Origin of the sequence: Microbacterium sp. SYP-A9085, assembly GCF_009649635.1 — a bacterium.
Classification (GTDB): Bacteria; Actinomycetota; Actinomycetes; order Actinomycetales; family Microbacteriaceae; genus Microbacterium.
Genome location: NZ_WJII01000001.1, coordinates 959357 through 999802 on the forward strand (window position 1 = coordinate 959357; position 40446 = coordinate 999802).

41 protein-coding genes (1 of these 41 running past the window's edge) are annotated in these 40446 nt (G+C 70.5%); 19 read left to right on the forward strand and 22 right to left on the reverse strand.

Annotation, left to right across the window (positions count from 1 at the left end; all coding sequences use genetic code 11):
- The 14 genes from GH740_RS04605 to GH740_RS04670 all read right to left on the reverse strand — a co-directional run.
- Positions 1–1141 carry the 5' portion of an aminomethyltransferase family protein gene (locus GH740_RS04605; RefSeq protein WP_153744817.1) on the reverse strand. 263 nt of this gene lie to the left of the window's left edge, so the window shows 1141 of its 1404 coding nt (coding positions 1–1141); it begins with the start codon at positions 1139–1141; its stop codon lies off the left edge, out of view.
- 57 nt (positions 1142–1198) lie between these two features.
- Positions 1199–2071: a formyltetrahydrofolate deformylase gene (gene purU / locus GH740_RS04610; RefSeq protein WP_153744818.1), complete on the reverse strand. Its 873-nt coding sequence runs from the start codon at positions 2069–2071 to the stop codon at positions 1199–1201.
- Between the two features lie 10 nt (positions 2072–2081).
- Positions 2082–2888, reverse strand: coding sequence for a methylenetetrahydrofolate reductase (locus GH740_RS04615; protein WP_153745003.1), 807 nt, complete (start codon positions 2886–2888; stop codon positions 2082–2084).
- Positions 2889–3097: 209 nt separating this feature from the next.
- Complete coding sequence (locus GH740_RS04620) at positions 3098–4309, reverse strand: multidrug effflux MFS transporter (protein ID WP_153744819.1); 1212 nt, start codon at positions 4307–4309, stop codon at positions 3098–3100.
- A gap of 77 nt (positions 4310–4386) precedes the next feature.
- Positions 4387–5649 carry an ABC transporter substrate-binding protein gene (locus tag GH740_RS04625; protein WP_172978281.1) on the reverse strand — a complete coding sequence of 421 codons (1263 nt, stop codon included), beginning with the start codon at positions 5647–5649 and terminating at the stop codon, positions 4387–4389.
- A 57-nt stretch (positions 5650–5706) separates the two neighbouring features.
- Positions 5707–6720, reverse strand: coding sequence for a branched-chain amino acid ABC transporter permease (locus GH740_RS04630; RefSeq protein ID WP_172978282.1), 1014 nt, complete (start codon positions 6718–6720; stop codon positions 5707–5709).
- A 5-nt stretch (positions 6721–6725) separates the two neighbouring features.
- Positions 6726–7607: a branched-chain amino acid ABC transporter permease gene (locus GH740_RS04635; RefSeq protein ID WP_367640645.1), complete on the reverse strand. Its 882-nt coding sequence runs from the start codon at positions 7605–7607 to the stop codon at positions 6726–6728.
- Between the two features lie 64 nt (positions 7608–7671).
- Positions 7672–8382 (reverse strand): ABC transporter ATP-binding protein, encoded by a 711-nt coding sequence (locus GH740_RS04640; protein WP_153744822.1) that lies wholly within the window; start codon positions 8380–8382, stop codon positions 7672–7674.
- Positions 8379–9176 (reverse strand): ABC transporter ATP-binding protein, encoded by a 798-nt coding sequence (locus tag GH740_RS04645; protein WP_153744823.1) that lies wholly within the window; start codon positions 9174–9176, stop codon positions 8379–8381. The genes GH740_RS04640 and GH740_RS04645 overlap by 4 nt, the downstream gene beginning before the upstream one ends.
- Entirely contained in the window at positions 9173–10723 is a 1551-nt protein-coding gene (locus tag GH740_RS04650) for a long-chain fatty acid--CoA ligase (RefSeq protein ID WP_153744824.1), read from the reverse strand. Before GH740_RS04650 ends, GH740_RS04645 begins: the two co-directional genes overlap by 4 nt.
- A gap of 69 nt (positions 10724–10792) precedes the next feature.
- Positions 10793–11245, reverse strand: a complete 453-nt coding sequence (locus tag GH740_RS04655; protein WP_153744825.1) for a MaoC family dehydratase — start codon at positions 11243–11245, stop codon at positions 10793–10795.
- Between the two features lie 21 nt (positions 11246–11266).
- Entirely contained in the window at positions 11267–12457 is a 1191-nt protein-coding gene (locus tag GH740_RS04660; protein ID WP_153744826.1) for an acyl-CoA dehydrogenase family protein, read from the reverse strand.
- A 1-nt stretch (position 12458) separates the two neighbouring features.
- On the reverse strand, positions 12459–13343 hold the full coding sequence (locus tag GH740_RS04665) for an amidohydrolase family protein (RefSeq protein ID WP_153744827.1): 885 nt from the start codon (positions 13341–13343) through the stop codon (positions 12459–12461).
- A 28-nt stretch (positions 13344–13371) separates the two neighbouring features.
- Positions 13372–14283 (reverse strand): SDR family oxidoreductase, encoded by a 912-nt coding sequence (locus tag GH740_RS04670; protein ID WP_153744828.1) that lies wholly within the window; start codon positions 14281–14283, stop codon positions 13372–13374.
- 101 nt (positions 14284–14384) lie between these two features.
- Here GH740_RS04670 and GH740_RS04675 point away from each other — a divergent pair, with 101 nt between their 5' ends.
- Positions 14385–14858, forward strand: coding sequence for a MarR family winged helix-turn-helix transcriptional regulator (locus GH740_RS04675; RefSeq protein ID WP_153744829.1), 474 nt, complete (start codon positions 14385–14387; stop codon positions 14856–14858).
- Positions 14859–14902: 44 nt separating this feature from the next.
- On the opposite strand, the gene GH740_RS04680 is transcribed toward GH740_RS04675, so the two are convergent.
- Positions 14903–16108 (reverse strand): MFS transporter, encoded by a 1206-nt coding sequence (locus tag GH740_RS04680; RefSeq protein WP_253941171.1) that lies wholly within the window; start codon positions 16106–16108, stop codon positions 14903–14905.
- A gap of 73 nt (positions 16109–16181) precedes the next feature.
- Here GH740_RS04680 and GH740_RS04685 point away from each other — a divergent pair, with 73 nt between their 5' ends.
- On the forward strand, positions 16182–17375 hold the full coding sequence (locus GH740_RS04685) for an MFS transporter (protein WP_172978283.1): 1194 nt from the start codon (positions 16182–16184) through the stop codon (positions 17373–17375).
- A gap of 87 nt (positions 17376–17462) precedes the next feature.
- Here the strand turns inward: GH740_RS04685 and GH740_RS04690 are convergent, their stop codons facing one another.
- Both GH740_RS04690 and GH740_RS04695 read right to left on the reverse strand, forming a co-directional pair.
- Positions 17463–18647, reverse strand: coding sequence for a 4-hydroxybenzoate 3-monooxygenase (locus GH740_RS04690; RefSeq protein ID WP_153744831.1), 1185 nt, complete (start codon positions 18645–18647; stop codon positions 17463–17465).
- Positions 18648–18962: 315 nt separating this feature from the next.
- Positions 18963–19709, reverse strand: coding sequence for an IclR family transcriptional regulator (locus GH740_RS04695; RefSeq protein WP_153744832.1), 747 nt, complete (start codon positions 19707–19709; stop codon positions 18963–18965).
- Positions 19710–19788: 79 nt separating this feature from the next.
- On the opposite strand from GH740_RS04695, the gene GH740_RS04700 reads away from it, so the two are divergent.
- The 12 genes from GH740_RS04700 to GH740_RS04755 all read left to right on the forward strand — a co-directional run bounded on the left by GH740_RS04700 (position 19789) and on the right by GH740_RS04755 (position 30738).
- Positions 19789–21684, forward strand: a complete 1896-nt coding sequence (locus GH740_RS04700) for an FAD-dependent monooxygenase (RefSeq protein ID WP_367640652.1) — start codon at positions 19789–19791, stop codon at positions 21682–21684.
- 29 nt (positions 21685–21713) lie between these two features.
- On the forward strand, positions 21714–22172 hold the full coding sequence (locus GH740_RS04705) for a MarR family winged helix-turn-helix transcriptional regulator (protein WP_172978284.1): 459 nt from the start codon (positions 21714–21716) through the stop codon (positions 22170–22172).
- A 62-nt stretch (positions 22173–22234) separates the two neighbouring features.
- Positions 22235–22990, forward strand: coding sequence for an IclR family transcriptional regulator (locus GH740_RS04710; protein WP_153744835.1), 756 nt, complete (start codon positions 22235–22237; stop codon positions 22988–22990).
- 89 nt (positions 22991–23079) lie between these two features.
- On the forward strand, positions 23080–23946 hold the full coding sequence (gene pcaH, locus GH740_RS04715) for a protocatechuate 3,4-dioxygenase subunit beta (protein WP_153744836.1): 867 nt from the start codon (positions 23080–23082) through the stop codon (positions 23944–23946).
- Complete coding sequence (pcaG, locus tag GH740_RS04720) at positions 23946–24500, forward strand: protocatechuate 3,4-dioxygenase subunit alpha (RefSeq protein ID WP_153744837.1); 555 nt, start codon at positions 23946–23948, stop codon at positions 24498–24500. The genes pcaH and pcaG overlap by 1 nt, the downstream gene beginning before the upstream one ends.
- A gap of 158 nt (positions 24501–24658) precedes the next feature.
- Entirely contained in the window at positions 24659–26014 is a 1356-nt protein-coding gene (locus GH740_RS04725) for a lyase family protein (protein WP_367640655.1), read from the forward strand.
- Positions 26011–26790 (forward strand): alpha/beta fold hydrolase, encoded by a 780-nt coding sequence (locus GH740_RS04730; protein ID WP_153744838.1) that lies wholly within the window; start codon positions 26011–26013, stop codon positions 26788–26790. The genes GH740_RS04725 and GH740_RS04730 overlap by 4 nt, the downstream gene beginning before the upstream one ends.
- Positions 26791–26824: 34 nt before the next feature.
- On the forward strand, positions 26825–27214 hold the full coding sequence (gene pcaC / locus GH740_RS04735) for a 4-carboxymuconolactone decarboxylase (protein WP_172978285.1): 390 nt from the start codon (positions 26825–26827) through the stop codon (positions 27212–27214).
- Positions 27215–27307: 93 nt separating this feature from the next.
- Positions 27308–28060, forward strand: coding sequence for a 3-oxoacid CoA-transferase subunit A (locus GH740_RS04740; protein ID WP_367640658.1), 753 nt, complete (start codon positions 27308–27310; stop codon positions 28058–28060).
- On the forward strand, positions 28057–28713 hold the full coding sequence (locus tag GH740_RS04745) for a 3-oxoacid CoA-transferase subunit B (protein ID WP_153744839.1): 657 nt from the start codon (positions 28057–28059) through the stop codon (positions 28711–28713). Before GH740_RS04740 ends, GH740_RS04745 begins: the two co-directional genes overlap by 4 nt.
- Before the next feature lies 1 nt (position 28714).
- Entirely contained in the window at positions 28715–29890 is a 1176-nt protein-coding gene (locus GH740_RS04750) for a thiolase family protein (protein ID WP_153744840.1), read from the forward strand.
- 80 nt (positions 29891–29970) lie between these two features.
- Positions 29971–30738 carry an IclR family transcriptional regulator C-terminal domain-containing protein gene (locus GH740_RS04755; protein ID WP_367640661.1) on the forward strand — a complete coding sequence of 256 codons (768 nt, stop codon included), beginning with the start codon at positions 29971–29973 and terminating at the stop codon, positions 30736–30738.
- Positions 30739–30771: 33 nt separating this feature from the next.
- On the opposite strand, the gene GH740_RS04760 is transcribed toward GH740_RS04755, so the two are convergent.
- Both GH740_RS04760 and GH740_RS04765 read right to left on the reverse strand, forming a co-directional pair.
- Positions 30772–31032 carry a hypothetical protein gene (locus GH740_RS04760; protein WP_153744841.1) on the reverse strand — a complete coding sequence of 87 codons (261 nt, stop codon included), beginning with the start codon at positions 31030–31032 and terminating at the stop codon, positions 30772–30774.
- A 142-nt stretch (positions 31033–31174) separates the two neighbouring features.
- The gene (locus GH740_RS04765) at positions 31175–32578 is read right to left on the reverse strand and encodes an MFS transporter (RefSeq protein WP_153745009.1); all 1404 of its coding nucleotides are present in this window, start codon (positions 32576–32578) and stop codon (positions 31175–31177) included.
- A gap of 98 nt (positions 32579–32676) precedes the next feature.
- Here GH740_RS04765 and GH740_RS04770 point away from each other — a divergent pair, with 98 nt between their 5' ends.
- From GH740_RS04770 to GH740_RS04780, 3 genes are all read left to right on the forward strand, one after another.
- Positions 32677–33396 (forward strand): GNAT family N-acetyltransferase, encoded by a 720-nt coding sequence (locus tag GH740_RS04770; protein ID WP_153744842.1) that lies wholly within the window; start codon positions 32677–32679, stop codon positions 33394–33396.
- Between the two features lie 26 nt (positions 33397–33422).
- Complete coding sequence (gene menC, locus GH740_RS04775; protein ID WP_153744843.1) at positions 33423–34556, forward strand: o-succinylbenzoate synthase; 1134 nt, start codon at positions 33423–33425, stop codon at positions 34554–34556.
- Between the two features lie 88 nt (positions 34557–34644).
- On the forward strand, positions 34645–35976 hold the full coding sequence (locus GH740_RS04780) for an alpha-hydroxy-acid oxidizing protein (protein ID WP_153744844.1): 1332 nt from the start codon (positions 34645–34647) through the stop codon (positions 35974–35976).
- 30 nt (positions 35977–36006) lie between these two features.
- On the opposite strand, the gene GH740_RS04785 is transcribed toward GH740_RS04780, so the two are convergent.
- Positions 36007–36597 carry a class I SAM-dependent methyltransferase gene (locus tag GH740_RS04785; protein WP_172978286.1) on the reverse strand — a complete coding sequence of 197 codons (591 nt, stop codon included), beginning with the start codon at positions 36595–36597 and terminating at the stop codon, positions 36007–36009.
- A 94-nt stretch (positions 36598–36691) separates the two neighbouring features.
- Here GH740_RS04785 and GH740_RS04790 point away from each other — a divergent pair, with 94 nt between their 5' ends.
- Both GH740_RS04790 and GH740_RS04795 read left to right on the forward strand, forming a co-directional pair.
- Entirely contained in the window at positions 36692–37105 is a 414-nt protein-coding gene (locus GH740_RS04790; RefSeq protein WP_367640665.1) for a DUF4870 domain-containing protein, read from the forward strand.
- A gap of 97 nt (positions 37106–37202) precedes the next feature.
- On the forward strand, positions 37203–38591 hold the full coding sequence (locus tag GH740_RS04795; RefSeq protein WP_367640667.1) for a glycine--tRNA ligase: 1389 nt from the start codon (positions 37203–37205) through the stop codon (positions 38589–38591).
- A gap of 27 nt (positions 38592–38618) precedes the next feature.
- Here the strand turns inward: GH740_RS04795 and GH740_RS04800 are convergent, their stop codons facing one another.
- Together GH740_RS04800 and GH740_RS04805 are read right to left on the reverse strand one after the other, a co-directional pair.
- Entirely contained in the window at positions 38619–39458 is an 840-nt protein-coding gene (locus GH740_RS04800) for a universal stress protein (protein WP_153744846.1), read from the reverse strand.
- 7 nt (positions 39459–39465) lie between these two features.
- Positions 39466–40041, reverse strand: coding sequence for an HhH-GPD-type base excision DNA repair protein (locus GH740_RS04805; protein WP_153744847.1), 576 nt, complete (start codon positions 40039–40041; stop codon positions 39466–39468).
- Positions 40042–40446: the final 405 nt, after the last annotated feature.

The window sequence follows — 40446 nt, forward strand, 5'->3', positions numbered from 1 at the left end:
CGGCGTCCACGACCGAGTCGTAGTTCGCCGAGCCGTAGTTGGCCAGCGGCAGGTCGAAGAACTTGTAGCTCGGGCCCTCGACGTCGAACAGCGACGCGTACAGCTTCGTCATGTCCTCCGGCTCCCATGCCAGCGTCACCTTGCGGCGCTGCGTGGCCGGGTCGACCTTCTCGAGGGCGTCACGGCCGATGAAGTCGTGGTCGAACTTCACGAACGAGCCGTACCCGAGCTCCCACGGGGTCAGGTAGTAGTCCTCGATGTTGTCCGAGACGAACGAGCCGGCGAGCGTGCCGGTGGCCTCGTAGCTGTCCACGCCCAGCCACTCGCGGTAGCCGCGCTCGGCCTCACCGGTGTAGATGGCCGGCAGCGGCGAGGGGATCCAGCCGGACTCCAGCGTGTTCGACGGGTACGCACGCGATCCGACCGGCAGCAGACCGAACTCGGCGCCCGCCTCGACGATGGCGTCGCGGATGGCGTCGTGGTCCTCGTACGGGCCCCAGATCTCCAGGCCCGGAGCACCGGCCATGCCGTGGCGCAGCGTGCGCACCTGGCGGCCGGCGATCGTCATGGTCGCCATGCTGAAGAAGCGCAGCTGCTCGAGCGGGCCGCCGTTGAGCTTCTCGATGACCTGCCAGGCGTTCGGGCCCTGGATCTGGAAGCGGTGGTAGCGACGCGAGACGCTGTGCCCGTAGGGGCGCGAGTTCGAGCGGCGGTCGACGGTCAGCTCCAGGTTCTGGTAGCCGCCGGTCTCACCGTGGTACCACAGCCAGTTCGACGCCGGCGCGCGGCCGACGTACACGTACTCGTCCTCGGCCTCACGGAACAGGATGCCGTCGCCGATGACGTGGCCGCCGGAGGTGGTCGGCACGTACTGCTTGGCGCGGTCGACGGGGAAGTTCGACACCGAGTTGATCGCGGTGTCGCTGATGAGCTTGATCGCGTCGGAGCCCTTCAGGAACACGTTGTCCATGTGGTGCGACTGGTCGTAGAGGACCGCCGTGTCGCGCCAGGCCTTCTGCTCCTTGATCCAGTGCGTGAAGTCGGCGGGTACGACCGGGTAGATGTACGACCCGATCTTCGAGTTGCGCAGAAGCTCGACCGGGTTTGTCTGGTCGACCAGCTGCTGAAGGTTGTCAGCCATGGGAACCTCTCTGTTTCATGATTTCTTCGGGTGGATTGGGGCTTTCGTCTCTGGGGTTCAGAAGACGATGGTGTGGTTGCCGTGTCGGATGACGCGGTCTTCGGCGTGCCATTGCACGGCGCGGGACAGGACGGCGCGTTCCACGTAGGCGCCGCGGGCCTGCAGGTCGGCGGCGTTCATGGAGTGGTTCACGCGGGCGACGTCCTGCTCGATGATGGGGCCCTCGTCGAGGTCCTTCGTGACGTAGTGGGATGTCGCCCCGATCAGCTTCACACCGCGTTCGGCGGCCTTCCGGTAGGGGGCGGCGCCGATGAAGGCGGGCAGGAAGGAGTGGTGGATGTTGATCACCGGCACCCCGACCTGGTCCAGGAAGTCCTCGCTGATGATCTGCATGTACCGGGCCAGGACCAGGAAGTCGACGTTGCCCCGCACCAGTTCCAGGATCTTCGCCTCGGCCTCGGACTTGTCCGGGCCGGCGGAGGGGACGTGGAAGAACGGGATACCGAAGGAGCGTACGTCTTCCGCGGTGTTGGTGTGGTTGCTGATCACCATCGGGATGGTCACCGGCAGCTCACCGCGGCGGTGCCGCCACAGCAGCTCGAGCAGGCAGTGGTCGGATGTGGAGGCGAGGATCGCCATCCGCTTGGGGATGGACTGGTCGGTGATCGTCCAGCTGACCCCGAGCGGGGACAGTGTGGCCCCCAGGTCGGCTTCGATCTCCGGCAGGGACGCGGCCAGGTCCCGGCGGTGGAACACCACCCGCTGGAAGAACGCGCCGCCCTCCGGGTCACTGGTGTATTGGTCCAGGGTGACGATGTTGCCCTGGTTACGGGTGATCAGTCCGGACACCGCCGCGACCAGACCCGGCTGGTCGGGGCCGTGCACGATCAGGCACGCGTGATCTGCGCGCAACTCGATATGCGGAGACATGTGATCCTCCTCAGGCCTGCGCGGCGCGGTACTCGGCCACCCATTCGGACGTGGCCCGCAGGCCGCCGAACGTGTAGAAGTGCAGCTTCACCGGTCCGGCCGCCTCGTCCTTGCCCAGCAGCGCGGACAGGTCGGACACGAACCGGTCCGGTCCCGCGGTGCCCATCAGGTTCGTCAGGGAGAACCCGTACTTCTTCACGATCATCGCGTTCGCGCCGATCCCGAACCGGCGGGCGAAGCCGAGCAGGCGTTTGATGCCGGCCGGTCCCGGCGTTCCGATCCGGATCTCGGTGTCGATCCCGCGGGAACGCACGTCCTTGATCCAGCCCATCACCGGGTCGGTGTCGAACGAGAACTGGGTCAGGATCACGGCATCCAGCCCCTGCTCCTTCAGCGCCGCGGACTTGTCCTCCAGGTGCCGCCACAGCACGTCGTCCTTGATGTCGGGGTGCCCCTCCGGGTACCCGGCGATCGAGACCTCCTTGACCCCGTACTTCTGCAGGATGCCGGTGCGGATCACGGACAGCGAATCCGGGTACGGGCCCTCCGGCACGGCCGGGTCGCCGCCGACGCTGAACACGTGCTCGGTCGCGCCGACCTCCTGCAGCCGGCCCAGGAACTCCTCCAGCTGGTCCTGGCTCTTCAGCCGCCGGGCCGAGATGTGCGGGACCGGGACGAACCCGAGATCCTTGACCGCCTTGGACGCGGCCACCCGCATCTCGAGGTCCTCATTGCCCAGGAACGTCACATTGATCTTCGTCCCGGCAGGGATCACCGACGCCGCTTCCTGCAGGCCCGGGACATCCTTCCCGGTCATCTCCAGCGAGAAGCCGTCCACCAGCTCCAACGCCGCGGTCTTATCGGGTGCGGGCGCGATGTGTGCCACGTCGAGTCCTTCCTCATCCGAGAGCGCTGCTCTGCGTCTCACTGGACCACACTTTACCTATGCGCATAGGTAAAGGCAAGAGGGAATTCGCGACTCCCTTCGCGGCTGTGTGCGCCGGCGCGGGCGATCCCAGTCTCGGCTCAGCGCACGGGCTCCGCGGCTCGGGCGGCGAGGGATGCCGCGATCAGGCCGATCGCCGGCGACACGGCCATCACGATTGTCGCGGGGACGGCCGTGGTGGTGCCCGCGATGCCGCCCAACGGCGACACTATGGCCCCCATCAAGAACTGCGTGAAGCCCAGGAGCGCCGATCCGGTGCCGGCCGTCGGCCCCGCCGCACCCACCGCGAGCGCCGACCCCGTCGACATCATCGTGCCGCATCCCGCGCAGAACGCGACGACCAGCGGCAGGTAGGTCACCAGCGTGAGCGACTGCGTCGCCGCGAGGGCTGCCGCGACGAGCGCCGCGCTCAGCGCGAGCAGCTGGCCGAAGCGCAGGATGCGTGCGGGCCGCCACCGTGCCGCAAGCCGGCCGCTGAGCCAGGCGCCGGCCATGACGGCGACCGAGGTCGCGGTGAAGGTGAGCCCATAGCCGAACGGCGAGATGCCGAGAACGTCCTGCACGATGAATGAGGACGAGCCGATGTAGCTCATCAGGGCCGCGTACGCGGCGCCGAAGGAGATCACCCATCCCACGAACCGGCGGTCCCGGAGCAGCCGCGCCATCGTCCGGCCGATCGCACGGGGGGTGGGCGGGTGCCGCCGCTGTGGCGGCAGGCTCTCGGGGATCGCGAGCGCCGCCGTCGTCAGCATCCCGGCCGCGAGGACCGCCAGTCCGAGCAGCGCGGTGCGCCAGCCGCCGACCTCGGTCAACCAGGCGCCGAGGGGGCTGGCGACCGCCGGGCCCAGGGCGGTCATAATCCAGAGCCGGCTGAACGCCCGCACGGCGTCTTCGGGAGCGCTGAGGTCGGACACCACGGCGCGGGCGAGGACGGAGCCGGCCGCGCCGGCGAATCCCTGTATGCACCGGACCGTGACGAGCATCCCGATCACGGGGCTGGCCGCGGCCAGGAAACAGCACGCCGTGAACACGGCGAGCGCGGCGATGAGCGTGCGTCGCCGGCCGAAGACATCCGAGACCGAGCCGATGACCAACTGGCCGAGCGCCGAGCCGACCAGGAAGGCGGTCAGCGTCAGCTGCACGACCGACGCGGACGCACCCAGATCACCGGCGATGTCGGGGAACGCCGGAAGATACAGATCCGTGGACAGCGAGCCGGCCATCGCGAGGTAGCCGAGCGCCGCCGTCATGCCGGGGCCGAGACGGCGGGCTCGACCGGAGGGGTGGGTCACAGGATCTCCTCAGACGGTGATCGAGCCCGCCGGAAAGACCCGGCGGACTCGATCGTTCAGTGGGGAGGCAGAAGGGCTCAGCCTACCGAGACCTTCTTCCAGTCGCCGTTCTCGAAGTGGCGGACCACCACGTGCGAGATCGGGGGCACGGTCACGTCGCCGCCGTCGAAGGAGAGGTCGTCGAGGACCAGGTCGATGTTCTCGTCGGTCATCCCCTGGATCGCCTGCATGAAGGCCTCGCGGTTCGGCGCCTTGGTCTGCTCGAGGGTCTTCACCATGGAGTCGGCCATCCCCCAGCCGAAGATCGTGTTGATGAAGCAGACGTCCACCTTGGGGTCGCGCTGCTTCATGACCTTCTTGTACCGCACCACGTCGTCGTCGTTCTCGAACTGGGCATCGCACGGGTCCTTCGTGAAGGCGCCCGAGTACAGCTGAGGCAGGAAGTCACCGGCCTTCGCGGCAGTGACCACGCTGCGCGCGGCCGACACGATCGGCAGGTACGTCGTCGGGTGCCACTGCAGCTCGCCGAGCTTCTCGAGGACCCGGCTCTGCGCGGGGGGCACGTTCACGCCGGAGAACAGGGCGTCCGCGCCGGTCGCGGCCAGCGACGAGACCTGGCTGTCGTACACCGTGTCGGTGGGTGCGAAGCGGGCCTCCTTCACCAGGGTGACCTTCGAGCCCTCGATCGAGGCCTTCAGACCCTCCAGGTACGCGTCGCCCTGGTCGTCGTTTTGCGCGAGGAAGGCGACCTTGAGCGGCTTGTCGAGGGAGACCAGGTACTTGCCGAAGGTCGAGGCCTCGGTCTGGTAGGTCGGCCACCAGCCCACGGTGTACGGGTTCGCCTTGCGGTCCTGGCTGAACACTGCGGCGCCGGTGCCGAGGTACACCTGCGGCACCTTCAGGTCGTTGGCCACCGGCATCGCGGCGAGGTTCGACGCGGTGCCGAACATGCCGAACGTCCCGAAGACCTGGTCCTGGTCGACCAGGCGGCGGAAGTTCTGCACAAGACGGGCCGGGTCGTACGCGTCGTCGTAGTACACGAAGTCGATCGTGCGCGTCTTACCGTCGCCCATCTTCACGCCGCCGGCGTCGTTGACCTCGTCGATGTAGGCCTTCGTGGCGGCCAGCTGCGTCTGTCCGTTGCGTGAGAGCGGTCCGGACAGCGGGAAGCTGCCGCCGAGCTTGATCGTCGTGTCCGTGATCCCCGGTGAGGACTTCGCCTGGTCCGCGTTGTTACCGTTGCCGCCGTCGTCGGCTCGGCCGCACCCGGTGAGGGCTATGGCCAGGATGCTGACAGCCGCCGTCGCGACGGCGAGGCGCTTTCCTATCCGAATCATCATCGACTCCATTTCTTCATGTGATCTCTTCTTCTCGGGAAGGGATGTTCGGGTGCCGCGTCACTGAGGCGGGGTGACAAAGGGCCGATCCGCATCGGCGGCTGCCGGCGTGTCGCCGCCCGACGAGCGCTGTCGGCGCCGCAGCAGCCGGCGCCAGGTCCGGACGCTGAACAGGCCGGCGATTCCCGCCGGGAGGAACAGCACGACCAGGACGACCGCCAGGCCGTACATCAGCGACGACTGCTCGGGGCTCACGGATCCGGCCAGCGTCGGGATGTACACGTAGAACAGCGCCCCGATCACCGGGCCGGCAAGGCTGCGCAGACCGCCGATGACCAGGGTCGCCAGGAACATGATCGACAGCAGGAAGTTCAGGGTGTCGGCCGAGACGTACTGGGTGGTGTAGACGAAGATGAAGCCGCCCACGCCTCCCAGGCCCGCCGAGATCACGAACGCCGTGGTCTTCTCGCGACGGACCGCGATACCCATCGACTGCGCCACGACCTCATTCGTGCGCACCATCGCCAGCCGGCGCCCCACCTTGCCGTGGAGCATGTTCCGCACCAGCAGGAACGCCACCGCCGCCACGATCACCGCGACGTAGTACCGCCACTGATCGTTGGCCAGGCCCGACCATTCCGGCGCGCGGCCGAGATCGGCGCGCAGGCCCACTGCGCCGCCGGTGAGCCATCCCAGCCGGCGTGCCAGCGGGTCGGCAACGAGCGAGACGGCGAGCGTGATCATCGCGAGCGCGTGGCCCTTCAGCCGCACGGCGGGGATCGCCATGAGCAGGCCAAACACGCCGGGGATCACGAACGCGACGACGAGCGCGCCCACGGCGGGCACGCCCATGTTGGTGAAGATCGCGGTGGTGTACGCGCCGGTGCCGAAGAACGTCGCCTGTGCGAGCGAGACCTGCCCCGCGTGCCCGGAGATCACGCCGAGCCCCAGCAGCGCCACGGCATAGGCGGCGACCAGCCCCACCTGCTGGTTGATGTACGGCGAGGAGTTCAGCGGCAGGACCGCGAGCGCGACAGCGATCACGACGCCGATCGAGAGTTTGATGATCGTCATGCGGTTCATACCCGCACCACCTCTCGCTGGCCGAACAGGCCTTCCGGCTTGAGCAGGAGGACCACCGCCATCAGGGCGAGGGGGACCGCGATCTTCATGTCGGTGCCGATGAAGGAGACGTAGGCGCCGGCCAGGTTCTCGACCACGCCGATCGCCAGGGCTGCCACCACCGCGCCCAGCGGGCTGTCCAGCCCGCCGAGGATCGCCGCCGCGAGGGCGTAGATGAGGACGGTGTCCATCATGCTGGGGCCCAGGAACACCTCGGGCGCGATCAGGCACGCCGCGAGCGTCCCCAGCGCCGCCGCCATTCCCCACCCGGCCATCAACAGCCCGCCGGTGGGCAGGCCCAGCAGCGCGCTGGAGTCGCGGTTGTCGGCGACGGAGCGCATCGCGAGCCCGAACCGTGTCTTCATGAACACGAGTTGCAGGACGATCACGACCACGACCAGCACGAGAAGGTTCCCGATGGCGCTGTAGCTGAGGGCCACGCCCGCGACCCGCAGCACACCCGAGGGAAACAGCGCCGGGAATTCGCGGTCGTGGTAGCCCCAGATGGTCCCGATGATGCCGGTCAGCGCCACCAGCATCCCGACCGTGATGATGATGATGATCAGCGCGTTCTGGCTGTACAGGCGTCGCACCACGTAGCGTTCCACGACCGCGCCGAACGGCACCGACAGCAGGATGGCGGCGATCACGGCGGGCCATACCGGGACCCCCCAGGACCACAGCGTCCATGCCAGGAAGGCGCCGAAGGTGCCCATGGTGCCCTGGGCGAAGTTGATCACGCCGGTCGCGCGGTTGACCAGCACGAGCGCGAGGGCGAGCGATGCGTAGATAGCGCCTGTCGAAAGGCCATCCGCGATCTGCTGCAGGACACCGGTCACGATGTGGCCTCCTCTGACGGGTTCGGGACGAAGGGTGGAATCTGGATCGGCGCGGTCATGCCGGTCATCCCAGGTAGGCGCGGCGGATCGCGTCGCTGGCCATGAGGTCGGTGGGGGTTCCGGATGCCGCGATGCGGCCGTTCTCCAGGAGGACCACGTGATCGGCAAGTTGCAGGGCCAGGGCGGAGTTCTGCTCGACGATCAGCATCGAGATCTGGGTCTGCTCCTGCAGGGTGGCGATCGTGCGGAACACGTCCTGGGTGACCTTCGGCGCCAGCCCCAGTGAGGGCTCGTCCAGCAGAAGCAGGCGTGGAGCACCCATCAGCGCACGGGCGATCGCCAGCATCTGCTGCTCGCCCCCGGAGAGCGTGTTCGCCCGCTGCGTGGCGCGCTCGGCCAGGCGGGGGAACAGATCGAGATAGCGGGCCATGTCGGCACGGACCGCAGCGCGGTCGCGGCGCATGATCGCCCCCGCCTCGAGGTTGTCCTTCACGGTGAGCCCGGGGAGCGTGCCGCGACCCTGCGGGACATGTGCGATGCCCAGGCGCGCGATCTTGTCGGTGCGCATGCCGGTGATGTCGGTGCCCGCGAAGCGGATCGTGCCGCGCCGGTGGGTGATTCCGCTGATCGTGCGCAGCGTGGTGGTCTTGCCGGCGCCGTTCGAACCCAGCAGGGCCGTCACGCCACCGTCGGATACTGTGAACGAGATGCCGTGCAGCACGCGGCTGCCGCCGGAGTACGAGGCGTGGACCTCCTCCAGTGTCAGGATGCTCATACCGCCTGGCCCAGATATGCCTCGATGACCGCCGGATGCTTCTGTGCCTGCGCGGCGGGTGCCGTCACGATGTTGTGTCCCTCCACGAGGATGTCGACGATGTCGGTGATCCCGCCGACGAAGCCCAGATGGTGCTCGACGAGCAGGATGGTGAATCCGAACTCCTCGCGCAGGGTCAGGATCCGCTCGGAGAGCTTCTCGATCTCGCGGTGGGACAGACCGCCCGCCGGCTCGTCGAGCATGAGGAGTCTGGGCTCGCTCATCACGGCACGGACCAGCTCGACAAGCTTCTGGCTGCCGTAGGGCAGCGATCCGGGAAGAAGGTCGGCGTCGTCGGCGAGCTCCGCCCAGTCCAGCAGCTCGAGCGCCCGGGCCCGTGCCTGCTTCTCGGCGCGGCCCACCAGGGGCAGCCGGATCGCAGCGGTCACGTAGCTGCCGGCCATCCGGGCGTCCGCGCCGATCAGGACGTTGTCGAGGACCGTCAGGTGCGGATCGAGCGTCGGGTGCTGGAATGTGCGTGCCAGCCCCAGCCTGACCAGAGCGTGCGGCGCGTGCGTGAGCAGCTCTTCCCCGTCGAGGGTGATCGATCCCTGCTGCGGCACGTACAGTCCGCTGATGCAGTTGAACAGCGATGTCTTGCCTGCGCCGTTCGGGCCGAGCAGACCGTGGATCGCGCCGCGGCGCACGTCCAGGTGCACGTTCTCGAGGACGAGCAGGCCGCCGAACGACAGGCTCACATCGCGGGCGCGCAGCAGGACGTCAACGGCCGCGTCGGTGTCGTCGGCGCCGGTCATCGGCTCATCTCCTCGGAGCTGGCCGCGGGCGTGGCGTACCGGGCTCGCAGGTCGGCCTTGCGGATCTTGCCGGAGGCGGTGCGCGGCAGGTCGTCGACGAAGACGACGTCGCGCGGGATCTTGTACTTCGCCAAGCGGCCCTGCAGGTGCCCGATCACGTCATCCGCCGTCACCGCTGTCTCGTGTTCGCGGGTCGCTATCGCCAGCGGCACTTCACCCCACTTGTCGTCGGGGACTCCGATCAGCGCGACGCCGGAGATCTCCGGGATCTGCATGATGGCTGCTTCGACCTCTGCGGAGTAGATGTTCTCGCCGCCGGAGATGATCATGTCCTTCAGTCGGTCGGAGATGTAGATGTAGCCGTCCTCGTCGAACCATCCGAGGTCCCCCGACCGGAACCAGCCGTCGACGATCGTTTCGGCGGTGGCTTCCGGGCGACGCCAGTACTCGGTGATGACGTTCGGCCCGCTCACCCAGATCTCGCCCACTTCCCGCGGGGGAAGCGTACGGCCCTCGGGGTCGACGATCTTCACGTCGGTGAAGAAGTGCGTCAGGCCTGACGAGCCCATCTTCGCCCTGCTCATGTGCGGCGGCAGTGCGGTGGCGCCGGGCGCCGTCTCGGTCATGCCGTATCCGCACGAGAAGTTCAGCCCGCGCTCCTCATACGCCTCGAGCATCCGCGTGGGCATCGCCGATCCGCCGCACGTGAGGTGACGCAGGCTGGAGATGTCGGTCGCGGCGAAGTCGGGGTGCTCCTGCAGCATCTGGAACGTGGTGGGCACTCCCGAGAGCATCGTCACCCGGTCGGTCTGCACCGTGCGCAGCACCTCGCCGGGTTCGAACCTCTCGTGCAGGATCACGGTGCCGCCCTGCAACAGCACCGGCAGCGCGCCCATGCTCAGCGAGGCCACGTGGAACATCGGCGAGATCAGCAGGACGCGTTCGCCGCTGCCGATGCCGTAGTCCACCAGCGCGTTGAAGCAGTTCCAGGTGAGGTTGGCGTGTGTGAGCACCGCGCCCTTCGGGTGTCCGGTGGTGCCCGACGTGTACAGGATCATCGCCGGGTCCTCGAGGGACACGGTGCGGTCGTGGCAATCGGGGTTGCCGGATGCCACGACCGTCTCGTAGTCCTCGACGCCGGGGATCGGCGCGCCGCCGACCTGGATGCGCCGCCGCGCCGCGGTCGACCAGGTGCCAGCGCGGGCGAGGTCGAGCAGGTCGGAGTGGAAGATGAGGGTGGTCGCGCCGGAGTTGTCCACCGCGAACTCCACCTCGGGCGGGGCGAGCCGGGTGTTCAGCGGCACGAAGATGGCGCCCAGCGCCGTGGAGGCGAACAGCGCCTCCAGGAACGACGGATGGTTGTTGCCGAGGTAGGCGACCCGGTCCCCGGCGCGCACACCCCTGTCGGCCAGGGCGTTCGAGAGCCGGTGGATGCGTTCGGCGAGCGCGTCGTAGCCGATGCGCTGGTCGCGGAACACCAGGGCGACGTCCTCGCACATCCGCTGCGCACGACGGGTCACCCAGGTGCCGATGCCCTGGTTCTGCATGGCGTCTCCTTCGACGGTGAAGAGAATCTGAATGCCCGATGCGGGGCTGCTGCGCGATGGGTCGGCGTGTCAGGCGTAGAAGCGGTACAGGCTTCGCGCCACGACAGCCGGCTTGCTGCCGCCTTCGACCTCGAAGGTCTGGTCGACGGTGAACTGGTAGCCGCCACGGACCTCGGAGACCTCGGCGATCACCGCGTTCATGCGCACACGGGCGCCGACTTTCACGGGCGAGACGAACCGCACCTTCTCCAGGCCGTAGTTGACCTTGGTGGTCACGCCCTGAAGGTCGAACAGCTCGCTCCAGAAGCGGGTGGCCAGGGACAGCGAGAGGAAGCCGTGTGCGATGGCTCCGCCGAACGGTCCGTCCTTCGCGCGCGCCGGGTCGACGTGGATCCACTGGTGGTCGTCGACCGCGTCCGCGAACACGTTGACACGGTCCTGGGTGATCTCGAGCCAGTCTGTCCAGCCGAGGTCGGTGCCGGAAAGGCTCGGCGCGTCGGCATAAGCGGCGGTGGTGGTCATGTTCTCTCCTCGGGGCGGGGATCAGACGAAGGCGGACGAGCCGGTCAGCGCCCGGCCCACGATCAGCGAGTTCACCTCGTGGGTGCCCTCGTACGAATAGACGGCCTCGGCGTCGGCGAAGTAGCGGGCGACGTCGTGCTCGAGCAGGATGCCGTTGCCGCCGCACACCTCGCGGCCGAGGGCGACGGTCTGGCGGGCCAGCAGCGAGGTCTGCATTTTCGCCAGTGCCGAGTTCTCGTCGGAGAAGTGACCGGCGTCCTGTCGCGCGGACAGCTGCACCGCCATGCCGAGGGACGCGGTCGCGTTGCCGAGCATCCGCGCCAGCTTCTCCTGCACGAGCTGGAATCCGCCCACCGGCCGGCCGAACTGTTCGCGTTCCCGCACGTAGCGCACCGCGGCCTCGAGCGCACCGGCCTGAAGTCCCGCGGCGATCCAGGCGACGTCCGAGCGCATCGTGCGCAGGATCTCGGCGACGTCGCGCCAGCCGTTGACGTTCTCCAGACGCGCGGACGCCGGCACGCGCACGCCGTCCAGTGTGATGACGGCGTTCTGCATCGGACGCAGCGACACCTTCCCGCGGATGGTCTCCAGGTGCACGCCGTCCGCGCCCCGCGGGACGAGGAACAGCTTGACCTCGCGGTCGGCCTCGTCGCGAGCGAACACGGCCAGCACGTCCGCGGTGCCGGCGCCCCCGATCCAGCGCTTCGCGCCGTCGATGACCCACTCCTCGCCATCGCGGCGGGCCGCGGTGGCCAGACCTCCCGCGATGTCCGAGCCGTGGTCGGGCTCCGTGAGCGCGAACACGCCGGTCATCTCGAACGATCGGATGCGCGGTGCCAATTCCGTGACCTGCGCCGGGGAGCCGCCGCGTTCCACGGCGGCGCGGAACAGCCCGGCCTGTGCGTTGTACATGGTGGCCACAGACACGTCGGTGCGCGCCAGGAGGTAGGTGCGGAAACCCGAGAACATGCTGGATGCCGCCTCGGCGGCATCCACGCCGTCCGGCTCCATCAGGTTCAGCGGCACCAGGGCGCCCAGCACGCCGTCGGGCATCGTCGCCGTCTCCCACGCCTCGTTCATGAGGGGGCGGATGTCGCGGGCCAGCGTCTCCTGCAGCCGTCCGAGCACCGCGCGGGCCGGGGCGCTCAGGTGCATACGTGCGTACCCGTACGGGTCGATGCCGATCGTGGGGTCGGTGTCGATGGCGGCCATCTCAGCGCTCCAATCCCAGCAGACGGAGGGCATTGCCCTTCATGACCCCGGGCATCACCTCGGGTTTGAACGCCGCCTGCTCGGCATCGCGTCGCCACCGGTCCGGGGTGATCAGCGGGAAGTCCGAGCCGAACAGGACGCGGTCCTTGATGAGCGAGTTCGCGTAGCGGACGAGCTCGGCGGGGAAGTATTTAGGGCTCCAGCCCGACAGGTCGATCCAGGTGTTGTGCTTGTGGGTGGCGACCGACAGCGCTTCGTCCTGCCAGGGGACCGAGGGGTGGGCCATGATGATCTGCAGCCGCGGGAACGCCGCGGCGACGGCATCCAGCAGCATCGGATTCGAGTAGCCGAGCCGGAGACCGTACCCGCCGGGAAGGCCCGCGCCGATCCCGGTCTGCCCGGTGTGGAACAACGCGGGGACGCCGGCATCCTGGATCGCTCCGTACAGCGGGAACCATCGCTCCTGGCTCGGGTCGAACCCCTGCACGGTGGGATGGAACTTGAAGCCGCGCACACCACTGTCCTCGACCAGGCGGCGGATGCGGTCGAGCGCATCATCACGGTACGGGTCCACCGATCCGAACGGGATCAGGATGTCGTTGTGGCGGGCGGCGTCCGCGGCGATCTGCGCGCTGGAGATCGGCGGGTGGTGCAGTCGCGTCTGCGCGTCGACGGTGAACACGACCGCCGCCGTGCGGCGTTCACGGTAGTACGCGGCCACCGCGTCGATGTCGCGGCCGGGCCCGCTCGCGTTGAAGTACGCGTCGGCCGCCGCCGCCAGTTCCGGAGGCAGTGAGTTGTGCCCGTGCTCGTCCGCCTCGATGTGCACGTGCACATCGATCGCGTCGATCCCGTCGATGTCGATCGCGGGTTCATAACGGGTCATGGATGCCTCTTCGAATCGTTGCGAGCGGCTAGCGCTGCAGGTCCTCGGGCAGCGGAGGGAACGTCTCGCCGACGACCTGCGCCTGGTAGAGGCCGGCGAACTCGGACTGCAGCGCCGTGTAGCTCCAGCCGCCGTCGTGGTAGGCGGTGACCACGGGTTCCGGGTGCGACCAGACCTGCAGGCGGTCACCGCCGATGCCGATGGCCTGGCCGGTGACGCTTGCCGCCTCATCGGAGGCCAGGTAGGCGACCAGGCCGGCGACGTCGTCCGCGGTGCCGAAGCCCAGATCGTGGCGGAAGAAGGCGGGCATCGGCTCGCCGGCGGCGTCGGCTTCCATGGCGGCGGCGAAGTACGGGACCGTGGCGGTCATCGCGGTCGCCGCGACCGGGATCACGGCGTTCGCGGTGATGCCGGCCTTGCGCAGCTCGAGCGCCCACGTGCGCACCATGCCGACGATGCCGGCCTTGGCCGCGGCATAGTTGGTCTGTCCGAAGTTGCCGCGCTGGCCTGTGGGCGAGCCGATGCAGATGATGCGTCCGGCGATCTCGTTGTCGCGCATGTAGATCGCGGCTTCGCGTGCGCAGGTGAACGTGCCGCGCAGATGCACGCCCACGACGGTGTCGAAGTCGTCGTCACTCATCTTCCACAGCGTCTTGTCGCGCAGCACGCCGGCGTTGGTCACCAGAATGTCGAGGCGACCGAACGCGTCGACGGCCGTCTGCACCAGCTGCTGTGCGGTCTGCGTGGATCCCACGGGCGCGACCACGCTGACGGCGTTTCCGCCCGCCGCTTCGATCGCGGCGACGGCGTCGGCGGCTGTCGCGGCGTCCACGTCGTTGACGACGACGGACGCGCCCTGGCGGGCCAGTTCCTGTGCGTAGGCGAGGCCCAATCCGCGACCGGACCCTGTGACGATGGCGACCTTGCCTGCCAGTGACATCCGCTGCTCCTTTGCGTGGTGCGTGAATCCGATGTAAACCTAAATCATTGAAAGTGTCAACTGTTGACTCTCACGAGTCCTGATCAACGAAGATGGACGCGATGGACGATACGGCCGTAAGCACCCGCGAGAGTTCGACGGGTCGATTGTGGGATACCCAGGTCGCCGGTGATCTGGCGTTCCTGATGGCCCGGGCGAATGCGATGTCCCTGGCGGCGGCGAATGCGGCGCTGGCAGACGAAGGTCTCAAGGTGCGTCCCTACTCGGTGCTCGCCCTGGCCGCAGCCGACGCCCGGCCGACGCAGCGGGAGCTCAGCGAGTTCCTGCGGCTGGATCCGAGCCAGATCGTCGCGCTGATCGACGACCTGCAGGACCGGGGGTGGGTCACCCGTGAGCCGGATCCGCAGGATCGCCGCGTCAACGTGGTGGCGGTCACGAAAGCCGGCCGCGCTGCCTTTACCCGCGCCCGCGCCCGGGTGCAGCGGCATCAGCGGGAGCATTTCTCGGTGCTGGACCACGACGAGATCGCCGTGTTGCGCGGACTCCTGCGGCGCCTGGCGCGCGTCGACGAGTAGTGCCGCGGAGGTGGCGCGGCGGCGCAGACGGGTCGGGGACGGCCTCAGCGCGGATCGAGGACGTAGCGGTCGCGGCCCACGAACGCCCCGGTGACGATGAGCGCGACCGCGACTGCCAGCAGCAGCAGGAGGGACCCCGTCCAGCCGCCCAGCGCGGCATGCACGGCGCCGAATGCGACCGGACCGCCCGCCGCCAGTAGGTAGCCGACCGACTGCGCCATGCCCGACAGCGCGGAGGCGGCGTCATGGTCGCGGGCGCGCTGTGCGACCAGCGTGAGCGCCATCGCGAGCGCGGCGCCGCCGAACAGGCCCAGGATCGCGGCCCAGACGAGGACCGCGCCGGGGGCGAGGATAAGGCCGAGCGTGCCGGCCACGCCCAGCAGTGGGATGAGGGCCGGCACCCAGCGCTGGGCGCGGCCGCGCAGGGCGAGCGGCAGCGCGAGCGAGCCGGCCAGCGAGAACAGCTGGTAGAACATGACGTCGAAGCCGGCCTCGATCTCGGTCCTGCCGGTCGAGGTCGAGATCGCCGCCAGCCATGTCACCAGCATGTAGAACGTGCACGATTGCAGGCCCATGTAGGCGGCCACGAGCCACGCGAGCCGGTCGGTCCAGATCCCGGTGCGCTGCCGGGATGCCGCGCCCAGCGGCATCCGCGGCGGATGCGTCCCCCGTGTCGCCCACGCCCAGGCGGCGATCGCGAAAGGGAGCAGGAGCGCCCCGGACATCAGCAGCGCGACCCGCCAGCCCGCTCCGTCCTCCGCGAGGCGTGAGAACGGGACCGCAACCCCGGAGGAAACGGCGCCGACCCCGCCCAGCAGCGCCGTGTACACCGCCATCATCATGGTCATCCGACCGGGGAAGTCGCGTTTGACGGCGGCGGGCATCAGCACGTTCGCAACGGCCAGGGCGATGCCGATCAGGGCGGTGCCGAGCCACAGGTTCGCGGTCGGACCGGGCAGGGACCGCACCACGGTGCCGATCATCAGCAGCACGAGCGCCCACAGCACCACCCGGGACAGGCCGAACCGCCGGCTCAAAACATGGGCGAGGGGGGAGACGACGGCCCAGGCCAGCAGCGGAACCGCGGTGATGAACCCGAGGGTGGCCGTGGCCATCCCGGTGTCGTCGCCGATCTGGTCCAGCAGCGGGCCCACGGCCGTGATCGTCGGCCGCATATTGGCGGCGACGAGGCATACGGCGATGACGAGCCCCACGATCGAGGCGCGTCGCGTCATCCGCTCGTCGCTCATGAGGCAGGACTCTAGTCCAAGGTTCACTATCGGTATAGTGAAAAAGCCCGGCGATCGAGTACGGTGGCTCCACATGTCCCCTCGCCAGACCGCGTTCCGCTCGGCGCCGCTGCTGATCCTCGTGATAGTGCTCGCGGCCATGATTCTGCGCGGTCCGATCCTGGCGGTAGCGCCGGTCGCGCGCGACATCGGCGCAGAGCTGAGCGTCGGCGCCGGCATCGTGGGCCTGCTCACCACGATCCCGATCCTGTGCTTCGCGGTCTGCGCGCCGCTGGCGATCGGCATCATCCGCCGCGCGGGTGCGGACGCCGCACTGAGCCTGACTCTTGCCGGCGTCATCGTCGGCAGCATCCTGCGCTCGATCGACGGCATCGCCGTGGCCCTGCTCGGCGCCGCCGTCATGGGGGCGTTCGTGACGATCGGCAACGTCGTGCTGCCGATCATCATCGCGCGCGAGTTCGACGCGCGCCGGGCGCACACGATGACCGGCGTCTACACCGCGGCGATGAATGCGGGCACGATGGCGGTCACACTCGGCACGGCGCCGCTCGCGTCGGTCGCCGGATGGCGCTGGTCGCTTGTCGTCTGGTCGGTGCTCGGCCTCGCGGCGCTCGCGACGTGGATCCCGCTGCGCGGCATCCGTCGCGCGCTCGCCCCGCATCCCGGGCCGCGCCCCGCCGGCGAAGACGGCCGCACGTCGGTGCTGCGCCAGGGCCCGACCTGGATGCTTGCGGCCGCGTTCTGTGGCCAGGCGTTCGCGTTCTACGCGACCACCGCATGGCTGCCGACGCTGCTGTCGGACCAGGGATACGACAGCACTGCGGCGGGCGCCATCGCCTCGATCTTCCAGATCGCGGGGATCGCGGGGAGCCTGCTGCTGCCGGTCGTCACGCTGCGCGCGTCGATCCGAGTCGGCGTGCTGTGCGTAGGCATCGGCTGGCTCGCGGTGCCGCTGGGGTTCCTGTTCGCGCCGTCGCTGTGGCTGGCGTGGTGCGCTATCGGCGGGGCGGCGCAGGGTGCCGGCATCACGCTCGTGTACATCATGATCAACGCGTTCCGCGACGACGAGCACACGACGGCCGGGCGGTCCGGCATCGTGCAGGGCGTCGGGTACGCGGTCGCCGCCGCGGGCCCGCTGCTGCTGGGCGCGGTGCACGAGGCGACGGATGCCTGGGTGTGGCCGCTGATCATCGTGCTCATCGCGGTGCTGGTGTTCCTCGGGCCGGGCCTCGTCGTGGCGTCGGCGCTGCGCCGGCGCGCCGCCTGACGCGCCGCACGCCTTCGCGTGTCTTCCGTCGAATTGCGGTCCCGTGGTGTCGCATCGGCGGCGTGATGCGGCATCCCGGGACGGCGATTACACGAGTGGCGGGTGCGGCCAGCCGGTGTAGGCCTCGGCCAGGTAGGTGCGGCCGGCGCGCGACTCGGTCACCGAGCGCAGCTCGCCGAGCTGCCGCATCGCGTCGAACTCCGAGGTGCCGGGAACCTGATGCAGCATGCTCGTCATCCACCACGAGAAGTTCTGCGCCTTCCAGATGCGGTGCAGCGCCGCCTGCTCGTAGCCCTCGAGCGGCCGGATGTCGTCCTCGAGCAGGAGCACGCGCAGCGCATCGTTCAGCAGCAGCACGTCGGCGATGGCCAGGTTCATCCCCTTCGCGCCTGTCGGCGGGACGGTGTGCGCGGCATCCCCGACCAGCGCGACGCGGCCGCGGCGCAGCTCGCGGGCGACGAAGCTGCGGAACTGCAGCACGTCGCGCTGGAAGATCGGCCCCTCCTTGAGCGTCGTTCCGGGGACCCGCGACTGCAGGATCTCCCACAGCTGCTCCTGCGTGTACGCGTCGGGGTCGACATCCGGGTCGCACTGGAAGTACATCCGCTGCACCGTGTCCGAGCGCTGGCTGATCAGCGCGAACCCGTTCGGCGAGTTGCTGTAGATCAGCTCGTCCGCGCTCGGCGGCGCCTCGCACAGGATGCCGAACCACGCGAACGGATACTCGCGGTACAGGCCCGCGCGCGATCCCGACATCGCCTTGCGCACGATCGAGTGCGAGCCGTCGGCACCTACGACGACCTCGGCTACGATCTCGACCTCGGTCCCCTCGGCGTTGACGGCGACCACCCGCGGCTGCTCGCCGTCGACATCCTCCACCCGCTGTGCGGTCAGCTCGAACCGGATGTCCTGCCCCGCCGGCAACAGCGTGCCCAGAAGATCCTGGAGCACGAGGTGCTGTGGATACAGCCACACGCCGCGACCCACGAGGTCGGCGAAGTCGATGCGGTGGCCGGCGCCGTCGAAACGCAGCTCGATACCGTCGTGGCGCATCCCCACCTGGTGCGCGTGCGTGTCGACGCCCGCCGCCAGCAGCGCCTGCACCGTGCCCTCCTCGAGGATCCCCGCGCGGATCGTCTGCTCGATGTCCTCGCGCGAGCGGCTGTCGATCACGACGGATTCGATGCCGGCGTTGCGCAGCAGCTGAGCGAGCAAAAGTCCGGCGGGGCCGGCGCCGACGATGGCGACCCGGGTGCGGACGGTGGTGGTCATGGGTCTCCTTCGACGGCGCGGCTCACACAAGCAGGGTGTCGCACCATTGTGGACGCCGCCGGGCGCCTGGAAGCAAGGATTCTCGTTGAACGGGGATGCCGCTGCCGTTCATGACACAGGAGATTGTGCCGTGGCCCCCGCGACGCGCCGCTTCAGGCGGGCCGCGCCGCCGATCTTCCTGCGACGTGAACGGGGTGCCGGCGCCGGTTCACGTGACAGGAGAAATCTGTCCCGGGCCCCGCGACGCGCCGCCCGACCGCGCCGCGCCGCCGATCTTCCTGCGAGACGAACGTGACACCCGACGCCGCGCCCGAGTCATCGCTCGAGTCGAGAGTGGATGTCGCGGGCTGCGCGATGCAGGGCGGACAGCGCGTCGTCGACCGCGGCATCCCGGGCCACCACGACCGACAGGGCCGCCACCACGGCGCCGGACCTGTCGCGCACCGGCACGGCCAGGCCGGTCGCCACCTCCTCGATGGAGCCGGGGGCCACGGCGTGCCCGAGCCGACGGACCTCGGCGAGCTTGCGGCGCAGCGCCGCCGGGTCGGTGATCGTGGCCGGTGTGAGCGCCGCCAGGGGAGCCGCGAGCACCCGCTCCTGCAGCTCGGCCGGGCCGTGCGCGAGCAGCACCAGCCCCGAGCTCGAGGCGTGCAGCGGCAGGCGGCCGGCGATCCGGGTGATGTTCGACGTGGCATCCGGGCTGGACAGCCGCTCCAGGAACAGGGCCTCGTCCTGCTCGAGGATCGCGAGCTGCGTGTGCTCTCCGACCCGGGACTGCACCAATGCCATCGCGGGCATCGCCGCCTGCCGCAGCCGCAGGGCCGCTGACGAACGGGTGGCCAGTTCCCACAATCGCATCCCCACGCGGACGCGTTGGTCCTCGTCGCGCTCGAGCAGGCCCACCTCGACCAGCTCGCCCACGAAGCGGTGCGCCGTGGAGGAGGGCAGGCCCGCCCGGCGCCCGATCTGCGACGCCGTCTGCACGGTGCGGGTGGGGGTGAACGTCTCCAGCACCCGCAGCAGGCGCTCGGTGACCGAATCGCCGGACGGAGAGTTGGCCATGGGGCTACCTTCTCACGCGCCGGGGCGGTATGATCGTTGGGGTCCAAACTAATTGGTCGAGCGATCGAAGGAGATCCCCGTGCAGTTCTACCGCGACGGATACCGCCCCGGCGATCCCGACATCCAGCCTCCCGCCGGGCACGCGCTGACCCGGAGCCGCGAGATCGGGGAGACCGTCGATGTGCTCATCGTGGGCACCGGCCCTGCCGGCACGGTGCTGGCCGCACAGCTGGCGGCCTTCCCGGAGATCGACACCCGCATCATCGAGCGCCGCGACGGAGCGCTGCAGGTCGGTCAGGCCGACGGCGTCGCATGCCGCACCGTCGAGATGTTCCAGGCGTTCGGCCTGGCCGAGGCCCTGCTGCGCGAGGCGTACTGGGTGAACGAGGTGCGCTTCTGGGGCCCCTCCGCGCAAGACCGCTCCCGCATCGCGCGCACCGGCTGGGTCGAGGACACCCCGCCTGGGCTCAGCGAGTTCCCGCACGTGATCGTGAACCAGGCGCGCATGCAGCAGTACCTGCTCGAGCACGCGCAGAGATCGGCCGCCAAGCTCGCCCCCGACTACGGCATCGAGTTCGTCACCTACGAGCTGGCCGACGGCGAGCATCCGGTGCGAGCGACGCTGCGCCGCGTGTCCACCGGCGAGGAGTTCACCGTGCGCGCGAAGTACGTGGTGGGCTGCGACGGTGCGCGCAGCAACGTGCGCCGCGCGCTCGGCCGCGAGCTCAAGGGCGACGCCGCGAATCATGCGTGGGGCGTGATGGATGTCCTTGCCGTCACCGACTTCCCGGACTGGCGGACCAAGAACGTGGTCCAGTCCGACGGCAAGGGCAGCCTGCTGATGATCCCGCGCGAGGGCGGCAACATGGTGCGCTGCTACGTCGATCTCGGCGCCGTCCCCGCCGGAGATGCCCAGATCCGCAAGACCACCGTCGAGCAGATCGCCGCCGTCGCGAATGCGATCCTGCACCCCTACGCGATCGACGTCCGCTCGGTCGCGTGGTCCAGTGTCTACGAGGTCGGCCAGCGCCTCGCCGACCGCTTCGACGACCTGCCAGACGACGCCCCGGACGAGCGCAGCCCCCGGGTGTTCGTGGCCGGGGACGCCTGCCACACCCACAGCGCGAAGGCGGGGCAGGGCATGAACGTGTCGATGCAGGACGCGTTCAACCTCGGCTGGAAGCTCGCCGCCGTGCTGCGCGGGCATGCCCACGCCGCGCTGCTGCGCAGCTACTCGCAGGAGCGGCAGGCGGTCGCGCACGATCTCATCGAGTTCGACAGGTTCTGGTCGGCGTTCATCGCCCAGCCCGCCCTGGATCCGGACCACCCCGAGCACGGGGGCGTCTCGACACAGGACATGCAGGCCGAATTCGCCCGGCAGGGCAGGTACACAGCGGGGCTTGCGACCCGGTACACGCCCTCGGCGCTGACCGGAGCGGGCGAGCATCAGGCCCTCGCGTCCGCATTCGAGATCGGCACCCGATTCCATTCCGCGCCCGTGCAGCGGGTGGCCGATGCACGGCGGATGGAGCTCGGCCACACGCACCGCGCCGACGGCCGCTGGCGGGTGTATGCGTTCGGCGACGCCGACGGGACCGCGCTGCGCGAGCTCGCCCGGTGGCTGACGGACGCCGCGGACTCGCCCATCAGGTCGTTCACTCCGGAAGACGCCGACATGGACAGCGTGATCGAGGTGCACGGCATCTTCCGGGGCTCCTGCCACGACGTCGACATCGCCACGCTCCCCGAGATCCTGCTTCCGCACACCGGACCGCTCGGCCTGCAGGACTGGGAGCGGGCGTGGGCGCTCGACCCCGCGGTGGACATCTTCGCCGAGCGTGGCATCGCCGACGCCGGCGCGATCGTCATCGTGCGGCCCGACCAGTACGTGGCCACGGTGCTGCCGTTGACCGCCCGCGATGAGCTGCGCGAGTTCTTCGCGGGGTTCCTGCTGCCCGCACGGGCATCCCGGTGAGCACCGGGTCGGCTGCGATGATGGATGCCGTGTCCTCCCGATCGTCCGTCGCGGCCGAACCCGCCCTGCCCGAGCCGCAGGGGCACGTCGGCAATCTCATCCGACGGGCGCAGCAGCTGCACGCCTCCCTGTGGGCGCGGGTAGTGTCCACCGAGACCACCAGTGCGCAGTACAGCATCCTGCTGGTCCTCGAGCGTCGCGGCGAGGCCAGCCAGCGCGAGCTGTGCGACGAGGTCGACCTCGACCGCTCCACGGTGGCAGACCTCGCCGGCCGCATGGAGCGCCGCGGACTCATAGCCCGCCGCCGCGCCGTCGGCGACGCGCGCCGCAATGTGGTGACCCCCACCGACGCCGGGCTCGCCGAGCGCCGGCGCCTGGCCCCGCTCGTGGACGAGGTGCAGCGACTGCTGACCGCGCCGCTGGCGGCGGAGGATGCCGCGGCCCTGCACCGCGGGCTGCGCCAGATGCTGGAGCGCCCGCCGGCCTGATCCCCGTCCGGCACGGCTGGGCGCGCCGTCGGCGCGAGATACCCTCGCCCGAAGGAGGAATCATGGCCGACGGGATGCTGACGCGCGTGGTGAGCGTGCTGTCGTGCTTCACCGAGGACGAGCCGGATGCCACCGCCGGCCGCATCGCGCAGCGCACCGGCATCCCCTCCTCCACCCTGCACCGCCTGCTCGCCGACCTCGTCGCCGAGGGGCTTCTCGCGCGCGGCCCGGGCCGCACCTACACGATCGGCGCGCGGCTGTGGGAACTGGGCGAGCTGTCGCCGCTGTCGCTGCGGCTGCGCGAAACAGCGCTGTCGCACATGGTCCGGCTCTACGAGGCCACCGGCGAGAACGTGCACCTCGCCGTGCTCGACGGCGCGACCCCCGAGACCTCCGCGGCCCTGTACGTCGGCCGGCTCACCGGCAGCGACTCGATCCCCACGCTGAGCCGGATGGGCGGCCGGCACCCGCTGCACACCACCGGCGTCGGCAAGGCGCTGCTCTCTACGCGGGACGGGGAGTGGCTGGACCGCTTCCTCACGGTGCCGCTGGAGCGGGAGACCACGCGGTCCGTCACCGACCCGGACGAACTGCGCGAACAGCTCGCCCGGGCCCGGGCGCGCGGCTACGCCACCACCCGCGAGGAGATGACGCTCGGCAACATCTCGGTGGCAGCCCCCGTCGCGCCGGTGGAGGACCTGCCACCGATAGCCATCGGCGTGGTCGTGCACCTGGACCGCGCAGACGAGCGACGGCTGTCCCCGCTCGTGGTCCAGGCCGCCCGCGACCTGCACCACGACCTGCGATCCTCTCACTGAGTGAGAGGCGAAGCCGTCACCGCGACCCTCGCATGTCACTATCGACATAGTGACGCCCACGATGACAAGGGCGCGTCGAAGGAGACACCATGACCGATGCCGATCCCACCGGCGCTGAGGCTTTCTCGTCCTCCGTCGTCCTCGAGCAGGGCGGCACGGCCGCGGCCCCCGAGTCGCTGCTCGCGTCGCACGACTTCCCGCCGCAGTCCCAGATCACCCAGGAGATCCAGGACCTGCACGCGGAATACGAGCGCCGCGAGGCCGCGGGCGAAGAGCTCCCTCTCACGATGCACAACTTCCCGCCGTATCGTTCCAGCCTGCTGCGGCATCCCACGAAGAACCCGAAGCTCGTCGACCCCGAGACGATCGAGCTGTCCTCGCCGGCATTCGGACAGCGCGACGTCGCGGCGATCGAGTCGGACCTGACCCTGCAGCACTCCGGAGAGCCGCTGGGCGAGCGCATCACGGTGCGCGGTCGCCTGCTGGACTCGTGGGGCCGCCCGGTGGCCAACCAGCTCCTCGAAATCTGGCAGGCCAACTCGGCCGGCCGCTATATCCACCAGCGCGACCAGCACCCCGCCCCGCTCGACCCGAACTTCACCGGCGCCGGCCGCACCGTCACGAACGACAACGGCGAGTACCTGTTCACGACGATCAAGCCCGGTCCGTACCCGTGGAAGAACCACCAGAACGCGTGGCGGCCCGCTCACATCCACTTCTCCGTGTTCGGCAGCGCGTTCACGCAGCGGATCATCACGCAGATGTACTTCCCGGGCGACCCGCTGTTCGCCCTTGACCCGATCTACAACTCGATCCGACGCGAGCAGGACCGCCAGCGCCTGATCAGCACGTACGACCACGACCTCACCGTCCCCGAGTTCTCGATGGCCTACCGCTGGGACATCGTCGTCGACGGACCGGATGCCACGTGGACCGAACCCGAGGGAGAGCACTGATGACCGAGAAGACCCTGGAGAAGACCCCGGGCCAGACGCTCGGCCCGTTCTATTTCTCCGGCACCGTCTACCCGAAGATGCACGAGGTGGTCCACCCGTTCAGCCCGGGCGCCATCATCCTCGGCGGCACCGTGTACGACGGCGCCGGCGCGCCGATCCCGGACTGCCTGGTCGAGATCTTCGGCGCCGACACCGACGGCACCGTCTCCCGCGCCCGCGGCGCGCGCCGCCGCGACGACCACACCTTCACCGGCTTCGGGCGCTCGTTCGCGACCGACGACGGCCGCTACGAGTTCTGGACCCGCAACCCCGGCGCCGCCGCCGGCAAGGCGCCGTTCTTCGCGGTCGTCCTGTTCGCGCGGGGCCTGCCCGACAAGCTGCACACCCGCATCTACCTGCCCGAGGACGAAGCCGCGCTCGCCGCCGACCCGCTGCTGTCGTCGTTGACGGCCGAAGAGCGGGCGACACTGATCGCGACGCGCCTGCCCGACGGGTCGCTGCGTCACGACATCCGTCTGCAGGGTGAGAACGAGACCGTCTTCCTCACGTACTGAGGCAGTCGATGGATGTGGGATGCCTCCGGGCGGCGCATCGTGTCGCAGAACGCGCGGCTTCACACAGGCACAAGCCGCAGGTTGTGTGACACGGTGCGCGGCATCCGATCCCGGAGCGTTCCGCACACAGCGTTCGATACGCTCGCAGGGGAGGTGCCGTGACGGCGATCGATGAAGGCCTGTTGTCACCGGTGACCGTCGGCCACGACGATGTAGCGGCCGACCGGGCGGTCCTGGACGCCCTCGTGACCGCGGAGGCGGCGCTCGCCCGTGCGTGGGCGGCGGTCGGCACCGCGCCCGCGGCGGCGGCCGACGAGATCTCCCGCGCCCTCGGCTGGCAGGGCCCCGGACGCCTCGCGCAGGGCCACAGCGTCGACGTGACGGCGCTCGCCGCGGCATCCGTCTCCGGCGGCAACCCGGTGATCCCGCTCGTCGCGCGGCTGAAGGAGCGCGTGCCCGAGGCCGCCCGGGCCTGGGTGCACCGCGGCGCCACGAGCCAGGACATCCTCGACACCGCGATCATGCTCCTCGCCCGGGCCGTCGTCGACACGGTGAAGGCGTCCCTTGCCGAGGTGGATGCCGCGCTCGTCGTGTTCGCCCGCGCGCACCGCGACGAGGTCGGCGCCGCCCGCACGCTCACCCAGCACGCGGTGCCCACGACGATCGGGGCGCGCGCGGCCACGTGGCTGCACGGGATCCGCCGCGCCGTCCAGCGGCTGCAGACCGTGCAGACCCCCGCGCAGCTCGGCGGTGCCGGTGGCACCCTCGCCGCGTTCGTCCAGATCGCCGGGGACTCCGGCGCGGATGCCGCGGCCGCCCTCCCGGCGGCGTTCGCGCGCGAGGCAGGCCTCGACGTGCCCGCCGCGCCGTGGCACGTCACCCGCTGGCCGGTCACCGAGCTCGGCGACGCCCTCGTCCAGGCGATCGATGCCGTCGGCAAGATGGCGACCGACGTCGCCACGCTCGGCCGCACCGAGATCGGCGAGCTCACCGAGTCCCGCGGCGGCGGATCGTCGGCCATGCCGCAGAAGCAGAACCCCGTCGCGAGCGTCCTGATCCGCTCGGCGGCCCTGCGCGCGCCGCAGCTGGCGGCCACGCTGCACCTGGCATCCGCGCTCGCTGCCGATGAGCGCCCGGACGGCGCCTGGCACGCCGAGTGGCCGACGCTGCGCGACCTGCTCCGCCTCGCGGCCGGCGCGACCGCGCACGCCGCCGCGCTCGTGGGCGGCCTGCAGGTCCATCCCGACGCCGTCTCCCGCAACCTCGGCCTGACCCGCGGGCTCATCGTCTCCGAGCGCCTCTCCCTCGTGCTCGCCCCACGGATCGGCAAGGACGCCGTCGCCCGGCTTGTCGCCGAGGCCGCCGCAGGCGCCGACCTGGCCGTCCTCGTGGCCGCGCTGCCCGAGGCATCCGATCTGGATGTCCACCGGCTGCTCGACCCCGCCCAGTACACAGGACTGGCCGGCCGCCTCGTCGACGCCGTCGGCGATCCGTCACCAGAGGAGAGTCAATGACCGTCCCGTCCCTGGCCGTCACGGAGCCGATCGGGCCGGACGGCGCGCCGCTGCTGCTGCTCGGCCCGTCCCTGGGCACGTCCACGATCCTGTGGGAGGACGTCGAGCCGGCCCTGCGCGAGCACTGGCGGGTCGCTGCGTGGGACCTCCCCGGCCACGGCGCCTCCCCGGCGGCGACGGCACCGTTCACCGTCGACGACCTCGCCGACGGCGTCGCCGAGGTCGCGGCGCGCCTGGGCGCATCACGCATCCGCTACGCCGGGGTGTCGCTCGGCGGCTGCGTGGGACTCGCGCTGGCCCTGCGGCATCCCGACCTCGTCGCGGGCCTGGCGATCCTCGCGTCCGGCGCGAAGATCGGGCAGGCCGAGGCATGGCACGCCCGTGCCGCGCAGGTGCGGGCGCAGAGCACGTCCTCGCTGATCATCGGATCCGCGCAGCGCTGGTTCGCGCCGGAGTCGATGACGACGCACCCGGTGCTGACCGGGCGGCTGCTGCACGCGCTGCAGGACGCCGACGACGAGAGCTACGCCCGCTGCTGTGAGGCGCTCGCGACGTACGACGTGCGCGGCCGGCTCGGTGAGATCGCCGCTCCTGTGCTGGCGGTGTGGGGAGCGCACGACCAGGTCACGCCGGAGGCGTCGGCCCGGGAGGTCGCCGACGGCGTGCGCGACGGGCGCGCGGCGGGCATCGCCGACGGGTCGCACCTGCTGCCGGCCGAGCAGCCCGAGCAGGTCATCCGCCTGCTCGCGGACTTCTTCGGCGCGGCGGAACGCTAGAACGCGACGGATCCCACCCTCTGAAGGAGTGCAGATGACGACCCAGCGCCTGACCGACCAGGAGCGCTTCGACCAGGGCATGACCGTGCGCCGTGCGGTGCTTTCGGACGAGCACGTCGACCGTGCGAACGCGCACCGCACGGAGCTGACCGCGGACTTCCAGGACTTCATCACCCGGGTCGCGTGGGGGGATGTCTGGTCGCGGCCGGGTCTGGACCGGCGCTCGCGGTCGGTCGCCGTGATCACGTCGCTGATCGCCCACGGCCACCACGAGGAGCTCGCCATGCACCTTCGCGCGGGCATCCGCAACGGCCTGACCGTCGACGAGATCCGCGAGATCATCCTGCAGTCCGCTATATACTCCGGCGTGCCAGCGGCCAACACCGCGTTCCGGATCGCGCAGGACGTCTTCGCCGAGGCCTGACAGCACTCGCTTCTCCCCGGTCCCCGGACGCGCTAGACTGTTCGTGATACGTACAGGTGTTCGCACAGCGAACTATCGTAGCGAGGAGCCTCAGTGATCGACAAGACAGTGGCGGATGTCGCCACCGCCGTCGCCGGGATCCCGGACGGTGCGACCGTCATGATCGGCGGCTTCGGCCGGGCCGGACAGCCCGTCGAGCTCATCGACGCGCTGATCGAGCAGGGCGCCGGTGACCTGACGATCGTGAACAACAACGCCGGCAACGGCGACGTGGGCCTTGCCGCGCTGCTGGCGCGCAAACGGGTGCGCAAGATCATCTGCTCGTTCCCGCGCCAGGTGGACTCGTGGGTGTTCGACGGGCTCTACCGTGCCGGCGAGATCGAGCTCGAGCTCGTCCCGCAGGGCAACCTCGCCGAGCGCATCCGCGCCGCAGGCGCCGGGATCGGCGCATTCTTCACGCCCACGGGCGTCGGCACCCAGCTCGCCGAGGGCAAGGAGCACCGCACGATCGACGGCCGCGAGTACGCGCTCGAGTATCCGATCAGGGCCGACTTCGCCCTCATCGGCGCTCTGAAGGCGGACCGCTGGGGCAACGTCGTCTACCGCGAGACTGCCCGCAACTTCGGACCGGTGATGGCCAGCGCCGCCACCACCACTATCGTCCAGGTCGACGAGATCGTCCCGCTCGGATCGATCGACCCGGAGACCGTGATCACCCCCGGCATCTTCGTGGACCGCGTCGTCGCCGTGGGCGAGCGCCGCTGGCTGGACGGCGGCGCGTTCGTCGGCGGTGTCGACCTGGAGGGCGAACCCCTGCAGGACGCTGGAACGGAGGGCACACGATGACCACGATCAGCCGCAAGGACCTGGCCGCCCGCATCGCCGCCGACATCCCGGAGGGGTCGTACGTGAACCTCGGCATCGGCGCGCCGACCCTCGTCGCGAACTACCTCCCCGAGGGGCAGGAGATCATCCTGCACACCGAGAACGGCCTGCTCGGCATGGGCCCCGCGCCCGAGCCGGGCCGGGTCGACCCCGACCTCATCAACGCGGGCAAGCAGGCCGTGACCGCCCTGGCCGGCGCCGCGTACTTCCACCACGCCGACTCGTTCGGGATGATGCGCGGCGGCCACCTCGACGTGTGCGTGCTGGGCGCGTTCCAGGTGTCGCAGCACGGCGACCTCGCGAACTGGTCGACCGGGGCGCCCGGCGCCATCCCCGCCGTCGGCGGCGCGATGGATCTCGCGATCGGCGCGAAGAGCGTGTATGTGATGACCGACCTGCTCACCAAGACCGGCGACTCCAAGCTCGTCGCCGCGTGCAGCTACCCGCTGACCGGCGTGGGCTGCGTCACCCGCGTGTACACCGACCACGCGGTGTTCGACGTCACCGCCGACGGGTTCGCCGTGCGCGAGGCGTTCGGCGACAACACCGTCGCGGGCCTTCAGGAGCTCACCGGGCTTACCCTGATCGATGCGACATCCGCCGAGGAGGACTGACATGACCGCGACCTACGTGTACGACGCCGTCCGCACCCCGTTCGGGCGGGCCGGCGGCAAGCTGTCCGGCATCCGTCCCGACGACCTGGCCGCGCTCGTGATGCGCGCCATCGTCGACCGGACCGGCCTGGACCCCGCCCGCATCGACGACGTGATCTTCGGTGACGCGAACCAGGCGGGGGAGGACAACCGGAATGTCGCGCGCATGGGCGCGCTGCTGGCCGGCTTCCCGACATCCGTCACCGGCGTCACCGTGAACCGCCTGTGCGCCTCGTCCGTCGAGGCCGTCGTGCAGGGCTCCCGCGCGATCGAGGTCGGCGACGCGCAGGTGATCCTCGCCGGCGGCGTGGAGTCGATGAGCCGCGCGCCCTTCATCGTCGAGAAGTCGGCGAAGCCGTGGCCGGCGACCGGCAACCAGACGATGTGGAACACGTCGATCGGCTGGCGCATGGTCAATCCCGCGCTGCCGAAAGGCTGGACGATCTCGAACGGCCAGTCGGCCGAGAAGGTCGCCCGCGAGTGGGGCATCTCCCGCGAGGAGCAGGACGCGTTCGCGCTGCGCTCCCACCGGCTGGCGGCGGACGCCTGGGCGCGGGGCGTGTACGACGGCGAGATAGTGCAGGTGCCCGGCGCGGAACTGGAGCGCGACGAGGGGATCCGTCCGGACACGTCGATGGAGAAGCTCGCGGGGCTGCGTGCCCTGTTCGCCGCCGACGGCGACGGGTCGGTGACCGCCGGCAACTCGTCCTCGATCAACGACGGCGCGTCGGCTGTGCTGCTTGGCGGCGAAGGCGTCCTCGATGCCGAGCCGCTGGCCCGCATCGCGGGGCGCGGCGCGCACGGCGTGGACCCGGACGTGTTCCCGCTCGCGCCGATCGAGGCCGCCAACAAGGCCCTCGCCCGCGCCGGCCGCACATGGGCGGACGTGGATGTCGTCGAGTTGAACGAGGCATTCGCGTCGCAGTCACTCGCCGACATCAAGGGATGGCCGGACCTCGATCCGGAGAAGGTGAACATCCACGGCGGCGCGCTCGCCATCGGCCACCCGCTGGGCGCGTCCGGCGGCCGGATCATCGGCCATGCCGCGCACGAACTGGCCCGCCGGGGCTCGGGCGTCGCGGTCGCCGCCATCTGCATCGGCGTGGGCCAGGGCCTGGCCGTCGTCCTCGAGCGCTGACCCCCGCGCGAGGCAGCCCCGAAACTCGCGAGGCAGCCCCGAAGTTCGCGAGAATCCGTGTCTGTGATCGAGGAGAAAGCGTGACCGAGCCCCCTGCTGCCGACTTCGTGCAGTCGCTCGCGCGCGGCCTGGCCGTGATCCGCGCGTTCGACGCGGAGAACCCGCGGCTGTCCTCCAGCGAGGTCGCCCGCCGTGCCGGCATCCCGCGCGCGGCGGCTGGGCGCTTCCTGCGCACCCTCGAGACCCTCGATTACGTCCGCGGCGACGGGAGACTGTACGCGCTCACCCCGCGGGTGCTCGAGCTCGGCTTCAGCTACCTGTCGGCCCTGTCGCTGCCCGAGATCGTGCAGCCGCACCTGGAGGCGCTCTCCCACCGCGTCGACGAGTCCGTGTCGGCCGCGGTCCTCGACGGCGCCGACATCGTCTACATCGCCCGCGTCGCGACGCGCCGCATCATGAGCGTGCGCATCACGATCGGCACCCGCTTCCCCGCGTACGCGACCAGCATGGGCCGGGTGCTGCTGGCCGGGATGCCGGATGCCGCGCGCGCGGCGCTGCTGGCGGCATCCACCCCCGCGCACCTGACCGACAAGACGCTCACCGGGGCCGACCTGACCGCTGAGCTCGACCGTGTCCGGGCGCAGGGCTGGGCGATGGTCGACGGCGAACTCGAGCCCGGCCTTCGCTCGATCGCCGCGCCCGTGCACGGCCGCGACGGCGAGATCGTGGGGGCACTGAACGTCTCGACGAGCACGAACCGCGTCGACGTGACGCGGGTTCGGGGCGTCTACCTTCCGGCACTGCGCGAAACCGCCGCCGCCGTGGATGCCGAACTGCGACTTGTCTGACGCGGGCACATCGGCTTACCGGCGACCCCGAACCTACTCGTCGTCGTAGCGGTACTCGCCGTCGTCGTCCTCCTCGTCCTCCTCGTCGTCGTCCTCGTCGTCGTCCTCGTCGTCGTAGTCCGAGTCTTCGGCGGCGATCCGGTCTGCCGCGGCGCTGTCGATGAGGTCGTCGTTGGCATCCTCATCGAGCATCTCGTCGCCGTCTGCGCCCTCGCGCATCGGCTCGTCACCCAGATCGTTGCCCAGATCGTCGTTGCCGAGGGGAACCGGGGGCGGGAAAGCTCCAGTGGACATCGGTGTCTCCTTCCGTCGTGCAGCCGACGCTAGGCCGCGCGTCGCGGGCGACGGAAGGGCTTGACAGCGGCGACGCCGGGTGTCTCGAGAGCGCCCCGATGCCCAACAGTGCCGCGTGCCTGCAGCCTGCCGACCGCCGCCCCTACCGGGGCAGGGACGGACGCTGCTCGGACGTGTCGCGACCGGTCGGGATGAAAAGCGCGACAACGAGCGCTATCACCGCGGCGGCCCCGCCAAGCACGAACGACACCTGGAACGCGGCCGTGGTCGGCACCTGCGCACCGCCGTGCCCCACCGTCATCGTCGCGAGCACCGCGCCGATCACCGCCGCGGCCGTGCTCGTGCCGAGCGACCGGAACAGGGCGTTGAGCCCGTTGGACGCCCCGGTCTCGGTCTGCGGCACGGAGCGCATGATGAGCATCGGCATCGCCGCGTAGCCGAAGCCGATGCCGACGCCGATGAGGATGTTGGCGACGAGGATCTGCCACACCGCCGTGGAGAACACGAGCGTGAAAGCGTACGCGACGATCAACGCGCCCGCGCCCAGCAGCAGGAGCAGCCGCGGCCCGACGGTGTGCGCGAGGCGCCCCGAGAACGGCGAGAGGATCATCATCACGATGCCCGACGGCATCACCACAAGGCTCGCCGCCAGCAGCGACAGCCCGAAGCCCGCGCCGGTCGCCGTCGGCAGCTCGAGCATCTGCGGATAGACCACGTTCGAGCCGAACAGCGAGAAGCCCATCGCCACAGACGCGATGTTCGTGAGCAGCACCGGGCGCCGCGCCGCGACGCGCAAGTCCAGCAGCGGGTTGTCGATCCGCAGCTCGTACCACCCCCACAGCAGCAGCACCGCGACGCCGCCGAGCCCGCACGCGAGTACCGCCGGCGACATCCATCCCCATTCGTTGCCGCGGGATACCGCCAGGAGCACGCCGATGAGGCCGACGGCCAGACCCGCCGCGCCGAGGTAGTCGAACCGCCCGGCGGTGCGCAGCACGCTGACTGGCACTATCCACAGGACGAGGCCGAACACCACCGCGCCCAGCCCCGCGGCCATCCAGAACAGCACGTGCCAGTCGCTGTACTCCGTGATCACGGCGCTGATCGGCAGGCCGAGTGCGCCGCCGACGCCGAGCGTCGCGCTGATCAGCGCTATCGCCGCGTCGATGCGGTCCTCGTGCAGCACATCGCGCAGGATCGAGATGCCCAGCGGGATGACGCCGGTCACCGCGCCCTGCAGCGCCCGCCCCACGATCACGCCGACGATGCCGGAGGATGCCGCGGCGATCACCGAGCCGAGCACGAGCACCGCCAGCAGCACGAGCACTATCCGCCGCTTGCCGTACATGTCGCCCAGGCGCCCGGCGATCGGCGTCATCACGGCGGCGGCCACAAGTGTCGCGGTCACGACCCACGCGGTGTCCTCGCGGCTGGCGTTCAGCAGCTCCGGCAGCTTCGTCTGGATCGGCACCACGAGCGTGAACATGAACGACGAGGCCAGCCCCGCGACCGCCAGCACCGCGACGATCGCGCCCTGTCGGGGCATCCGGGTGAGGCGTCGTCTGCTGTCCTCGTCCCGAATCATCGCCCCAGGCTATCGGCACCGGGGTGTTCCCCCGCGCCGCCCGGTGTCACACTGAAAACATGGCCGAGCTGTCCTCGCAGACCCCTCCCGGCATCCGGATCGAGCCGCTGCGCACCGTTGAGCAGATCTTCGCCGCGTCCGCGGTGCTTGGCGAGGTCTGGGGCGGCGACCGCACCGGCATGCCTCCGAACCTGTTGCGCGCGCTCGCGCACTCCGGCAATTACGCGGTGGGCCTGTACGACGGCGACCGGATGATCGGTGCATCCGTCGCTTTTTTCACAGCACCCTCGTCGCGGGCTATGCACTCGCACATCACCGGCATCCTTCCGGGGTACCGGGGACGCGAGCTGGGCCGCACCCTCAAGCAGCACCAGCGCGAATGGGCGCTCGCTCACGAGGTCGGCACGATCACGTGGACGTTCGATCCGCTCGTGGCCCGCAACGCGCACTTCAACCTGCGGGTGCTCGGCACGCGGGTCGTCGAGTACCTCGTGAACCACTACGGCGCGATGGACGACGGCGTCAACCGCGGCGACGAGACCGACCGGCTGCTGGTGTCGTGGGCGCTGGCTGCGCCGCCGGTGCCGACCCCCGGGCCGGGGCGGATCGTGGCATCCGTCGCCATCCCGCCCGACATCGAGGCGCTTCGTCACAGCGCGCCGGAGGATGCCGCGGCCTGGCGCCTGCGCGTGCGCGAGCAGTTCCTCGCCCACGCGGCCGAGGGGCTCGTGGCCCGCGGCTTCGCCGCCGACCGCGGCTACCTCTTCATCCGCCCGTGACCGGCCGCCGCGGCTAGCCTGTGGGCATGCCCATCACCCGGCCCGCGGCGCCCGTGGTCCTCGACGGTGTCGAGCTGCGCGTCCTGCACATCCCCCTCGTCGCGCCGTTCACGACGTCGTTCGGCACCGAGACGGTGCGCGAGGTGATCGTCGTGCGGGCCCTGACCGCCGACGGCGACGGCTGGGGTGAGATCGTCACGCAGGCGGCTCCGCTGTACTCGAGCGAGTACACGCAGGGGGCGTGGGATGTCGCGGTGCGCCACCTCATCCCCGCGCTGCTCGACGCGCGCACAGTCGCCCCGGAGCAGGTGGCCGAGATCCTCGACCCGTTCGTCGGGCACCGGATGGCGAAGGCCGGCCTCGAGCTCGCGATCCTCGACGCGGCGCTGCGCGCCGAAGGCCGCCCGCTCGGCGCGTACCTCGGCGCCGTGCGCGACCGGGTCCCATCCGGCGTCTCGGTCGGGATCCAGCGCGACCCGGCGACCCTCGTCGATGTGGTCCGCAGATACCTCGACGAGGGGTACGTGCGGATCAAGATAAAGATCGCACCCGGCCGCGACGTCGCCGAGACGGCCGCCGTGCGCGACGCGTTCGGCGTCATCCCGCTGCAGGTGGACGCGAACTCCGCCTACACGCTCGCCGACGTCGACACGCTCGCCGAGCTCGACCGGTTCGACCTGCTCCTGATCGAGCAGCCGCTGGCCGAGGACGACATCGTCGACCACGCCACACTCGCGCGGCGCCTGAAGACCCCGATCTGCCTGGACGAGTCGATCGTCTCCGCGAAGGCGGCCGCCGACGCGCTCGCTCTGGGTGCGGCATCCGTCGTCAACATCAAGGCGGGACGGGTGGGCGGCTACCTCGAGGCGGTGCGCCTCCACGACCTGTGCCGGGATGCGGGGGTGCCGGTGTGGTGCGGCGGGATGCTGGAGACCGGCATCGGCCGCGCCGCGAACGCCGCGCTCGCGGCCCTGCCCGGGTTCACGCTGCCCGGCGACGTGTCGGCCTCGCACCGCTTCTATGCGCGCGACATCGTCACCGAGCCCGCGGTGCTCGAGGACGGCCACATCGCGGTGCCCACCGGCGCCGGGCTGGGCGTCGAGATCGACCCGGTCGCCCTGGACGATTTCACCGTGGAGCGGATCGAACTGCGGCGCTGAGCCGGTTTCGGTCGTCGCAAAACGCGACCTGGCGGCATCCGAACCCGCATTTCGTGACGACCGAACCGCGCGCCCCTAGGCTGACGACATGAGCACTGGCGCTCCGCACGACCCGGCCGCGGCCGCGCGCGGCATAGCCCGCCGTGAGCAGTCCGACATCTACCGTGCCGGCATCAGCGGCACCCGCCCCGTCGTCCCGGTCGATCCCGCCGCACTGGAAACCGCGGCCCGCAGGGCGCTGAGCGCGGAGGCGTTCGCGTACATCGCCGGGGGAGCCGGGTCCGAGCGCACGGTCGCGGCGAACCGCGCCGCGTTCGGCGCCTGGCAGGTGTGGCCGCGCCCCCTGTGCGACGTGTCCGCCCGCGACCTGTCGGTCTCGTTCCTCGGCGCCACGCGCCCGACCCCGCTCGTGCTCGCCCCGCTCGGCGTCATGGAGCTCGTGCGCGACGATGCCGACTTCGCCGTCGCGCGGGCCGCGGCATCCCTCGGCATCCCGTGCACGCTCAGCAACCAGGCCTCCACCCCGATGGAGCAGGTGGCGGATGCCGCGGGCGCGGCGCCGCGGATGTTCCAGCTGTACTGGTCCGGATCCGACGAGCTGAACGCGTCGCTGCTGCGGCGGGCCGAGGCATCCGGCTGCGAGGCCGTCGTCGTCACCCTCGACACCCATCTGCTGGGCTGGCGCACGCGCGACCTGGACCTCGCCTACCTGCCGTTCATCCGCGGGCTCGGCATCGCGCAGTACACGAGCGACCCCGCGTTCGGCGCGCTGGTCCGTGAACGCGCCGGGCGGCCCGCCGCCCCGGCACCGGACGTGCGGATGACGCCGAAGACCATCGCCGCGGGCGTCTCCATCGCCCGGAAGGGCGCCGCGCTCACCGGCGCGGGCCTGCGCGAGAGCCTGCGCTCACCGCTGCCGCGGGCGGCCGTCGAGACGTTCCTCGACGTGTTCGCCACCCCCGCGCTGACGTGGGACGACCTCGCCCGCGCCCGCGAATGGACGCGCCTGCCGATCATCCTCAAGGGCATCGTGCACCCTGACGACGCGGCCCGGGCCCTGGATGCCGGGGTCGACGGCATCTGGATCTCCAACCACGGCGGCCGGCAACTGGACCGATCCGTGCCGACGCTCGACGTGCTGCCGGAGATCGCCGACCGCGTCGCGGGCCGGGTCCCGATAGTGTTCGACTCGGGCGTGCGCTCGGGGGCGGACGCGTTCATCGCGCTGGCGCTCGGCGCCACCGTGGTCGCGCTCGGCCGGCCGTACGCGTACGGGCTCGCCGTCGCGGGGGAGGCCGGCGTCGCGGCGGTGCTCCGGCACGTCCTTGCCGAGCTCGACATCACGCTGGGCCTCGCCGGCCGCACGTCGGTCGCCGAGCTCGACCGCGACGTGCTGCGACCGGTCGCCTCGGGTCGCTGAGCGCTTGCCCTCGCTCAGCGACCTGCACCGTCAGGACGGCGTCCGGCCCTCGTAGAGCAGGGTCGGCGTGGGCGGCAGCGGACGGTCGCGCACTCGGGCGCGCCGCACCTCGACATCCGCGAACCCGGCCGCGCGCAGCGCCGACAGCGGGTCCCGGTCCTGGTGGCATCCGCCGCACCAGCGCACCGTGAACGGCGTCGCAATCCGCTGCAGCAGCGGCAGCGCCCACCCCCGCGGGGCGCGCACGTGCTCGACCAGCAGCATCCGTCCGCCGGGGACCAGCACGCGCCGCAGCTCCGACAGCGCCGTCGGCACGTCGGGCACCGTGCACAGCACGTACGTGCCGATCACCGTGTCCACGGACGCGTCCGCCAGCGGGATCCCCTCCGCGACGGCATCCATCGGCGCCTCCGCGTGCCCCCATTCCCGCGCCCGGCGGGCGAGCTCCGCGCGGCGCACCGGGTCCGGTTCCAGGCCGTGCCACCGGATCTCCGGCGGCAGCGCCCCGAAGTTCTCGCCGCGGCCCGCGCCGATCTCGAGCACCCGTCCGCGGGCACGGCCGATGAGCTCCCGCTCCAGGTCGTCCAACTCGTCGTCGTCGATCAGCGGATCCTTCGCCATGCCGACAGTCTGCGCCGCAACACGCGTGGGTGCCATCGACTCGCCCGGCGCGGGGGCTGGTCTGCGTGCGGGAGAACGCCCTAGGCTCGTGCCTGTGAGCACACCTCCGATTCCTCCGCAGCAGCCGCCGGTCCCGCCGCAGCAGCCGCCGGTCCCGCCGGGCTACGGCCCGGCCCACCCCTCGATGAACCCCGCGGACGAGAAGCTCTGGGCGACGCTCGTGCACGTGGGCGGCATCTTCTTCGAGTTCCTGCCGGCGCTGATCGGCTACCTCGTGCTGAAGGACCGCGGGCCATTCGTGAACGCGCACACGAAGACGGCGCTGAACTTCCAGCTGACGCTGCTGATCGCCGAGGTGGTCGGGTGGATCACCGCGCTGATCCTGATCGGCATCATCATCCTGATCGCCGTGTACGTCGTGCGGATAGTGTTCTCGATCATCGCCGCGGTGAAGGCCAATCGGGGCGAGTTCTACACGTATCCGCTCGCCATCTCGTTCATCAAGTGAGCCCGACGGCCGGCTGAGAGCCCGCCGATAGAATCGAGGATGCCGCCCCGTGCGGCATCCTCGATTTCTTCTTCCCCCACCGACCATTGGAGCCACCGTGGCCGAGCCTTCCCGTCTCGACAAAGTCATCGCCCTCGCCCGCCACCGCGGGTTCGTCTTCCAGGCCGGTGAGATCTACGGGGGCTCCCGGTCGGCGTGGGACTACGGCCCGCTGGGCACCGAGCTGAAGGAGAACATCCGGCGCCAGTGGTGGCAGACGTTCGTCCGCGGCCGCGGCGACATGGTGGGCCTGGACTCGTCGGTGATCCTGCCGAAGCGGGTGTGGGAGGCGTCCGGTCACGTCGCCACGTTCACCGACCCGCTCGTGGAGTGCCTGCACTGCCACAAGCGGTTCCGCGCCGACACGCTCATCGAGGACTTCGAGGCCCGCAAGGGCCGCACCGCGGAGAACGGGCTCGCGGAGGTCCCCTGCCCGAACTGCGGCACGAAGGGCCAGTACACCGAGCCGAAGTCGTTCTCAGGCCTGATGAAGACCTACCTCGGCGTCGTCGACGACGAGTCCGGCGTGCACTTCCTGCGCCCGGAGACCGCGCAGGGCATCTTCATCAACTTCGCGAACGTCGTGCAGGTCTCTCGCAAGAAGCCGCCGTTCGGCGTCGGCCAGGTCGGCAAGGCGTTCCGCAACGAGATCACGCCCGGCAACTTTATCTTCCGCACCCGCGAGTTCGAGCAGATGGAGATCGAGTACTTCGTGCCACCGGCCGACGCCGTGGCGTGGTTCGAGCACTGGGTCGAGGAGTGCTGGGACTGGTTCGTGGACCTGGGCCTGGATGTCGAGAACATGCGCCGGCTCGAGGTGCCCGACGATGACCGCGCGCACTACTCCGACGCCACGATCGACGTCGAGTACCGGTTCGGGTTCGCCGGCCGGGAATGGGGCGAGCTGATGGGCATCGCCAACCGCACCGACTTCGACCTCGCCAGCCACTCGGATGCCTCCGGTCAGTCGCTCTCCTTCTTCGACCAGGCCTCGGGGCAGAAGTACATCCCGTACGTGATCGAGCCGTCGTTCGGCCTGACCCGCGCGATGATGGCGTTCCTCGTGGACGCGTACCACGAGGAGGAGGCGCCCAACGCGAAGGGCGGCACCGACACCCGCACGGTCCTCAAGCTCGACCCGCGGCTCGCCCCGGTGAAGATAGCGGTGCTGCCGCTGTCGCGCAATGAGCGGCTGTCGCCGCTGGCCCGCGATCTCGCGGACCGGCTGCGTGGCCGCGGCTGGAGCACGGACTTCGACGACGCCGGCGCGATCGGCCGCCGCTACCGCCGGCAGGACGAGATCGGCACGCCGCTGTGCGTCACGGTCGACTTCGACTCGCTCGACGACGACGCGGTGACCGTGCGCGATCGCGACACCATGGCACAGGAGCGGGTGCCGGTCGCGGGTGTCGAGCAGTACCTCGCCGAGCGTCTCAAGGGCGCCTAGCGGCGGCATCCCGCGCTCGGCTGCGGGTCAGCGCACTATCGCGGTGACGGTGGCGAGCCGGGCGAGCACCTCGTGGCTGATCGAGCCGAGCAGCAGCCGCGCGATGGCGCCGCGCCCGTGGCTGCCGACCACGGTGAGCCGGGCACTCTGAGCGCGGTCGTTGATGATCGCGGACGGGTAGCCGCACTCCACCTGCTCGGTGATCTGCAGGTCGGGGTGCGCCTCGCGGATCTCGGTCAGGCTCCCGCGCAGGATCTCCGCCGTCACCTCCTGCATGCCGTCCAGGTACGGCTCCGGGTATCCGCTGATCGGCCCCGGGATCGGCATCGGCGTCCACACGCTCACCGCGATCAGAGGCTCGCCGAGGCGCTCGGCCTCGTCCGCGGCGAACCGCAGCGCCGCCGCCGAGACGTCGGAGCCGTCGGTGCCGACGACCACGCCACTGCGTCCGGTGAGGTCGACGTCCGGGACGACGATGACGGGGGAGTGCGCAGCGGCGCTGATCCGGATGCCGTGCGACCCGCGCACCGCGCCCTGGTCCGGTCCGCGGTAGTCGCTGCCGATCACCAGAAGCGCGGCCCGCTCGGAGGCGTCGATGAGCACCGCGACCGGGTTCCCCCGCTCGGTGCGGGTGGACACCGGGACGCGGGATGCCGCGACGGTCGCGGCGTGATCCTCCAGCATCCGGTCGGCCGCGTCCTGCGCAGCCCGCACGACGCGGTCCTCGCCGACTGCGCCGAGGGCGCCGCCGATCACGGCGACCAGTTCGACGCTCATGCCGAGGGCGGCCGCCCGTGCGGTGGCCCATGCCACGGCCCGTGCCGCCACCGGAGCGGCGGTGACGCCGACGACGATGGTGTCGCTCATGATGACCTCATTTCCGGGCGGCCCTGGCGGCCGCCTTCATCTCGCGCTTGAATTCCCGGACCTTCGCCAGCGTTTCCGGACTCGTGATGTCGGCGACGCTGCGCAGCGATCCATCCTCCCCATACGGAGCGGACGCGTCGCGCCATCCTTCGCGGGTGAACCCGTACTGCTTGCCCAGCAGCGCGAGGAAGATCTTCGCCTTCTGCTCGCCGAACCCGGGCAGGGCCTTCAGCCGCTTCAGCACGTCCGTGCTGCTGGGGTCGTCGCGTGTCCAGATGGCGGCGGCATCGCCGCCCCAGTCCTGCTGGATCGTCCGGCAGAGGGACTGCACCCGCGCCGCCATCGAGCCGGGGTACCGGTGCACGGCCGGCGTCTGCCGGAACGCCTCGACGAGCGCCTCCGGGTCGTAGCCCGCTATCGTCGCGGCATCCACCGCGCCGATCCGCTCCTGCAGCTTCAGCGGACCCGAGAACGCTGTCTCCATCGCGACCTGCTGGTCCAGCAGCATCCCGATCAGCAGGGCCAGCGGGTTCTCGGTGAGCAGCTCGTCGGCGGCGGGATCGGCCGTGATGTTCAGCACCATGGGCCCAGTCTGGCAAGTTCCGGCGCCCAGCGGAACGGACGCCACGCCGGGCGCCCTCCCGTCCCGCGCGGATTCCGTCACGTTCGGTCGTCGCAACGTGCGGGTTCGGGATGCTGCGGGTCGCGTTTCGTGACGACTGAAGCGGACGCGTGGTCCCCCCTCCGTTCGGTCGTCGCAAAGTGCGGGTTCCTGATGCTGCGGGTCGCGTTTCGTGACGACTGAAGCGGACGGCGCGGTCCCCCTCTCGGTTCAGTCGTCGCAAAGTGCGGGTTCGGGATGGGCGGTTTCAGGATGCCAGTGCAACGCTGACTAGTTCGTCTAGTTTCTCAGCAGGGGTGTGGAATCCGAGGGTTTGGCGTGGCCGGCCGTTGAGGAGTCGTTGCGTGTTGGCGAGGTCGGTGTCGT

Bases quoted from the DNA above. Each gene is read 5' to 3' on its own strand.
- GH740_RS04630 (WP_172978282.1), bottom strand. From the start codon at position 6,720: ATGACGATCATCAAACTCTCGATCGGCGTCGTGATCGCTGTCGCGCTC.
- GH740_RS04675 (WP_153744829.1), top strand. From the start codon at position 14,385: ATGGACGATACGGCCGTAAGCACCCGCGAGAGTTCGACGGGTCGATTG.
- GH740_RS04650 (WP_153744824.1), bottom strand. From the start codon at position 10,723: ATGCAGAACCAGGGCATCGGCACCTGGGTGACCCGTCGTGCGCAGCGG.
- GH740_RS04765 (WP_153745009.1), bottom strand. From the start codon at position 32,578: ATGCCCCGACAGGGCGCGATCGTCGCGGTGCTGGCGGTCGCGGGGCTG.
- pcaC (WP_172978285.1), top strand. From the start codon at position 26,825: ATGACGACCCAGCGCCTGACCGACCAGGAGCGCTTCGACCAGGGCATG.
- GH740_RS04645 (WP_153744823.1), bottom strand. From the start codon at position 9,176: ATGACCGGCGCCGACGACACCGACGCGGCCGTTGACGTCCTGCTGCGC.
- GH740_RS04655 (WP_153744825.1), bottom strand. From the start codon at position 11,245: ATGACCACCACCGCCGCTTATGCCGACGCGCCGAGCCTTTCCGGCACC.
- GH740_RS04680 (WP_253941171.1), bottom strand. From the start codon at position 16,108: ATGAGCGACGAGCGGATGACGCGACGCGCCTCGATCGTGGGGCTCGTC.
- GH740_RS04615 (WP_153745003.1), bottom strand. From the start codon at position 2,888: ATGACCGGGAAGGATGTCCCGGGCCTGCAGGAAGCGGCGTCGGTGATC.
- GH740_RS04660 (WP_153744826.1), bottom strand. From the start codon at position 12,457: ATGGCCGCCATCGACACCGACCCCACGATCGGCATCGACCCGTACGGG.
- pcaH (WP_153744836.1), top strand. From the start codon at position 23,080: ATGACCGATGCCGATCCCACCGGCGCTGAGGCTTTCTCGTCCTCCGTC.
- GH740_RS04805 (WP_153744847.1), bottom strand. From the start codon at position 40,041: ATGGTGCTGAACATCACGGCCGATCCCGCCGCCGACGAGCTGCTCACC.
- GH740_RS04710 (WP_153744835.1), top strand. From the start codon at position 22,235: ATGGCCGACGGGATGCTGACGCGCGTGGTGAGCGTGCTGTCGTGCTTC.
- GH740_RS04800 (WP_153744846.1), bottom strand. From the start codon at position 39,458: ATGAGCGACACCATCGTCGTCGGCGTCACCGCCGCTCCGGTGGCGGCA.
- purU (WP_153744818.1), bottom strand. From the start codon at position 2,071: ATGTCTCCGCATATCGAGTTGCGCGCAGATCACGCGTGCCTGATCGTG.
- GH740_RS04665 (WP_153744827.1), bottom strand. From the start codon at position 13,343: ATGACCCGTTATGAACCCGCGATCGACATCGACGGGATCGACGCGATC.
- GH740_RS04745 (WP_153744839.1), top strand. From the start codon at position 28,057: ATGACCACGATCAGCCGCAAGGACCTGGCCGCCCGCATCGCCGCCGAC.
- GH740_RS04780 (WP_153744844.1), top strand. From the start codon at position 34,645: ATGAGCACTGGCGCTCCGCACGACCCGGCCGCGGCCGCGCGCGGCATA.
- GH740_RS04770 (WP_153744842.1), top strand. From the start codon at position 32,677: ATGGCCGAGCTGTCCTCGCAGACCCCTCCCGGCATCCGGATCGAGCCG.
- GH740_RS04625 (WP_172978281.1), bottom strand. From the start codon at position 5,649: ATGATGATTCGGATAGGAAAGCGCCTCGCCGTCGCGACGGCGGCTGTC.
- GH740_RS04785 (WP_172978286.1), bottom strand. From the start codon at position 36,597: ATGGCGAAGGATCCGCTGATCGACGACGACGAGTTGGACGACCTGGAG.
- menC (WP_153744843.1), top strand. From the start codon at position 33,423: ATGCCCATCACCCGGCCCGCGGCGCCCGTGGTCCTCGACGGTGTCGAG.
- GH740_RS04760 (WP_153744841.1), bottom strand. From the start codon at position 31,032: ATGTCCACTGGAGCTTTCCCGCCCCCGGTTCCCCTCGGCAACGACGAT.
- GH740_RS04670 (WP_153744828.1), bottom strand. From the start codon at position 14,283: ATGTCACTGGCAGGCAAGGTCGCCATCGTCACAGGGTCCGGTCGCGGA.
- GH740_RS04690 (WP_153744831.1), bottom strand. From the start codon at position 18,647: ATGACCACCACCGTCCGCACCCGGGTCGCCATCGTCGGCGCCGGCCCC.
- GH740_RS04730 (WP_153744838.1), top strand. From the start codon at position 26,011: ATGACCGTCCCGTCCCTGGCCGTCACGGAGCCGATCGGGCCGGACGGC.
- GH740_RS04695 (WP_153744832.1), bottom strand. From the start codon at position 19,709: ATGGCCAACTCTCCGTCCGGCGATTCGGTCACCGAGCGCCTGCTGCGG.
- GH740_RS04750 (WP_153744840.1), top strand. From the start codon at position 28,715: ATGACCGCGACCTACGTGTACGACGCCGTCCGCACCCCGTTCGGGCGG.
- GH740_RS04640 (WP_153744822.1), bottom strand. From the start codon at position 8,382: ATGAGCATCCTGACACTGGAGGAGGTCCACGCCTCGTACTCCGGCGGC.
- pcaG (WP_153744837.1), top strand. From the start codon at position 23,946: ATGACCGAGAAGACCCTGGAGAAGACCCCGGGCCAGACGCTCGGCCCG.
- GH740_RS04685 (WP_172978283.1), top strand. From the start codon at position 16,182: ATGTCCCCTCGCCAGACCGCGTTCCGCTCGGCGCCGCTGCTGATCCTC.